This is a genomic window from Leptospiraceae bacterium, from assembly GCA_024233835.1.
Classification (GTDB): domain Bacteria; phylum Spirochaetota; class Leptospiria; order Leptospirales; family Leptospiraceae; genus JACKPC01.
Window position 1 is genome coordinate 232639 of record JACKPC010000004.1, and the last position, 56912, is coordinate 289550.

The window sequence follows — 56912 nt, forward strand, 5'->3', positions numbered from 1 at the left end:
GTCCATCAAATATTCCATGTAGATACGGGTTTCATTTTTTTCATGATAATTCCCTATCAATAACTCACCACCGGGCGAAAGCATAGAAAACAATTTTTCAGTCAATACTTTGGCTACAGGAAAGGTAAGGTAGTCAAAAAGTCCCATGGAATAAATAAAATTATAATTACCCAGTTGCAGGGCAGGCTCCTTACTTCGGAGTATTGTTCGCACCGACTCCCGAAGATAATTAACCCTAAAATGATCCTCTAATAAAACCGACTCTATGCCTTTTCTCGCTTCATCGAGAGCATCTTCATCCTGATCCAGAAGGTTTATTTCAACATTCTTCCAAACTTCTGTATTTTGCAAAAAATCACGAATTTCCCAGGCAGGACCGCAGGCGATAGAGAGAATTTTTGCTTTCTCTTCTATTGACGCATTTTTAGCTTTTTCTATCAAAGTACGGTTGATGAGTGCTCGTCGATTCCGTACAGCCATTGCTGCCTTAGTATTTACGGGATGATAATGAAATATTTTACCGAAGGAGGATTCTCCTTCATAAGAGTTTCTATAGACCAGCTCCATCATTTCAGAATCCCCGGCATATCCTCTCGGTTTAATATTAGTTCTCCAGATAAAAGGAGATTCCATCAGGTAATGCCATAGAACTTTACGAATATAATAACCATGAATTTCATGCTGAATTTTATTATAAGGCTTAACAGTTCGTTTTAAATTTGTGATTGTATCATTTAAAAATTGATAAAATTCTCTTCCGATCCCTTTTAAAATGGATTGAAATAGAGATTTTTGCAAAATATCCGGTTCTTTGGAAAATTTTTTATCCAGATCATCCAACTTTCTTTTATAAAGAGAAAAACCGAGAGAAATATCAGAAACGAGAGCTTTGAATTCAGGAATTACCTTTTCCATGTCCCTGAATTCCAATTTTACGCTTTTTATTTCATCTTCCTGTATGTGAGTAATGTGTTTTTCATTTAAAAAATCCAGATCCACAAACTCATTTTCCAGATAAATTCCTAAAAATTGTTCTCCTTTTTCTTTGTACATTCTTACAATGCTTGCATCCCCAAGATTTCTCTCCTGACCGAAACAATGGATGCTGCAATTAAAGATATGAAGCGTTTCTTTTTCTTTTAATTTTAAAGTTTCCGCCGGAATAACAACTCCAAGACCGAAACGGGAATAATCCCAGATATAACCCTCAATTCTAACTTTCTTAGGAGTATAAAAACTTAAACGAACTTCGTTTTTATTATGAATTCTTATCCTAGTAGCTTTTCTCTTTTCAATCATCGTATGACTTCACTTTTTTTTAATTACTAGAAGACTTATATCATCAGACTGTTCATTTTCAAATTCTTTTACATCTTCTATAATCTTATCTAAAATTAATTCCGGTTCATCCTCTCCAAAAGTTTGAATCATTTTTTTCAACCTTTCCTCTCCGTACATCTCCCTCTTCCCATTCATTGTTTCAGTAACGCCATCTGTATAGAGGAGAACAACATCTCCGGTCGATAATGCAAATTCACTATTTTTCAAGAAAGGTTCAATATTATCTAACAATCCTATCCAGGTTCCCTTGGTTTTAATCGATTCAACTTCTTTTTTTTCAGCTCGATAAACAAAAATATCCTGATGATGACCGGAATGGAGCACCTTATCTTCATCTAAAAGTAAGGCACAAATGGTGATATACATGTCCACACCCAATCTGGCGATATTTTCCTTTAATACAAAATTAATTTTACCAATCACCTCCGAGGGTAAACAGTCCGGATTTTGATTTAAAATAGAGTGGACACTGGTCTGAGTCATCATCATAATTAAGCCGGAATCTACTCCATGTCCCGAAACATCCCCAATTAAAGCCCATTTACGACCCTTTTTAGTTATGATATCGAAATAATCTCCACCCACTTCATCCGCAGTTATCATCCGAGCTGCAATCTCATAACCCTCTAAAGACTTATCATCCGGTAAAAGAGCTGTTTGGATCTTTTTTGCGATTTCCATCTCGCTCCAAAGTGCATCCCTGGCCTTTTTTAAATCCTGTCGACTCTCAAATTCTTTTTGAATCAGGTTATATTTCACATGATTAATACTGGAAGCAATAATCACTGTAGAAATCATAAAGAAAAGATTATTAAAGAGGTTGATACTCTGATAATTTTCTCCCCAGATAAAATTTATAGCCAGATAAAAACAAACTGTAATCATTCCATTTAAAGCGGAATGAAAAGCTCTCCAGGGTAGTAGTAAATTAACAGCAATAATAACAAGGTTTAAACCTGCATAGTATCTGGAATCAAATCCTCCAAGATGCATAGTCATTAAAACTATTGCAAAACTAACAGTAAACGTAAAAACGTAGCCATGAAGAAAAGAATATATACCGGGTTTTGTTTTGCGTATAATTAAAAACTGCAAAATAATAATCACTGTCGTCGCAAAACGATAAAAACCAAAACGCGGTAATAACTCGAGTGAGTTTCTGGGAATCGTAATGATATCCAATAAAAAGAAAAAAGGAACCAGAGTAAAACCCAGAACAGTTAAGGTTATGAGCCAGGAATGAATAAGATAATTGGAATAAACCTTAAAATTTAAAATTTCATCCAGGCTATCAATTGACTTTTCTTTCATATGAGGAAAGGAATCATATTCCAAAAATTCGAATTTTCTCCCATTCCAACTCAAACACAGATAGAGCAGAAAAACTCAATTCCTGCCATTTTAAGTTCTTATCATATCGGATAGAAAATGGACTCTGTGTTTTTATAGCCCTTTTAATTTCCTTCACTATCGGAGTAATGGTTGAGGAATTCATATATTCTAAAGAAGTGAAATCCAGTATTAATTCCTTTTTATTTTCTCCGGCAAGACAGGCTTTAACAGCTTCTTCAAAAATCGGTCCTAAAAAAATTCCCGGTTCCCTATCTGTACTCTCACCAGACCATTTTAGAATTACTGCCTCATCATTTTCTATGAGTTTTATCAGTAGTGATTTTATTTTATATTCTTTTTCCCTGCCCATTTTCCTTTACCTGTAAGTTTAATTCTCATATACTGCTGAAATTGCGAGAACATTCTCTTCGTTCACATAAAAGTCCAATATTGAATGACCTTCATAAGCGATTCTAACGAGTCCCAGTCCACTTTCTCTATCCTGATGCGAACGACTGGATATCTCTTTTACTTTTTCAACATAAGCTTCAAAAGGATTTTGATATCCCCTGATCCATTGGATTTGCTGGTCTAACTTTTTAAGATTATCAGAATCTCTAACCGGATTGGTTACTTCAACAATAACCTTTGATTTTTTAAGATTGAGATTATACTGAATTTTTTTATCAAGCTCAAAATTCCCGTATTTAATAGCATTTTCAAGCAATTCAGCGGAAACCATCTGTAAGGCGTATATATCTTCTTCTAAATATTCCTTTTCCTGAAGAAAAGACTTGATCTCTCTTCTTACAAGATTAACATTTTCCCAATCCGAATCAAGAGTCATGCTAAGTTTTTGCATTGGTTGTTCCATGAATAGTGTAATAGAAGAATGAAGCAATTTTTCCTTCGGTGTCAAGCTAGTTTTCCTATTCTGAAAAACCTTTTGCAGGAAGTAAATAAACAAAAATTAGAAAAAAATCCCAAAAAAACAGAAAATACTTGAAAATAAAAGTAAAAAATAAATAATTTATTGAGCAAAACAAGTAGAGTTCAAGCCTATGCCAACAACAATGATTGAGTTAGACGATAAAATAAAAAAAATGATTTATGAGAGAGAGAAGATTTCTATAAAATCCTCTAAAATAAATTCAGAATTCGAGAAATATCTCCTGAGCATCATTACAGAAGTCTTATCTAAGCATAAGCAGGAAAGATATGTTGATCTTTTATATACAATTGCAAAAGAACTCTCAATTAATGCGATAAAAGCTAACCAGAAAAGAATTTTTTTTGAAGATCATAAGCTCGACATTACAAATGATGAGGACTATATAAAAGGTCTTGCCCTGTATAAAAGTAAGTTCTCAGAGAGTCTCGCGGAAGAATATGGAAAGAAGTGCCAGCAAAAAGGAATATTCGTGAGAATTAACTTCTTCTATACTGAAGATGGTATGTATATCGAGGTTATAAACAACACTCCCGTCATAAAAACCGAAGAAATAAGGCTTAGAGAAAAGATGAAAAAAGCCATGGTATATAATGATATTGCAGAATTCTATATGGATAATATGGATAATTCAGAAGGTGCCGGTCTCGGAATCGCTCTAACCATGATTTTATTAAAAAATGAGAATATTGATCCTAACTTATTTAGAATTATCACACGTTCTACAGAAACGATTGCCAGAATCGAGCTACCTTTTACAGATAATTATATAAGTATAAGGAGTATTGAAACTAAAGACTAAATGGATTTGCAAAATAAAACGATATTGATAACAGGTTCCGCGTCAGGGATTGGAAAAGCTATGGCGGAACATTTTTTACAAAAAGGAGCAAAAGTTGCGATTTCGGATATAAACGGTGAAAAGCTCGAAGAAACCCGAAAAGAACTTTCCTTGAAAGGAAATGTAGTTGCTATTGAAGCAAATGTAGCCAGAGAAGCAGATGTTGAAAGCTTAATGCAAAAAACAGTTGCCAGTTTGGGTGCTTTAGATGTAGCAATTTTAAATGCAGGTATACTTCGAGATGGTCTGTTGATAAGAGTCGATAGGGAAACCGGAAAAGTTGTGAAAAAAATGAGTCTGGAACAATGGCAGTCTGTAATTGATGTGAACCTAACAGGGGTTTTTCTCTGTGGACGAGAGGCTGCAACAGTGATGGCTGAGTCAAAAAAAGGGGGAGTTATTATCCCGATTGCCTCAGTTGCTATGCACGGAAACCCGGGTCAAACAAATTATTCAGCAGCAAAAGCCGGAGTTGCAACAATGACAAAGTTATGGGCTCAAGAATTGGCTCGATATAAAATACGAGTTGCAGGTATAGCCCCCGGTTTTATAGCTACCGATATGGTCTTAAAAGACATGAAGCCGGAAGCTCTTGAAAAATGGCAATCTCTTATTCCAATAGGAAGACTTGGGAAAGCTGAGGAAATTGCTCATACAGCATCCTTTATTGTAGAAAATGATCTAATCACAGGTGTGGTCGTCGAAGCTACCGGTGGAATCAAGATATAGGGAGAATGGTTGGTAGAAATGGCTAAACTCAAATTTGAACTTAACAAGAAGCAGTTAGAAGCAGCAGTAAAAGGAATACAGGGAATTGCACATCCTGTACGTTTAATGATTCTTTACGCACTCAGTAAAGAGGAACTTTCCGTAGGCGAACTTTCTGAGTTCACAGGCGTAAGCCAGTCGGTAACTTCACAGCATCTGAGTAAAATGCGTGATAATGGTATTTTAGAAAGTCGTAAAGAATCGAATAAGGTCTTTTATTATGCTAAAGACCCAAAATTCGTGGAGTTAGTTAAAAACATCATTAAAATCTACTCCGAAGCAGAAAAAAGTGGCAGCACCGGAGGACGTAAAAGTCGTTCCAAAGCTTAATTAAAAGCCTATTAGTCTGCCTGTCTGAAATACGACTAAAGATGACAGGTAGGCAAGGGTTGTCATATACACAAATAGGAAACCTGGCCAGATATACGAATTTGTTTCTTTTCGAACTACTGCCAGAGTAGAAATGCACTGACAGGCAAACGCAAAAAATAATAAAATGCTGATACCGGTTAAGAAATTCCAGGTTTTCTTCTTAATCAGGGGATTATAGTCCTTTAACATTTTGCTTTTTAATCCCTGATTATTTTCTTCTCCATCCTCTACTCCATAGATAATGGAAAGAGTTGAGACCATAACTTCTCTGGCGGCAAAAGAAGTGAGTAAGGAAATTCCAATTTTCCAATCAAAACCCAGGGGTAAAATCACCGGTTCTATAAATCTTCCAAACTGTCCGGCGTATGAATTCGTAATCTTTCTTTTTTTAAAATCCTGCATAACTTCTGATTTTTCTTCCGGAGATTTCAACCTGCTGAGATCCGGTTTCTCCATGTTTGGATAATTAGCCAAAAACCAAAGAATAATCGAAATATATAATATTATCGTACCCGCATTTACTACAAACGCTCTGAGATTTTTATATAAATTTAAACCCAGATTTCGAAGAGAAGGTATCTGGTAGGACGGTATTTCTGTAATAAAATAACTGGGATCGCTTTTAAAAAAAGTTTTTTTAAATAATAAGGCAAAACTTAAGGAAGTTATCAGACCCAGACTAAACAGTAAGAATAAAGCAAGACCCTGTATAGAAAGAAATCCCAAAACATTTCCTACAGGAAATATTGTCCCTATCACCAGGATATACACAGGATAACGGGCTGAACAGGTCACAAGAGGAGCCACAAGAATAGTTGCTAATCTCTCTGAGCGATTCTCAACCGTTCTGGCACTCAAAATTCCGGGAACTGCACAGGCAGCAGAAGATAAAAGAGGGATAAAAGACTTACCGGAAAGACCGAATTTTCCCATAAGCTTATCCATTACAAGAGCGGCCCTGGCCATATAACCACTTTCTTCCATAATACCAATAAAAAGAAAAAGAAAGCTTATCTGGGGAATAAAAGTTAAAACAGAACCCACTCCTCCAATAATGCCCTCCGCGATCAGTTCACTTAAAGGCCCTTCCGGCAACCTGGATCGAGCGAAATCGGCCATGAAATTCACTAACTTTTCAATAAGATTTGCCGGCAATTCAGACCAGGAAAAAAGTGTCTGAAAAATAAAACCCATAAGAAATATAAAAATGATAAATCCAAAAACCGGATGCAGCACATACCTGTCTATTTGATTGGAAAACGAACGCCTGGCTCCTATTGAATCTCCCTCAAATAGAAGGACCTCCGTTACAATTTTTTTTGCAAAAAAAGATTTTTGAACTAATTCATCCTGATAAGTAAATTTGAACCCACTCTTCTCCAGTTCCTCTTTTAAAAAACTTTGAATATTTTCCGGAAAGAGTTCCAGACCCGGCAATTCAGGTTGTAAGGTTTCACCCGAAAGTTCTTTCAGGGCATTTTCTAAAATAAAATGAATATCGGTTTTCTCAAATTGAATTTTATCCTTAAGATGATTGACAAACTCTTCCTTTTTACTTTCCCAGGACCAGGTACGAACCGGTATACGAAAAGTTCCTTCCCGGAATAAAGCTTCTTTTAACTCTTTAACCCCATCTCCATTTTTTGCATTAACAAGAAAAACATCAACCCCCAACTTTTCCTTCAGTATTTCTAACTCAAGAGACATTTTTTTCTTTTTTAAAACATCTTTCATGGTTAATACCAATAAAAGTGGTACTCCCAGATCCATAATCTGGAAAAAGAACTGTAAACTTCTTTCGAGATTTAAAGAATCCATTACAAAAAGAATTCTATCATTTTCTTCCCGATTCATTAAAAACCGGGATAAAACCTTCTTATCTTCAGAAAAACCATTCAGAGAATAAGAACCGGGTAAATCGATTACCTCGGCTTGATTTCCGCCAAGTTGAACTTTTCCATGTAATTTCTCAACTGTTACACCATGAAAGTTTCCTGTCCTCTGACTGAGACCAGTTAACTGGTTAAAAAGAGTAGATTTACCTGAGTTTGCGTTCCCTACTAGTAGACATCTGAATGAATGTTTCAATCTATTTATTCACCTGTATATATTTTGCATCACTCAGGCGAATAGCGATTGTACTTCTACCGAGTTTTACAATTAATTTATCATGAGATGGAATCTTTTGCAGGACAAGAATTTCCGTACCCGGGATAAATCCATAGTCCAACAAATAGTTTACCTGTTCGGCACCGAGAACTTCCTTTTGAAGAGAAAGAATGCTTGCACTTTCTTCTCTATCCATCTCGTTTAAGTTCAATATCATGGAAAATACCAGTGCCTGTATTGAGATTTTTTCTCAATTAAATTTTTTAAAAATTTTTCCTTCCTTAAATACATTTTTTGATTGACGGGAAAACAGCTTCATATACTTTGTCTTTATCTGCCTGAGAGTTGTTAGCTCAGCCGGTAGAGCATCTCCCTTTTAAGGAGAGGGTCCAGGGTTCGAATCCCTGACAACTCACCAGGCAATTATCCTATTTGGTGCCATCGTCTAGTGGTTAGGACACAAGATTTTCATTCTTGGAACCGGGGTTCAATTCCCCGTGGCACTGCCAAAACTTATCCTCCATTATTATAAAAATAACTTGCTAAATTTTCCTATTCCATTCCTATATTTTCATTGATCAAACCAGAAGTTTTTACATGAAACAGGATACAATTCATTCACATATAAAAGAGAATAGTTTCAAGTTTTCTCGTAAACTTGAAACGCTCTATCAAAAGGATTACCTAAACCGCTCTCTTAAAATTATGCGTATCGCTATTGTTCTTGGGCTGCTTTTATACGCTGCATTTGGTCTTTTAGATACTTATTTTGCTCCGGATATAAGAAATAAAATATGGTTTATTCGTTATGCGATTGTTTGTCCCATGTTAATCCTTGTTTTTACCCTGTCCTATTTTTCTTTCTTTGAAAATTATATGCAGTCCATTCTTGTGATTCTTTCCCTAACAGCAGGTTTTGGAATTTTAGCTATGCTTTACCTGATTACAGAAGTTGAAACGGGAATGTCATATTATGCAGGTCTAATACTCGTACTCATGTGGGCCTACACGTTTCTTCGTATGCGTTTCTTATACGCAAGCTTTGTAGGTTGGAGTTTAGTAATTGCCTATCAGATAATCGCTATTTATGCAGAAGGCGTTTTAGATTCTCCTGTTTTCATTAAAGAATACATACGAAATAACTTTTTCTTTATCTCTGCCAATATCATTGGCATGGCCACGAGTTACCAGATAGAACTCAGTACCAGGATTGACTTTTTGCAAAGACAACTCATCCTGGAAAAACAGGATGAAATAATAGAGAAACATAATATACTAAAAGAGAGAAATACCACCATTGAAAATGAACTGCATATGGCAAGAAACATCCAGTCTCAATTAATTCCTACTCAGTCTCCCTGGCCACAGGTTAATTTTATTTATAGACCCATGGATGCCGTAGGAGGAGACCTTTTTGATTTTTTACGTTTTCGCGAAAAAAGTAAAATTGGAATTTTTTTAAGTGATGTTTCCGGTCATGGAGTTCCGGCTGCCCTGATTACCTCCATGGTAAAAACAGCTATTCTACAATCAAAAAGATTCACCAATGATCCCGCAGGCTTACTCATTTTCTTAAATGAATTACTTTTGCATCAAACAGCCGGTCATTTCATCACAGCATTCTATGGGATCTACGATACCGAAACAAAAGAATTTATATTTTCTAATGCAGGACATAACCCTCCTTTTCTTATACAGCAAAATAAAATCGAGTATTTACATGTAAATAAAGCTCCTCCCCTTGCTGTTTATGAAAACGATTTCTTAGAAAAACATTCCTCTATTTATAAAAACAATTACTTAAACCTTGAAAAGATCAATAAACTATTATTCTATACCGATGGCCTGGTAGAAGCCAGAAAAGAAACGGAAGTAAAAAGATTTTTCTATGAAGAAATCGAAAAAGTTCTTTCTGAACTCAGCTCCCTATCCGGTAAAGAATTTATAGATGAATTATTTAAAAGACTTCTCCATTTCAAAGGAAATGATAATTTTATGGATGATATCTGCATTATTAACCTCGATATTGATTCTAACGAAAACGCTTGACAGAGAACTTTTCCATACAAAAGCTTGGAAGCATGTTGATTCACTTTTTTTTTCTTATTTTCCTTTTTTTCTCATCTTCTCTTTTTTCAGAAACTTTAATTTTTAAAGACGGTAGCTATATCAATTGCCGAATCAAAAATCAGAACGTTCAAAGGGTTATATATGAATACAAAGGGAAAACCCATTCTATTTCCAAAACAAAAGTTTTACGAATTGTATATACGAACGATCCTCAAAAAGCCAAAAAAGAAGTAGAAACAGAATTAATCAAGCTCAGAAAAAATCTCCTAAAACAAAAAAAAGAAAGTGAAACGAAAAAGAAAAAAGAGCAGGAAGAAAAAGAAAAAGAAGAAACCAGGAAAAAAGAAGAGGAACTTCAAAATAAATTAACCGAACTCCAAAAACGTCTCGAAGAATTAGAGCAAAAAGGATTAAGCGAAACTGAAGAACACCCTCAGGAAGATAAATTTGTTAAAAATACCTCAGAAGAAATCAGCGCTCTAAAAGTGGAAATTGAAGATCTCAAAAAGAGAACTACTCGAATTGAAAAATACCTCGAACTTGAACCGGATCTAAAAGACTACTATGGTAAACAAAGAAGTCCCTGGTCCTTAGTCTGGCGTTCTGCTCTATTTCCCGGTTGGGGTCATAGCTATGTAAGAAAAGAAGAAATCGGAATTACTTATACAACATTATTCTTAAGCTTACTTGTAATCGGTGGGGGAATTTATGACTCGGGCAGTACGGCTCTTAAAGCTGCCTCCAACAAAGAACAAACCGATCTTGTTCAGACCCATCTCTTAATGAACCTATACGAGAAAAATCAACAAGCTTTATTAGCAGAAAATCCTAATAGTACATCGATTACGGCAATAAGCTCTTCCGATATATTTTCTCTCACCTTTTTTCCAAAATATCTAAAAACAAAAGCAGCCAGAAATACGGCATCTTCCCTTCAGGCCAAAGGTAGAGCCACTGTAGCGGCTGCATTTGGGATTTATTTTATACAAATTGTTCATGCTTATATCACAGGAGTCTATTGGTCAAAAAGACCTGCGATTCTTTTTGAAGAATACGGAAGTCTACAACCTTCCGGTTTTCAGTTCTCTCTTAATTCCGACTCTCCACAAACGACTAAGCAGGAACAGAACTACTCTATCCACTATAATTATAAATTTTAGGAGAATCGAATGCACATCCACAGAAGGGCAAGACGAAACCGAAAAAGTGAAGTTATCCGCAATATGGTAAAAGAAACCAGCCTGAGCTTAGATAATCTCGTGTATCCTCTTTTTATCGAGGAAGGAGAAAGTAAAAAAGTTGCAATTGCATCAATGCCGGGTATCTATCGCTTTAGCCCGGATCTTATGCTCAAAGAAATCGAAGAATGCCTGAAGCTTGGCTTAAACTCCTTTGTTTTATTTCCCAAACTTGAAGACAGCTTAAAAGATAGCACTGCAAGCTATTCTATGCAAAAAAATAATTTTTATCTAAAAGCCATAAGCAGTATCAAGAAAAACTTCCCGGAAGTCTGCGTGATTACCGATGTGGCTATGGATCCCTATAGCTCGGATGGTCACGATGGATTTGTAGAGAACGGTAATATCCTAAACGATAAAACCCTCGAAATACTGGGAGAAATGTCACTCAGACAGGCAGAAGCCGGTGCCGATATATTAGGCCCTTCTGATATGATGGATGGCCGGGTAGGATACATCCGGGATATACTGGATTCGGAAGGCTTCACTGAAACGTCTATCATGTCCTATACAGCCAAATATGCCAGCTCATTCTACGGTCCATTTCGAGATGCCCTTGACTCAGCCCCGCGTGGTGGAGATAAGAAAACCTACCAGATGGATTACAGAAACATGAGGGAAGCACTTTTAGAAGCAGAACTCGATTATTCAGAAGGTGCTGATTATATGATGGTAAAACCGGCTCTTTCCTATCTTGACGTTATTCGCCAATTAAAAGATAATTATCCTATCCCTATAGTAGCTTATAATGTCAGTGGAGAATATGCAATGGTAAAAGCAGCTTCAGAAAAAGGCTGGCTCGATGGAAATGCCTTAATGCGAGAAATCTTATATTCTATCAAACGAGCCGGAGCCGATATTATCATCAGTTACTTTGCAAAAGAATTTGCTTCTTTAACATAAAACAAAATATAACCATATCGCTCCTTTTTTCAGGGAACCGAGCGAACCACCGGTGGTTCGCTAACGTTTACGTTTTTTTGAGCAATTACATATAAGGAGCTAACTTTTGTTCTACCTTGTAAGTATGATGAATCGGATGGATAATTAGCAAGTATAATACTTCCCTCAAACTCATCATTCCCATGCTAGGGTGCGGAAGGGAATAGGTATCCAATTCCTCTTCCGGTAGAGACTTCACAACCTCCAACAATTCCTGGTTTACCTTTTCCCAGCGCTCCAGCAGATCCCCAATCTTTTTTCTTTCATTTTCAGCAACAATTCTACCGGGTGCGAAGGGGCCAAGTTGAACTACTTTACCGCTTCCAATATACTCAAAAAGTAAAGTTTGAAAGTCCCTCGGAGCCTCAACTTTTCCAAAAATTAAAAAGATAAACCTCGGTACTCGAAGTAAAAAAATAGCTCCTGTTGCTATATCTGCTATATGATGCAGGTTCTGTGCAGGTGACCAGCCTCCGAGCTTATCATGAAAAAAATATTCAGGTTTTATGGAATTGTAATAAGCACTTACCTTCCTGCTTACATCATTTAAGGAAGCTAATATTTCCGATTTTGAATAGGGATTTTTGTTTTCTAATTCTATCATTTGTTTACCTGTAAAAAAAGCGAGCCACCGATGGCTCACCTTAAAGAAAGAATGACCTACTTCGAGGTGCTATCTGAAGCTAAATATACGACCACATGAAAACCCTTTTTTTCTTTTAAGAATAAGGTCATAAAAGGTACCTTAACGAGACGTAAAGAACCCATTTTTTGAATTCGTAATTCATACGTTTTTTCTGAATTCAAAGAATGCACTTTTGCCATTACCGGCTTAAACTCACCACCCAGAACAATTTTATAAGAAGCTGAAGACATTACCTGGGATAATATTTTCTCCATTCCTCCTCCAAAAGGATCGGCCTGCTGATTATCTTCTTCCGGAGAAGGAGGTGCCGGAGTTTTTACATCATTAATAGGATGTAAAAGAGTAGTATCTTCTGCATTTTTACCATTTTTATCCTTGGGCATAAAAGTAAAAATTAAACTATTACGTTTTTGACTGTAACGGGGAAGAAGTGGATACCCATCTTCTACCATAAGTTTATCCGGAAGTTGTTTTAGATCTTTTATAGTATACTGGATTTCAAAACCGTATTCAAATTCATCTTTGGTTTCCTGAAACTTCAAATCTTTCACATATTGTCCGATCTTTCCTTTAACTTCATCCTGGGAATTTTTAAATTTTTCCGGGATATTCTCCTTGGCCGCCCCTCCTCCCGGTAAACTTTTATCGTTTAATAATGCACTGGATATAGAAAAACTCCAGCTTGATTCCACAGAACCGTCCTGTTTCCAATCGAGATAATGGACGATTTCAAAACAACCCTCAAAAGTAAAAAAAATGAAAAGAAACACAAACCAGCGCATCAAATACTTTTTCATACAAATCTCCTGCTTTAAACTAAAGTCTAAGTTGTATACTTTCCTTTACAAGAAAAAACTTGATTTAAAGGTTCATTCTCATAGAATAGGTGCTAAAATAGGAGGTGGATGAATGTCAGAAGGTGCAGCCCAACAACAGGCACAGGCAACACAGATAACCGAACAGGTAAAAAAAGAAATGCAGGTGGGAGAGATTATTAGTGATCTCGCTCCGGAGGATCAACAAAAAGTCAGAGAACTTGCCAAACAGATTAACATAGATGATTCCCAGATGGTAATCCAGTACGGAGTGGAAGCTCAAAAAAGCATTTCTGAGTTTTCAGACCAGGTTCTTTCACAAATCAGGGCCAAGGACACCGGGGAAACGGGAGAAATACTTTCCAGCCTGATGCTAAAAATGAAAGATCTGGATGTAGACAGTTTGAGTGAGGAAGATAGCTTCATCTCCAAAATCCCATTTTTAGGCTCTCTTGTAAACTCATCCCGCAAATTCATTGCCCAGTATGATACCCTGAGCGAACAACTGGAGAAAATCATCGATGAGCTGCATAAATCCCGGATGAATCTTATCAAGGATATAACCCTGTTTGATAATATGTACAAGAAAAACCTGGAATATTTCAGGCAGCTCAATCACTACATCCTGGCCGGAGAATTAAGGTTAAAAGAACTACAGGAGAAAGATCTACCCGAATTACAGAAGAAAAGCGAGGCCAGTGGAGACCCCGTAGACGCTCAAAAATACCAGGACTTTGCCCAAATGGTAAATCGTTTCGAGAAAAAAATTCATGATCTCAAACTAAGCAAAATGTTATCTTTACAGACCGGTCCGCAAATCCGCCTTATCCAGAACGCAAACCAGGTTCTGGTAGAAAAAATTCAGAGTTCCATTTTAAATACAATTCCCCTCTGGAAAAACCAGATGGTGATTGCAATAGGTCTCTTACGCCAGAAAAAGGCTCTTTCTGCCCAACAGGAAGTTACGAAAACTACGAACGATCTTTTAGCTAAAAATTCCGAAATGTTAAAAACCGGAACCATCGAAGTTGCAAAAGAAGCAGAAAAAGGCATTATTGAGCTGGAAACACTGAAGAAAATAAACAATGATTTAATTTCTACTATCGATGAAACTATCAAAATCCAGGAAGAAGGGAAGAAAAAACGCAAAGAAGCTGAAGGCGAACTTTCTCGCATGGAAGATGAAATTAAATCTAAGCTTTTAGAAATTAGATAAGAAGGAAAATTATGCCGGAAAATGAAAAAGAACAGGAAGAAAAGGCCTGGGCAAGACGGGCCCACCTTTCTTTACTCTTAGCTTATCCCCTTTTATTTGTACTCTTAATAAAGGGTGTCGCCTTTCCTTTTGTAATCAGTATGCTCGTGAGCATGTTTTTTCCCATTTATATCTGGATAGCAAAAGGTGGGAAATCCGAACTTGTAAAAGCCCATGCACAGGAGGCTACCTTTCTTCAAGCTTTTATGGCCCTTCTGGGTTTTGCCGCAGGTCAACTCTGGGGAGGAAGTGGAGTCACTGACAATATTCTTGCAACCTTCAGTTATTTCGGACTTTCCCTCTATCATCTTGGTTCGGTAATAACCGGTAGCATTAAGGCATCCTATAAAAAGTTTTTTAATTATCCTTTGAGTATTTTTCGCTTTTTTAGAAGCAGGCGTAAAGACAAAGAGGAAGAAGAACGGATTCTCAAAAAAGTCGATGCCCATACTGCTAAAATGTATAAAGAGGTCATGGCTAATGGGGAAAAGCAACTTTCAGAAATTCGAGATATTTCTAAAAAAATCGTAGATCCCGGTATCAAGCGAAAAGTGGAAGAAATCACGGGTCTAATTGAACAAATCTTTGAGAATTTTAAACAGGATCCCGCGGATATTAAAATGTCAAGGCAATTCCTCTCCTACTACCTCGATACTACCATGAAAATCCTGAGACAGTACAACAATCTGTCTCAACAAAAAGTAGTATCTAAAGAATTAACAGAATCCTTACAAAAGGTAGATAGACTCCTCGACTCCTTGAAAGAAGCCTTTGAAAAACATTATGCGAAACTCCTTTCCAATGACATTATGGATCTGGATACAGAAATCACCGTTATGGAAAAAACCATGAAAATGGAAGGCATGTAGATATACGGGTTCAGGCATGCCTGAACCCTTTGGGATACAAAATTTATTTAATTTTTGTTTCTTTTACCTGCTGTATTTTTCCGTTTTTATAGACAAGAGTTCGATTTACAATAGAAGAATAAATGGGTTTTCCGCTGCTGTCCTCATCATCTGTGAGTTCTTCTCGTTCCTCAATCATAGTATTTCCTTTTTTATCTTTTTGAAATTTATATAAAAAAACCTGGGAAACAGGCGGATCGGCTCCTCCTACTTTCTTTCTGAGAAGGTTCGCTTTTTTACTTCCGACTTCGTATAACAAATACTGAGTGGAACTCGGACAGGAATCACCTTCATTTAGTTTCAACAGAAGCAAAGAAAGTCCTTTTCCCGGATAATCTTTCTGAAATGAAGCAGAGAGGCTGGAGACGGGAATACTTGGAATCTTTACTGTATAGGAAAGTTTGTTCTGAGAAAAATAGCGTAGAGAAAAAGATTTGGGATCCTTTTCTTCCTGGCCTAAAAGGAAAAAGTCTGTTCCCTCGCCTGAAAACTTATGCAGGGCAATGAAAGTTCCAAACATATAACCAATTTTTCCCTCTTTATTTTTCACCTTATACCAGGGGTTTTCTCTCTGTCCTATCTTTTCCGTTTTTTCTTCCCGGTTTAAAAGAGTGATTTCCTCTCCATCTTTTAGACCGTAAACTTTTTTACTCTTCGTAGTTGCAGCCGAACGTACATTAATCCTTCCTCCAAAAGCATAGGCTTTCTGATTCTTTTCGTAATAAGACGCAGTGGCAGAATTGGAAAGGGATACTTCCTCCGCATATAAAAAGCTAAAGAAAGACAAAATTAACCATAGATTCAGTAAAAACTTACTCATACAAATTCCTCTTTATAGGTTTATCCGGTTAAGTATTCAGGATAATTTTTATAGGAAAAGAGTTTTTTCGTTTTCCTTTTTTAATCTTTTTCGATTCATGGATCTATGCTCGGGCATTCGCCCATCTTAACCCAATGGAATTATTATTTCTCTACCTGTTTGTTGCGATTTTCTTTTCCTTTTTTTGCTCTCTCTTAGAATCCACTATCCTGAGTGTTACACCGGCCTATATCAGTATTAAAATAGAAGAAGGAAAGAAATCCGGACACGAATTACAAAAACTCAAAGAAAATATTGATAGACCCCTGGCTGCCATTCTTACTTTAAATACCTTTGCCAACACCCTCGGTGCTGCCGGAGTGGGAGCCCAGGCGCAGGTCGTATTCGGAAACCAATACCTATCTTTAATTTCTGTTTTACTAACTCTGACTATTCTTATTATCTCAGAAATCATTCCCAAAACCCTGGGAGCAAATTACTGGAAAACACTCGCTCCTATGGCAGCAGCTATCCTGAAAGTCCTTATATACTCACCGCTTTACCCGGCCATTCTTGTAAGTCAGTATTTAACCGGTATCTTAAAATCAGATACAGAAAGAAGCAGCGTTTTGAGCAAAGCCGACTTTGCCGCCCTGGCGAAAATCAGTGCCAGAGAAGGAATGCTAAAACAGGAAGAGTTTACGATTATCCAGAACCTTCTTCGTTTCAATAGCTTCAAGGCGGAAGATGTCATGACACCCAGAAATGTATTACATGCAGCCCCTGAAGATATAAGTTTAAAGAAATTTTACGAAACCACAAAGAATAACAATTTCTCCCGGATCCCTATCTATACCGAAGATATTGACCATATAACCGGCTATATCCTGATGAACGATCTTCTAAACGAACTTCTAAAGAAAGACGAACCCAAACAAAAAAACCTCAAGGACATAAGTCGAAAAATCCTCGTAGTCTATAAACACCTGCCTATCCCCCGGCTTTTTAATAAGCTATTAACCGAGAAAGAGCATATTGCTCTCGTAACCGATGAGTATGGTGGAACTGTAGGAATTGTTACTATGGAAGATATCATGGAGGCACTTTTAGGGCTTGAAATTATGGATGAACTAGATAATATCGAAGATATGCAGTCTCTGGCCCGCAAAGAGAGAAGAAATAAATTAAGCAATTAAACAGGATATGAGTATGAAAATCAAAGATTTAATGACCAAAAAGGTGATTACGATACCCCAGGATACTCCGGTACTCGATATGGTTGAAATGTTTACGATGAATCGAATCCACCATATTCCTGTCGTAGATATGGAGCAAAATATTATAGGAATGATTTCCAACAAAGATGTAGAAAACTATATTACTATCGTACAAACCATTAAAGCCAAGGATAAACCGGTCATGGCCAAAGAGATCATGACCCATCCAATTTTCTCCTATTATGAAGATGTTTCTGTTGTAGATGCCGCTAAAGCTATGGTAGACAACAAAATTCATGCAATCATAGTAATGAATAGGAAAGATGAGATGGTTGGAATTCTTACCTCCACAGATATACTACGGTTCGTAGCGAGTTCCTAAAAATTCTATAATTCCGGATTACACATTTCTGCAAGCCTCCATTTTTTCTGTGCATCAAGCGAGCCACCAATGGCTCGCCTACTGTGAAAAAGCAATCCTGACTTTTGGAAGGGACACTATTCCTGAATAAAAATCCGAAATCCTTCTATTCAAAGTGCATTCAGACAAAATATAATATTCCCTACATTTTTATCCTCCCAATCTCGAATATCGTATAACGTATTTTTCTCAAAATCATCGTTCAATATATTGAATTTTTATCCAATAACATAGTTATTTTTTTAGAAAGCGGCAAATATAATAAGGTTTGACATCCCAGAGGCTTAAAAAAAGCTGGTCATATAAGCGAAAAAAAATTTTGAAAACAGGAAGGAGGGTTCCCATGAAAATCCTCGGCACAATAATGATTTTAATTACAGTGCTTGCAAACTGTAACCCGGAAACAGGAAGCAGGGCAAGCAAAGAAGAAGCGAAAGTTATAAATCCCTGTATAGAAAGAAAAGCAAGGGAATATAAAGAAAAGAAACAGGGTACAAATTGTCTGAATTGCAATGCAGATTTAGGTGTTTCTTTAATTCAAAACAGCATTGAAAATGAAGCCGGTGAAATTATCAGCGAAAGTAACCTGGCAAGTTTCGAGAAAGAATGTACTGAAGAGCTAAAAAAACTTGCTCAAAAAGAAATTGAGCCAGAACCGGAAAAGCAACCCAAGCATAGCCGTTTTGAATTCTCCCGTGATGGTAAATATTCCAAAATTATCTCTATTATTGAGGAAGAAGCAGCCAAACAGGGAGTAGAAGCAGCTCTTATTAAAGCTATCGTACGAGCTGAATCGAACTTCAACCCCAACGCAAAGTCCCATGTAGGAGCAAGAGGGTTGATGCAGCTTATGCCTGCCACTGCCAAGCGTTTAAAAGTAAAAGACATTCTATCACCACGTGATAACGTCAGAGGTGGAACTAAATTTATGAAATACCTGATAGGAAAGTTTGGCAATTTGGATTTGGCTGTAGCTGCTTATAATGCCGGTCCGGCTGTAGTTAAACGTTATAGAGGGATTCCTCCTTATAAAGAAACCATTAATTATGTAAAAAAAGTAAGAAAATACTATAAGGAATTTAAAAAAGAAGAGAAATAATTTAGCGAAAAAATTTTCTTTATAAGCAAAAAAAACTTGAAAAAAAAGAAAATCATGTTTTCTTTGAAAAGAGATTCTATGTCTAACTATTTGGGGAGGAAACTCCCCAAATAAATAAAAATAAATAAAATAGAATGGTGATAGAAAATATGGTAGACAAAACAACGCTTAAGAAAATTAGCACAATCAAAACTTTGGATGATTGGATAACTTTTACAATCAAATCTGACCTTTCCGCTCAAAAAAAAGGATATCTAACTAAAATCTGGTTGAAAGACAATAACTTTTCTAAAGCCGATTTAGATGCAGCGAAAAAGCACAATGAATTCTGGAAAGAACGTGCCAGTAAAAACACTCTAACCAGAAGGAGAAAACTGGAAACTCCGGGTAATCTGAGCAAAGCAGGAAAACCCTGGACCGAAGTGGAGCTTGCAAAGCTTAAAGAAAACATAGATAAACCTGAAAAAGAGCTTATCAAGCTGTTCAAGCGCTCTCTGCAATCTATAAATTCCAAGAAAAAAGTTATTCGTATGCAACTAATGGGAATTGATGTAGATAATACTGGAAAATCCTGGAGCAAGAAAGATATTGAAAAGCTGAAAAAAAATATAGATAAACCCAATATAGAACTGGCTAAAATGTTCAAAAGAACTACACAGTCAATTCAAGGAAAGAAAAAAGAACTCAGAAATAAGGCTGAGTAATTTCCATCATAAAAGAAGGCAAGAGCATCTGCCTTCTTCTATTTTCTTTTGTAAATTTCGCTTAACTTCAATCTATTCTCTTCTTTAGTAAATCCGGACCTTCCCTATTAAGATTACTAAAAGTTCTTTCAAAAAACTAATTCCATACGTCTAAATAGATTAAAGATTGGGTAAAACCATAGCTCGAATTCGACGGATAAATAAATGAAATGACAGATTTTCTAGAGAATTATAGAGTAGAAAAAAGGGGAATTTTATGAGCAACGATAGAGATTTTCACGGACTCGGTGACGAGTTTGACCCCGAAAACGAGGATCTAGAAGATTTTGATACGGATGATTCCGTCTCCATCATTCGCATCCAGGGCAAAAAGAAGTTTTTAGACTGGGTAAAAGATACCTATGAAAACATGGATTCTCCAATAGAATTGGAAGATGATGAAATTCTTAATCATGTTGAATCTTTCCATGTCCCATCTTTCATGAACGATGAAAATATAGAAGACTTCTTTACTGAATTCGGTAAAGACGTTTTTCATTTTATGTTTGCAAAATACATACGAAATAAGGATTTTTTCCCGGCCTATAGCGATAGAAACTCACTTGAGGAATGGTTCCATATACAAATCGATGGATATATACAATCTTTTGAAGAGGTTTTAGACTTTTTAGACGAAATTGATGGTAAGGTTTTATAAAATTAGCCGAATTCATTATTGTATAAAAAGGAAAGAGTAATGGAAGAAAATGAATTTGAAGACTTACAGAACCCATCTCAAAAAAAACCTCTGGATAGCCGCTGGCAAAGACTCTCCACCCAATTTTCCGTTCAATTCTTAGTTCGAATTCATTTTAGAAGGTATGAGTTTGATATTGTTCGAAAACTCATTTTAACCAGCAGGATCAATAAACTTCAGGATTATCTTTTTATACGCAATACCCTGAAAGAAATGGAATCAAAAGTTGAATTTGATCCAATTCTTCAGTATCATGTAAAAGAAATGATAGAACTTCGTCGGCTTGCTCAGGCAAAAATTAACATTATGCGAAAAAGTGAAACAAGCCAGGAAGAACAGACCTAAACCAGATACCGATGTGATCGGGCGAGTTCAAAAAACTCTTTAAATATATAATCTGCATCATGCGGGCCTGGTGAGCTTTCGGGGTGATATTGCACCGAAATGACCGGGAGATCTCGAACTTTTATCCCCTCAATGGTTTCATCGTTCAGGTTTACATGAGTGATAGGAGTTTCCGAATTATCTCCACCTACTACGGTAAATCCATGATTCTGGCAGGTAATCTCTACCTTATTGGTGCGGGTATTTTTTACCGGTTGATTTCCTCCCCTGTGACCGAACTTCAACTTCTCTGTTCTACGTCCCATGGCCAGACCTAAAATCTGGTGCCCCAGACAGATTCCAAATACCGGCTTCTTGGATTTGAGTATCTCTTTCGCATTCTCAATGCCATACTCAACCGGTTCCGGGTCACCGGGTCCATTCGAAAGAAAGAAAGCATCAAAACCCTGAGACAAAAGTTCTTTTGCCGGTGTTCTAGCCGGAAAAACTTTCACATCAAAGCCAACCTCATTCAATTTCCTTAATATATTAGTTTTTATTCCGAAATCATATACAGCTAATTGCAGATTCCCCTTACCTTTCGTTCCGAACTCATAAGCTTTTTTGGTGCTCACTTCTTTAGCCAGATCGAGCCCTAAAAGACCCGGAAATTGAAATACTTCTTTCCGAAAACTTTCAGAAAAGGATTCTCCAAAGAAGATACCTCCTCTCTGGGCTCCTTCCGAGCGAATGATTCGGGTTAATTTCCTGGTGTCCACCCCCTGTATGGCCGGAGTTTTATAACGAATTAAAAATTCACGAAGGGTTTCCTTACTGTTAAAATTGGAAGGATAGTCTACATACTCTTTTACAATGAGACCACTCACCTGAATTTTATCGGATTCCATGTCTTCATCACAGATCCCATAATTTCCCACCATAGGATACGTAAGGGTTACTATTTGCTTGCAATAGGAAGGATCGGTTAGAATTTCCTGGTAACCTGCCATAGAAGTATTGAAAACCACTTCCCCCACAGAGGAAGCTTCGTAACCGAAAGATTCTCCCTCAAACACTTCTCCGTTTTCCAGAACTAAAAATGCTTTCATTTAATATTACATGTTTCATACTGTTCTATACAGGTCAATTAAATGCTTTTTGATTCAGGTGATAAATCTTTCAAAATTCTTTTCGGTGAAAACATAAACCATGATTTATTACCCATAGAAATTGAAGGTAAAAAATACTATATTCCCGGTTCCGTTTGCTTGCTCCGGGGTTTTCACTACATTGCTTTAACTACAGAAGAGTTTGAAATTAGCTTAAAAAAGCACTGCTGGAATGGAAGTTGTGAAAATTGTAAATGCGTATTTGATGACGAACAAATGGGCATAACGGAAGGCCTGTCCTGTTTAATGAATGTAGATAGAAACTTAAAGCTACTAAACCTTCCCTTTACGATGAAACGAAAAAAGAATAAATAATTTCGCTTAACTTCCAAATGATTGTTAAAAAGCTATGTATTATACCTTAATTTATTTTCAATGAGTCTCTGTCCAAACCGATAGCTAGGTAATTATCTTTTGTGTCTTTCTTTCTAAGACCCATGACTCAAACCATGGATCTTAGAAAGGGAAATAATTTGGAGAGTTAGTGCTCCCCTGTTAATAATTCGTTCGATTTTCTCAGGCACTTTCCCTATAAGATTTTATATCCCAATCAACATCAATAAGGCGAACTGTCGATACATTTTTTCTGAGCATAATACAATCTCTTCTATGTATGGTAACTCCTCTTCCTCGTGTAACATAACCCAGTATTTGATCTCCCGGTTCCGGAGCACAACAGGAAGCGAAACGAAAAAGTATATTCCTATCACCTTCTATAGAAATTGTATTACTCTCCTTTAATTGTGGAGGCTTGGGTTTTACGGGATGCCTGTTTTTATTTCCATTAAGAAGAAGGTGACGTTTTCCTGTAAATCCAGGAGGAAAAATTTGTTCTTCGCTTCTTTTTTCTGATTCTAAGGATTTTAAATACCTGCGAATTTTTTGTCTGGCAGAGCCGGAACGAACAAATTGCAACCAATGGATCGAGGGTTTTTGTTTTTTATCAAAAATAATTTCAATTTTATCTCCCGATTGTAATTTGTATTGTAAGGGAATCATCCTCTGATTGATAATAGCTCCTCTTGCATGTAATCCGAGTTGAGTATGTACTTTAAAAGCAAAATCTAAAACAGTAGAGCCGGGCTTTAATCGAATCATTTTTCCGATAGGAGTAAAGACTATAGTTTCTTTCACTTCCCCATTAGACTCTGAATTATTTTGCAGCTTTAAACCTTCTTTATAAACCCAGTGAGCTGCTACACCCAGTTCGGCGATTCTATCCATTTCGAAGGTTCGTATTTGAACTTCTATAGTTCTTCCCCTCTCATCTTTTACTGTAGTATGAATAGATTGATACATATTTTCCTTGGGTTTACCTATATAATCCTTAAAGCGACCGACTATAGGAGACCAGAGGGTATGAATCAAGCCCAGAGCTTTATAACATTCTTCCACAGAATTCACAATGATACGGATGGCCTGAATATCAAAAATCTGTTTGATATTCTTATGTTTACTCTGCATTTTTTTATGAATAGAATAAAAATGTTTGGCTCGCCCAATTATCTTTGCGTAAATATTCTGTTCGCGAAGAACTGTTTCGGCAGTCTGAAGAATAGAACGAATATATTTATCTCTCTCTTCCCTTTTTTCGGAAACCAGTTTTTTTAATTCAGAATATGAGTTTGGCTCTAAAATTGAAAAAGCAAGGTCTTCTAATTCCCATTTCAAAAGATAAACTCCAAGTCTTCCGGCAAGAGGAGCATATAAGTTTCGCGCTTCTTTTGCAAGAGTAATTTGTTCATTTCCCTGCACATGTTTAAGGGTTCTTAACTTCCAGACAATTTCTGCCAGTTTAATTACAAGTACTCCCGGTTCAGAGGTTTTTTCCTGTATGAGTTTTCGTAAATTCTCAATAACAGTCTTTTTTATTTTTTTCTCTCTTACAAATGTCCCCGGTTGATTTACGAAGTCTAAATCATTCACTCCGTTCAAAAGGGCCATAACTTCGATACCAAATTCCCTACCAATAAATTCTGTGGAGCGAACACCGGCTCCGTGCAGGAATCCTGCCAGTAAAACCTCTGTGTTTACCTCTAGTTGAATAAGAATGCAGGAAATAGGGATAGAGTAGCATTTACTGAAGTCGAACTCTGAAAAATCTTCACAGTGTTCTCTGGCTACTTTTCTGGCCTCTTCCAGTAATTGGAATGTCTCTTCCGGGTATTTTGTCTTTAATGTATCAAGCAAGAATTCAAGACTAATATTTTTCTTGCTTATGCTCATAATCACCTCCGGAAATTTTATTGCCCGGTAAAGCTAAACCGGTTTACCAGTTTAGACCTCAGAAGAATAAAATTACAACTTGTTTTTTTAAAAATAAATTTTTACGATGTAATGACAAACAGTTTAATTTTTAAGCATGTTGCTTTATAAGTAGGTAAAGGATGAAAGAAGTTTTCATTTTGATTTTTATTTTCATTTCGTTTTGTGGTCCGCCAAAACCTTTAAGTCGAAGCTCAACTTCAATAGCTAGCACTGCAAACCTAACAGAAGAAGAAATCACAAAAAAATTACACTCTCCTATCTGGACTGAGCGTTCGGGAATTCTCGTTGAAATACAGAGAATAGAAGGAAGGAAATTTATTCCGGAAATTCGTAAATTGCTGGATACAGATCCTGAAGCAGCAGTCCGGGGAACCGCTGCTTTGGTTCTTTCTCATTTTCAGGATGAAACATCCTGTATCAGAATTGCTCGCATGTTAGAAGAAGATAAAGTAGTTTCTCCTGAAATTCTCCTGGATGCATTATCCAAATTTTCAGAACCAAAGGTAGTAAAGTATATACTTCCCTTTATGGAAGATGATTCAAATACACGCAGATTGCTTGCAATGAAAGCTTTGATCCGAAACCAAGCTACATTTGAAAAAAACAGTATCCTGAAAATGGCGAACCAAAATACAGATCCCCAAAAAGCAAAAACCTACGCCATGTTGATAGGAAATTTAAAAATAAAAGAGGGTGAATCTTATTTAATCAAACTTGCTAATAACAGTTCTCCCTCTCCCACTCTGGCAGCAGCTTATCTGGCTCTGGGTAGAATTCAGAGTCAAAAAGCAATTCCAATCTTAGTAAATGCTTTAAAAGCTAATTTTCCAAAGGGAATAGAAAACGCCGAGCTTGCTTTAATTAAAATAGCTTCTCCCAAAGTGAATCGTCTTGTATTACCTTTATTAAATAATGAACAGGAAGAATTAAAAATTATAGCCAGTAATATTTTGGCGGAAATTCCGGATGTAATAACAGCAGAAGTTGTTTTGTCTCGTTTACAAAAAAAAGAATCGAAATTGATTCCTTACTTAACGTTTATCCTGGGAAAATATAAGTATACAAAAGCGAGAACCAGGATTGAAGAATTTCTATTGGATACAACTTTACCGGGTAGGGAGAAAATTGCCCAATCTCTGGGTTGGATGGGAGAAAGTCAGAGTGTTCCAACTTTGTTAAAGGTATTAAAAGAGGAAGAGGGAGAGGGACGATATGGAGCTGTCTGGGCCCTTGGAATACTGGAAGCCAAAGAAGCCCTGGAGCCCTTAAAAAATGCGGTTGAAAGTTCGGACAGGAAATTATCCCTTCTGGCTATACAGGCTCTATCCTCTCTTCGATTAGAGGATTCTCTAAATGTTTTAGAAAAAAAAACAAAAGAGAAAGAATCCGCTTATTTTGCCTATTCGGCGATCGCCAACATTCCGGGACAGAAGGCCCTGGATATTCTACATGAGGGAGCAAAAAAATCAGACTCTTCTATGAGGCGAGCTGCTTTTCAAGCTATGGAGCAAAGAAAAGATGGTCAAAGTATTCCTTTTCTTATCTCTCAACTGGAAAAGGAAGGAGAAAGTCAAAATCGCTCTCTTATTATCGCTGCTTTAAACCATATAACCGGCGAAAAAATATATCAGGTTCAAGATTGGAAAATTTGGTGGGAGAGAAAAGGGAAATAAAAAAAGGTATATCTAAACAAACTCTACATAAAAAAAACTATGAAATAAAATTAAAGAGATTTAAAATGGCTAAAAAAATATAAGAGGGATATTTTAAATGAAAAAAATAATAATCTTTTTAGTATTATTATCAACCAACATTTTTGCAGAATCCGGATTTACACTGAAAATTTCTTCCGAAAGTGTAGATTCAGCAGCCGTGAAAAATGCAATTCAAACAAAAAATGCAAGGTTAACCAATGAATTAATAAAAGGCAGTTTTTTTAATGAATTGCCCATGGATGCGGGCAAAATGAAGGGAACCGGAATTAACCTGGATTTTAATTTTGGATCCGGATTCCTAACTAACCATATTATTCTTGGCTATGCTGGCTTAAAGAATGATAGTATCAGTTCTCTTCAGCTCGTATCAAGTGCTACAGCCATAAACTTTTTTTCAATAAATATGGCTATCAACACTCAGGGTAATTACCTGGTTTCTTATAATAATAATAAGCTGGACCTGGGAAACCTCGGTTACCTTGCTGATTTACATATTTTCAAGGGAAGAAACGAAAAATACCTCGAAGGTCTTCGGCTCAGATTAGGCTTCGTAATAAGGGCAGATGCCGCCAAAATCAATGCACCTTATACCATGGGAAGTACTTCCGGAGTTATTAGGATGACTAGTTCTGCTACTACAGGAGGTTCTCCAACGACTACAGTTACTCCTATTGCTACTAGCGGTTTAAATATTCCGGACATGTATGCCATTACCAACTCGGAATACTATGCAGAAATCCCTCTGGGTTTCCTATACACCCTTCCTATCATGGACAGACATAGCCTGGATCTGGGGCTTGAGTATCGTTATGGAAAAGGACTGGGAAAATACGAAAATAAAAATACGGCATCAGTTTCAATCTTTCCTGGTATGCCCGCCATGCCCGGAACAATAAAATTTAAGGGAGATAATGAACTGGAGATTTCCGGAACCAATATGAGTATCGCTTATAATTACCAGGCCAATGAGAAATTCTCTTTTGGTATTGGTTATTCCAGTTCCAGTGTGACTCATAAAATAGCCAAATCCAAAGTAAAAAACAAAGACGCTGTAGGTTTTATGGATTTGCTTTCCGGAAACATGCCAAAAATTATTGCAGATTCTATGGCACCCTTAGGCCCGAATCCTTCCAATGTTGACAAAAGGCAGAGCATATTCCTTTCTATGAATATGAAATTCTAAATAGTCTTTTTTTAAGTAGATGTGCTATTGGGCACATCTACTTTATTTAGGCTTAAGCGAAAACTGAGCGTTCTGAATCGCACCGGCAAAGTAGAGAGGAAGAAAAATTATTTTTTTTTCTGCTATTAAGCCCGGAAGTCGAGATGAAAAAACTATAGAGTAGGGAGTTTCCGGGTTTAATTCAAAAAGTTGATGTAAGCTTTTCAAAGAACCGGCACTTCCACTTTTTACTTCAATAGGAATCGCTTGATTCTCTTTTTCTAAAATATAATCTACTTCTGCATTACTGCTTTTTTTATCTTTATACCAATATCGTAATTCATTAAATCCGACAAGGAGCTCCTGTCCGACAAATTGCTCTGCCAGAGCTCCCCTGTATAAATTCGATAGGTTAGTTTCCAAAATTTCATGGGCAGGTAGTATTCCTCCTAATTGTTGCCATAAACCGATATCCAGTAGGATTATCTTAAATTTTTTATGGTTGATTTGGGAATTCAAGGGAGGTTCCAGGCTGTGTATGGAAGGGACTTTTGTAATTAACTTTGCTTTTATAAGGGTTTCGAGAGCTTTTTTAACAGTAGGTGAGGAAAAAGAATCAGAAAGGTTCGTATATTTAATCTGATTACCAATATTTTTGGCTGAGTTATAAAAAACATCTTCTATGCACTGTTTGTCAGACTGAGGTGCATATTTAGAAAAATCTTCCCGGAATGATTGAAGTAATTCTTTATGGATTTCATGAGATTCGAGGATACTGGCTGTTTCCCGGAAAGCTTTCACACTTTCCGGCATTCCGCCAATAAAAAAATAGGTACGTAGTTCTCTTAAAAGAATATCATGTTCCCATTCATTTATATCCATCGATACATTTGAAATAAGAGTGGCTGCTTTATCGTTTCCGGTAGCCAATAAAAATTCCTGAAAATTTAAAGGATACATATTCAGAAATTGAATCCTTCCAACAGGGAATGAAATTTCTGATATTGAAAATTCTAATAAAGAACCTGCTGCAATAACATGCAGCTCTTTCATTTCTTCATAAAAATATCTGAGAGCTATAATTGCATCGGGACAGGCCTGGATCTCATCAAAGAATAAAAGGCTTTTTCCCGGTATAATAGGCTTTTTTGTAATAAGCTCCAAAGATTGAATGATTTTTTGGGGTTCCAGGGAGTTTTCAAAGATTGTCCTTATATTCCTTTCTTTTTCAAAATCAATCACAACCGTATGCTGAAAATATTTTTTGCCAAACTCTTTTATTGTATATGTTTTACCAACCTGTCTGGCTCCTCGAATAATAAGGGGTTTGCGCCTGTCAGAATCCTTCCATACTCTCATCTTATATTGAATTAATCTTTCCATTTAACCAGTATATTTTAAATAGAGCTTTTAAAAAGTAAAGGATGATTTTATAAGTATCCTTTAAAAAATAAGGGTTATTTTTATTGAAATATCAAAAGTCACTCCACTTGAAAAAAAATCTTGTTCAAACATCCGCTATTTTAAAAACTTAAAAACTATGCTAAGACGAATCAAATTATTTCTTCTTCCGCACCTGATTAGCCTTGTGCTAATGATGACAGGCTGGTTTATTAGTATTTTCTATGTTCGCTGGGACAGACTTGCCATGGATTCCTTATTAAACACCTGGACAGTAGCCGGGCTTGTTTTCATTTTAATTGGTGCATATATTCCCGATACAGTTCGACTTTTTCGAAAAAAGGAAGATAAAACAGAGAAACCAATAAATGAACCCAAACCGGAAGAAAAAGTCATTAATCTGAGTGTTCAGGAGCCTAAAAAACTGGAGAAAACAGATTGAGAATAAGTTTTCTTTTATTTCTAATTTTATCCTTTTTTTGTAAGGAGAAGACGGAAAATAAAAAACCACTTTTAGCAATGAAAAAAGAATCCAAACCCAGATTAATTTTTTTTGGAGATAGCCTGACGGCCGGTTATAAATTACCTTCCGAGGCATTTTCATTTCCATCTTTAATTTATGCAAAGCTGAAAAAGGAAGGTTATTCCTATGAGTATGTCAACGCAGGCCTGAGTGGAGATACAACTTCAGGCGGACTGGAAAGATTGGACTGGGTGATTTCCGAAGGAGTAGATGTGTTTGTCCTGGAGCTCGGAGCGAATGATTCTATGAGAGGAATTCCGATTCCGCTTATTAAAAAGAATCTGACTGCCATTATACAAAAAGTTCGGGACAAAAATCCAAAAGTAAAAATTCTATTGGTTCCCATGAGAACGTTTCCAAATTTAGGACCGAGATACACACAGGATTTCTATAAACTTTATGTAGAAATCTCCAAAAAAGAAAATGTTCCACTAAGTCCCTTTTTACTAGAAAAGGTAGCCGGAATTCCTTCCTTGAATCAGAGCGATGGAATACATCCTACAGTAAAAGGACATGAGTTGTTAGCAGAAACATTGTACCCTTCTGTTCAGAAATTGTTAGCAAAATAAATTAAGTTTTTAGTTTACAAATATAAATAGGGAAATTAAATGGTCACATACCATCTTTGCGGGAATAGCTCAGTGGTAGAGCACCTCCTTGCCAAGGAGGGGGTCGCGGGTTCAAGTCCCGTTTCCCGCTCAACTCTATCCTTTCTACATAAATGATACACAATGGAATACACAGTAACCAAGAACAATAACGCCTCGGTAGATCTAAATTTTACCTTCACCCCTGATGAAATTGAAGCCGCTTTTCAAAAAGCCTATCAGCAAGCACAGAAAACTGCTAATATAAAGGGTTTTCGAAAGGGCAAAGCGCCACTTGATATGGTAAAGCGGATTTTGGGAGAATCTGTATCGGAAGATGCTATTAATATTCTTTTGTCCGATACAATGAAAGATTTATATCCGAAATTAGAGCATACTCCTTATTCACATCCAAGGTTTGAAGTTGAAAAGTTCAAGAGGAATGAAACCTTAGTAGCTAAGGCGAATTATGAAACTGCACCTGTTGCTGAAATTGGCGAATACAGGAATATACCTCTCGAAACTTACGAAATTAAAGTAAGTGACGAAGAAGTGGATAAAGAAATCCAGCAGATTCAGTCAATGCTCGTGAAACTTCAACTAAAAGAAGAGTCCGAAGTATCAGCCGGAACCGATATGCTGGAAGTAGATATTATAACTTATCCAAAAGGTGAAGATAATAAGAAGGAACAATTTCCAAAAAGTAATATTCGCTATTTCATCGGAAAACCTGATAACCCTCCCGGTATGGATGTAAACTTCCTTGGTTTAAGAGTTGGAGAAGAGAAGCATTTCGAGTATACATACCCGGAAGATTATGCGAACCGACAATTTGCAGGAAAAACATTTCAGTATGAAATAAATGTACAGGCCATTAGCTCGGCTACCTATCCGGAGATTAACGATGAATTAGCTATCGAATGGGATGGAACGCAGACCCTGAATGAGCTCAAAGCAAAAATAGCTTCTAATGTTCAAAGCTATTATGCTAATTATTTCCGGGAAAAATATACTGCTATCATTTTAGATAAAATAATAGAAAATTCTCACTTTGAGATCCCCCGTTCTTTGATTCTTACGGAAGCCAATAATATCTTCCAGGATCATTTGCATAGGAATAACCTTCCTCAAATGAACCTCGCTGAGTTTGCCGAGAAAACCGGTGATGATAAGGAGAAGATACTCGAAAATCTCGAAAAAGCAGCCAGCAGAAGAATTAAGAATTTTCTTTGTTTAAACTCCATTTCTAACAAGGAAAATATTTCTGTATCTGATGAGGAAGTTCTTGAGTATTTTGGAAAGCTTCAGGGCGAAATTGAGAATCCGGGCCAAAGACAGTCGGAACCCGGAAACGAAGAAAAAGCCAGAATTTCCGAAAACCTTCAATTTAAAAAAATATTTGATTTTCTAATCGATAATTCAGATAAGAAACTGGTTAAAGAAATTTCTGTAGCAGAAGCCAACCAGATACTATCATCGAAAGAATAAGGAAAAAAACATGAGTTTAATGCCATACGTTATCGAGCAAACCAGCAGGGGAGAAAGGCAATATGATATTTTTTCGAGGCTTTTAAAAGATCGAATTATTTTTATCGGCCATCGAATTGATGATAATTATGCCAATTTAGTAACCGCTCAACTTCTCTTTCTGGAAGCAGATAATCCGGAAAGAGATATATATCTCTACATAAACTCACCGGGTGGCTACATTTCTTCCGGTCTGGCTATCTATGATACCATACAATATATAAAACCGGAAGTAAGAACTCTATGTATTGGAGAAGCAACTTCTATGGCCTCTCTACTTCTGGCCGGAGGTTCCAAAGGAAAGCGTTCAGCTTTACCTAATGCCAGGATTATGTTACACCAACCTTACGGTATGGCAACAGGTCAGGCCAGTGATATTGAAATTGCTGCTAATGAAATTACCCGTGAAAAGAGAAACATGATCGAAATCTACAGTCGTCATACAGGAAAACCATCAGAGACTATAGAGAAAGATATTGAAAGGGCCTTTTATATGACAGCAGAAGAAGCAAAAGCCTACGGACTTATTGATAATGTTATAAAAGACAGAAAGAATACTTCTGAAGAAAAGAAAGACAACGCCTGATTAAGTCAATATGAATAAAGAAAAACTACATTGCTCTTTTTGCGGTAAAGAACAGGATCAGGTGAAAAGGCTGGTTGCAGGACCGGGTGTTTACATCTGTGATGAGTGCATCAGTCTTTGCAATGAAATCATTTCGGAAGAGCCGAATCAGGGTCTGGATAAACCCGCTCTTTTGGGTGAAGTTCCGAAACCGAGGGATATAAATAAAATCTTAGATCAATACATTATAGGTCAGGAAAGAGCCAAAAAGGCAATGGCAGTTGCAGTCTATAATCACTATAAAAGAATTCATTATAATTCTAATAAAAATGATATTGAATTAGACAAATCCAATATTCTACTTATCGGACCCACCGGTAGTGGAAAAACTCTCATGGCTCAGACTCTCGCCAAAATCCTAAAAGTTCCTTTCGCTATTGTAGATGCTACAGCTTTGACGGAAGCTGGCTATGTAGGGGAAGATGTAGAGAATATCATTCTGAAACTTATTCAGAATGCTGATAATGATGTAAAAAGAGCAGAGCTTGGAATTATCTATATTGATGAAATTGATAAAATTTCTAGAAAAACAGATAGTGCCTCTATTACAAGAGATGTAAGCGGTGAAGGGGTACAACAGGCCCTGTTAAAAATTATTGAAGGAACTGTTGCAAATGTTCCTCCCCAGGGAGGGCGTAAACATCCTCATCAAGAATACATTGCTGTTGATACAAAAAATATTCTATTTATTTGCGGAGGGGCTTTTGTAGATCTGGATAAGATTATCAAAGCTCGTATCGGAGTAAAGAATATTGGCTTTGATAACCGAAATTCTGAAATTTCAAAAGATATTCCGGACTCAGAAACCCTACAACATGTAATTCCTGAGGATTTGCTGAAATACGGTTTGATTCCTGAATTTGTGGGAAGACTTCCTATTATTGCTACGTTACAGGAAGCAGATATTGAATCTTTAAAAAGGATTTTTACAGAACCTAAAAACTCTCTTATGAAGCAGTATATGCAGATGTTTGAGATGGAGAATGTAACTTTAAAGTTCACAGATGATGCCATTGAAGAAGTCGCCAAACAGGCAATAAAAAGAGAGTCGGGAGCCAGGGGTTTGCGGGCTATTATTGAAGACATCATGCTTGATATTATGTTCCAGATACCTTCTCGCTCAGATGTAATGGAAGTAGTGGTGACAAGAGAAACCGTAGCGAATAAAGAAGAACCCCTTTTCATTCTTAAGCCTGACGAAAAAATAGCCTGAATTCGGTAAGGAAAGCGAGCCATAGGTGGTTCGCCAGGCCCTTTGCTTTCTCTCCATTTCTAAAAAAGCGAAAAGCTCATAATTATTTTTGAAATCTTTCCGAAAAATAGTATGATGGACTTCTTAAGAAAACTTAATCTCCGTAAATATCTTGATTTTTTAGATGAGCTGGTAAGTAAAATTCCCGAAACCATAGCCAATCTTTTAAAAGCAGTTTTTTTCATTATTATAGCCATAGGTGCTGTATATGGGATTTATATTGGCTGGTCTTATGGTAAAAAGAGCGCATCACAGGTCGGTCAGGATCTGGCTAAAGATACCCGAACTCTTTTTAAGGAAGAAATAGAAAAAGAATACAACCGTAAACGAAAAAATATTCGGATGCCGGATATGTCCGAGTTATTAAATGATTCTCAATACAGGGAAGAGAATCGTTATGAATACTTCCAGAATAAGGAAACACCCGGAGTAAATGCTGATTTAATTGAGAGTGATAGAAAACTCCTCGAAAGTAAATCTTTACGCACAATTAAGCAAAAAGATTCCGGAGCACCCTTATACGATATTGAAGATAAAGAAGTGGAATCTAACCCGATTTCTGATTCGAACTATTTACCTGGAGAAGAAAAACCCAAACCTGCTATTTCAGAGGATCTGATTGATGGAGAAATGACGATTCGGGAAAAGGATAAAAAACCCCAGGTCTTAGAAAGAACACGGAAAATCGATTTCATAGATAAGCCTGATACAAAGAAGGGTAAAACAGAAGCACCATCAGAAGAAAGTCCAAAGCCAGCAGAGAAAAAACCAGAATTGGAAAAAACGGGAGAAGCAGGTTCACAATGAAATTTTATATCCGTTTTTTTGCTTTCTTACTTTTCTCGACGATTTTATTTGCGGAAGATAAAGAAATTTTTTTACCTTTTCCAAAGGATTCTACGGAATCTTATGCACAGGAAAAAAGTCAGAACAATACGGAAGAGAATAGTTCTGCTGAGAATAAAATTTCGAAAGGAGACTCCTCTTCTTCCGGTGAAATTAAAAACTCATCTGGTTTGAAGCGTTTATCCGGTGAGGGAACAGAAGAGTCAGAACTACCTAATTTAAAGGATATTAAAAGAAAGGCAAAAGGCAAAAAGAAAAACAACGATGAATCTCTTCCTCCTTTTGAAAGGGCAAAGTATTATATCAATCGTTCCAGGCTAAAAACCGGTGGAACAGAATTAGATGAATCTATCAGTAAACAGGGAGTATTTGCAGATAAAGCGAAATTGGATAAGATAAGACTACTGGCCCTGGATAGAAAAAAATCCGAAGCTGAATCGCTTATCACAGGTCTGGATGCCTCCCGGGAAGATTTGAAATTTCAGGCGTATTTTGAACTGGGAAATGGATTAGAAAACTCGGGTTCCTTTAAAGAAGAAAAGGATGAAGCAATTCCTTACTATTTAAAAATTATTACAGAAGCTCCGGAGGGTTCTGAACTAATTCCGAGGACTTTATGGACTATTGCCTCTTTGCATTATAAAATGGCTGAATACCGACAATCCCTGGATTATTTATCCCGTATTATTTTACACCATCCGAATACAGAGTATATAGATGATGCTGTATATCTCAGTGCCCTTATTTACGAGCGAGGAGATCAGACTGTCAAGGACCATGAAAAAGCCAGAAAATACTATAATATTTTTTTAAACAGTCAATCAAATCCCTATTTTAAAAAAAGTATCTATTTAAAGGAAGTTAAACAGAGAAAAGGGAAATTCTAAACGAAAGGGGAACCTGTCTCTGTCGTCGCCCATCCATCGCTCCCTGAGTGATTGTGTAACAATTATATCGAAGGGGCGATGGCTACTACTCACCAACCTGGCGACCTGCATTTCCGTAAAGCTCAGATATCGGCAAATATCTAAAGGAAAGCTTATAATATAGCTATATTTACTTCTATCTGTCCCATTTTCGAATAGAGGTTTAAAGATAGTGTGGTTGTATTACTGAAGCGAATAGAAGGATCATCTTTTTCGATGATATTCGGAGTTGTAATGTCTACCATTTGACCGCTGGAGCTAAAGATATTAATTGCGTTACCGGTTGTCATGTTTCCGATTTCCCCAATAATATCCTTATATTCATCCTTTACGGCTTCGTCATCAAGTCCGGGCATGAGCTTTCTTGCCATTTTATAAGCACAATCCAGATTCATGCTGTAAACAACCTCTCCTTTATAGGCCCCTATTACTCCTATAACAATCGCGACCTCATAATTGGGAGCCGGTGTATCTTTTATTCTAAGTTTGCCACGGATTAGTTCAATCTCAAGTGTCTGCCTGAACACCAAAGAGGCCGCTTCAATGAAAGGGTTTACGAACTCTGCTCTAATTTCCATTCTAAATCTCAGTTAACCTGTTTTGACTGTATTTTCTTTGTAACCGGATATAAGGCACCAACAGATTGATTGATCTCTCTTAAAAAGGTCATGAGAAGGTACCTGGAATTATCGACTGCTGCTGGTTGTGAATCCGTAACTGCAGTTATTTCCATTGCTTTGAATTCTACATAAATGGACTTATCGATATCCTTATAGGGACCGCCTACTTTATTCTTTCCAAATTCAATGTCGGCAAGTTCTTTTAAAAAATTAGAATTAGATAAAAAACTTACCTCTTTATTTTCAGCATTTTTCATATTATCCATTTCTGAAAGTGATATGGATTTTACACTTTTAATCTCTTTTCCTACGGATTTTGCAATTTCCGCTAAAGCTGTTTCGCCCTTACTTTTTAGGCCATCCAATTTTGTCTTCAGCTCTGTAAGCTTCTGTCTTTTAATTTCAGATTTTAACTTACTCTCAAGAAAGATTTTTCTTTTTTCATAAGTTTCAGGTTTTCCATCTTTATCTTTAGGTAACTTACCTGACTTGGATTCTGACTCATACTCTTTCTTAACTTCTTCTTCAGAAATAGTGATTTCCTTATCTAACTGGTTAAAGATATCATCGTCAGAAAAAACCACATAATTAAGGGTTAATTTTACTCCGGAAGCTTCTTTTTCAATCTGGGTCTGAGAATCAGTCTTTTTTGTTTTGCTAAGTAAAAACCCATCCATAAGTTTGTAAGCTACAGTAGTATCTTTTCGATATGGTAAATTTTCTCTTCTTAAAAGGTCTCTATAAATATCCTCAACAGAGCGAATTTCCTCTTTGGAGTATCCGGCTGAAATATCGGATTGTTTGTGTAAAGTCCTCGCTTCATCGGATAATTCACGTAAAATATAATTCTGGCTGATATCGTAACCGGAAGCCCTGGCGATAATTCCTGCTACCTTAAGACGTTTAACCGTGGAATAAGCACAACTATCAATAATGCTCTGATTATCTTTCATGTTAGGAAGATATTGTTTGTATCGGTAATAGCACTCACTTCGTGCCCTCTGAAAATATCCAATAGGGATGTCCATACTTCCTACAGTCCCGGCACTGGAGCTATTTCCTCCGGTAATTAATTGAATAATTCCTTTTTCTGCATCACCCGGTAGAAGGGTTAAAACAAGCATACTTACCAGAATAAATAAAAAAATACCAAATACGGTTCTAAAAACCTTTTCTTTCAGGCTTAGTGGTTCGTCTTCCATCATAAAAATTTTCCTGTGATAATGTTTTTAGTGATTATAAAAATGTAAAGTAATAAAAACTACTTTATCCTTTCTAAAAAATAACAGATAAATAGAATAGAATGTTATACCTGGCTGTAATACTGGTAGCTCTCGGATTTCTTTGTTTTGCCTATGTTTTTTGGGGAGCCTCCTTTCGTAAATCAGAAGCGTTTGCTCAGTTTTCAGGAGCAAGAATCAAAGCCAATAGAACTACTCCGAGTTCTTCTTATTCTACAGTTAAAATGAATATTCGAAATCCGCATTCAGTTCCGCCAAGGAAATATACCCTTTTTAATTCGAAATATCCTGAAGTTCGTAGTAATTCAGAACTGGAAGAACGAATTTTAATGGAAAGGCGATTGAGTGCAAATAAGCAGGAAGCTTTTTCTTCTGAAAAAGAAACACAGAAAACTAAAAAATTCGAAACACAAATAGATTTTGAGTTTACTGAAGAAATAGAAGATTTTAACGATAAAAGTCCGGTGAAAGGCAAATTACGGCAACTCAGGACGGACTCTTTCCAGATTGAATCAGAAGAAGAAGTACAGGAAGAAACAGGATTTGCCCTCGATGGAATTTTATTTTTAGACTATGGAAGAAAAATTCCATATGATGACCGAAATATTCAAAATATAGATTGGGAAGAGGAATTTTTTGAGCATTTCAAGAGAGTAGGAAATGTTCGACTAAGAGAAGAGGAAGACTCTTTTGAATTTCACCATCAAAATACAATTCACCGCTACAGCGTACCTTCTCTCAGTCAGGTAATTTTCTATGACAACGCGTTTTCTTTACTACCCAAAGACGATGAGACCCCTATTCCTTTATTTTTTACAGAAAAAGTAGATAGGTTTAAAGACTTCCTGACAGAGAAATATGAATAAAAGAATTGACCCTTTTTCTTCTTTTTTATACATCATCATATAAAAAATATGAGGAACCTTATGAAGAAAAGTGTAGTGTTAATTTTTGTTTTGAGCCTGGGTCTTCTTTTTTGTGGTAAAGCCCCTGAGGTAGTGAGTAAGCCCAAAGTGGACCCCAAAGAAATGTTTGCACCTAAATATAAAAGTGCTGATGAGTTTGTGAAGTGGTTAAGTGGTGGAGAAAGTGGAGTTACTTCCGCAAAATTTGTTAAAAAAAATACCTTTAAGAACCTGAAAGCTAAAGATGGTGGTTTAATCGCAATTGATGGAAAAAACTATGATTGCTATGTATATGAAACCGCGGAAGACTGGGCTTTCTTTGAAACACATGCAAAAGAATCCGGAACGGAAATCTTAAATTATTATAATGCTCGCTGCCTGATGGCGAAATAAAAAGTGAATTGCAAGCGAACCACCAATGGTTCGCTTTTTTTCTAATTACATCAGATAAATATTTTTTGAATTCCTTTGATAAACTGTTGAAAGCTTGTAGATCTATTTTTCTGAATGTCTAAGTTTTGGGAGATAACTCTGGATGATTGAATTTCTTTGTATTCAGGTAATATTTTTTTTAGAGTTTCTTTTGCATGTAAGTTATCAGGATTTTTAAAATTTGCTTTGTTCTCATATTTGTTACTTTTAAATTTTGGAAATGCCTTTTCAATCGCTTTCAAATCTCCTAAATACCAGGATTCCAGTTCCCTGCAAACAATTCTGATTAACAGAGGGTTTCGGTAATCTCCACACCATTGCTGAATATCGTGCTTTATTTTACGACAATCTGCAATATCTTGATCGTGTAAAATAACCACAGATATAGGTTCATGCCAATGGTTAAAGACTTTCATTTTGTTAATAATAGAATTCTTAAGATCACCTTTTCCCTGATGCTTGCGAATAAAATAATTTACATCCAGTTTCCAATGCTCCGGTACAATTCCCGGTAATAGGTTTCTCAGGCATTCTTCCATAGATGGCTCTTCTACTAGTATTTCTATTCTAGCCATTTTTTCTCTCTTTGGGACTGCTTCCTGTAAAATAACCCTGTGACCATAAATAACCCAGCTTATCTCCAGACTCTTTTAGTTTTTTTATCATTTCATCTTCCGAGGCTTTTTGAATAGTAGAATAGCCCTCTTTCTTTTTTAACCAAAAGACTTCATTTGTTTCCAGAGCATTTAAAAAATCAGGAGAATGCGTAGAAATAAAAACCTGCCCCCCATTTTTTGCATAATCCCTAAATTCTTCCGCTAACTCATTCAATAGCTCGGGGTGTAAATAATTTTCAGGTTCTTCTACACAAAGTAAAGGATGAGGATTTGGATCATGTAATAGCATTAGATAGGCAAACATTTTAATCGTCCCATCGGACACATATCTGGAGATAAATGGATCCTTAAAACTTCCATCTTTGAATTGCAGTATGATTCTACCATCTGCTGTCTCTTCTGCTTTGACAGTATCGATCCCCGGTATACGTTGTTGTAGCTTATTTAGAATTCTTTGGAATTCCTCCGGAAAATTTTCATAAATAAATTTAGTATATTGTGCTAAATTATTTCCCGTTGTAGATAGGTGTTCACTGATTCCGGTATCAGAAAGTGTTTGGGCTGCTTGAATCTGGAAATTGGAAACAAACCAATTTTCTAAAAGTCTACGAAAGGAACTGATGGCTTTAAACTTTTGAAATTGACCAAGTCCTTTGATGGCTAAGATATCCGGTGAATCTAATTTCTGGTTTTCACGTTTATCTTTAAAATTCTGTTTATCCGTTTCGAACTCTTCCTCATTCGTGATGGCACTTCCTTCTCCTTCTTGAAAATCCAAAAAGTTGAAAGGTTTGCCAGTTTGTCCTCTGCGGTATTTTAAAATTTCTTTCTTGATAATGGGAATGGTTGTGCCCGGTTTTGCATCGATAGAAAGCTCGTATGTCACCAGGGGTTGCTTTTCTCCTGAAACATCAGGATTACGGAATTTAATTATAAATTCAATCGGTCCCGTACTATTTCGGGAACGTACTTCATTAATGCCTCCTCGCTTAGCCAGAGCAGTGCGAATATTTTCTCGCAGGGCATCACTTAAAAAACCAAACACATCGAACAGTGTAGATTTACCAGAGCCATTGGCTCCCAAAAAAACGCACATATTGGGAAGATCTTTTATTTCTACATCTTTATAAACCTTGAAATTTTTGATACTCAACTGTTCAATTTTCATGATAATTTATTCCTTCACGGAAATACGATTCCTATCTCCCCTCTACCTCTAATAGCCTGGTAGCTTTTACGAGAACCCTTACAATCGCATAAAAAGCGAGGTCAATGTAAAATATATAAAAATGTATGGGTTTGATTGCTTTTAAAAAACTTTCAGAACTTCCCATGAATTCATTAATATAGACAATTCCAATATCGTATAATAAAAAAACAAAAACTGCTCCGGCAAGGCTCGGGTACTCCCTTTTCAGAATATTCTTAAACGAAAAAGGAAGTTCTGGTTTCTTGAAATTTGAAAAATTAGGAAAGAAAATAGGAGTTTGAGCTGCCCAATTCAGATACTGCTCTTTAAATTTATTTCTCATGAAATATTCTTCTGCGAAGATAATTCTCTCATAGTAAAACCAGTAAAAAAGAACGAAAATAAGCGTAAAGGAGAGGCTTTTTAGAACTAAAACAATTCCCAAAAAAATTAAAAAATTTCCGATGTAAAGCGGATGTCGAAAAATCGAATAGATTCCGGTTTTGTTGACCGTGTCAGCGACCTGTTTTTTAGTGTTTCTTCCGGAAGTCATAGCCGGAACAAAAGCAATCGTAATCGCCCTGACCCCAATTCCTAAGAGGGAAACAAAAAAACAGACTATCACATAAAGTAAATGAGTTTCATGGGTTCCTCCGAAGTAGCGGGTTGAGGGTAGATAAAAGAAAGAAAGTAAAATGATAATGCCGGGAATGTAAGAACGCCAGCGAAAAAGCAGGTTACCCTGTTTGTCCAGATCTTCAATAAATGCCATTTAATTATTTTCCTATTTTAAAAACTAGTTGTCCTTTATTACAAATTTTATGATTTAGGATTATGTCAACCGATTCCTTTATATCTTATGATTTCAATTATCCCTTCCTGTGGTTTCTGGATGCGGCTATGCCGGGGCTTTTGAAACTGGTTTATAACCAGGATAAGCTTGTTATTTCCGACGAGGATCGAAAATTATTAAAAAGCATTAAGAAAAAGCGGGTGATTTTAATAGCCAATCATCCAACTACCGAAGATCCACCCGTCGCCTACAGTATCACTTTACACATGTATTCGAGGGCTAATTTTATGGCGGCCCGAGAGGTATTTGATTGGGGAAATGGCCTGGTTGGAAAACTGATTCGCAGTGTAGGAGCTTATTCGGTGCTTGCAGGTTCTGCGGACAGAGAATCGGTGAAGCTTTCAAGAAGAATTATTTCCCAGCCGGAATCTAAACTGGTTTTATTTCCGGAAGGAGAACCGAATTGTAAAGAAAATGATAATCTTCTCCCTTTTCAAAGCGGCGTAGCTCAAATTGCATTCTGGGGCTATGAAGATGCAGTGAAAAAAGAACTGGGGGCTGATGTATATATTCTTCCCTGTTTTATTAAATATCGAATGAATAATCCGGTAGAGCAGGTAAAAAAGGATATTGATATTTCTTTAAACACCCTTGAAAAGAAATTGGGTTTGGAAAAGACAGGTAAGAACGTAAAACAAAGATTATTATCTATTGGTAAACAAATTTTACTTCGTTTCGAAAACGATTTTGGAATCCAGGTTTCAGAAACACAGGATTTTGATTACAGGATAGGAAGAGTACGTCACCATATCCTGGATTATGTAGCCGAGAAAACCGGGATTCATAAATGGGATAAAACAGCCAATGCAATTGAAAAATTACGAAGACTTCTTTCTACTTTTGAAATGGTAAGTGTCGGAATTCCGGATCCGAAAAATGAACTTCCTTCTAAAGAGCTGGCGAATTGGGGAAGGAAAATTTGTGAAAGGATTTATGACTTTATATCTATCCAAACTCCTTACATTACCGAACTGGCTTCAGCCGAAAGGGTTTATGAATGGATTTATCGTTTTGAATCGGAGGTTTTAGGCTATAGCTATAAACGACCTCATAATGCTCATATTTCTTTTGCAAAACCGTATAACATTAAGGATTTATACCCCTCCTACAGAAAAAATAAAAAACAATCAGTTGAGGATTTATTACATAATTTAAAGTCTGACCTTCATACACTCATGAAAAAGGAAATAGAGAAATCTCCTCCAATATTTGAGGATTCACATATATTTTGAAATTCTAAGATTTCTTGTTTCTTCATCTTGAATATAGAATTGTAAAAGGATGCAATCAGGTGGAAGGTAGTCTCTGGCTATCTGCCACCATTCAATAAGGGAGATTCCTTTTTTCCCCCAAATTTCTTCAAACCCGAGCTCTTCCAGGTCAGAACTATGTTTCAAACGAAAAAGATCGAAATGGTAGATAGCCATTTTCTCTTTTGTCAGATATTCATTAACCAGAGTAAATGTAGGAGAATTTACAAGAAGTGTGTCATCAAAGCTATGAACAAAAGCCGAAACAAAAGTAGTTTTCCCTGCCCCCATTTCACCTTCTAAGAGAAGAATGGGAAATGGATTCTGACTCTTTTCCAGTTCCCTTTTTAAAAAGAAAAGGGGCCTGTGAAGTTCTTGGAGCGTATATTGAAATTCTACCGGTTTCATACCGGCATGAAAAGAAGATTCACTTCTTCTGCATCGAGTGAATATTTGGAGAAACAAAATTCACAACTTAGCTCTACCTTACCCTGTTCTTGTAGAATAGAAAGTGCTTCTTCTTTTCCCAAAGATTTTACAACAACACGGGTTTTTTCAATGCCACAGGTGCAAACTCTTATAGGATGACCTGTTTCTAACTCTTTTAACCCAAAACCGAGTTTTTCTTCAATATGTTTTTTACTTTCCTCTAGGTGTTTATTTAGAAAAACTTCGTCCATCGATTCTCTTAGAATCTGTATGGCATTATGTAGGGCCTGTTTATTTTCCGTACTGGCTTCAGGAAGTGCCTGGAATATAATTCCGCAGGCGTAAGGTCTTTTCTCTTTATTATTTAAATAAATGGATAAGTATGAACTTACCTGTTCTGATGAATAAATATATGAGTGAAGATTGTCTTCAAAGCTTTCTTCTCCCATTTCTGTGAGAGATTGGTGGATTAATTTAGGGCCTATCCAGCGGCTAATTCTAAAAACTCCCGAACCTATACCAAGGGTTTTATCGTCTATCTTCCCTACTACTTTCGGATTTTTTACCAGCCCTCTGAGTTCACCTTTTCTACTGGAATAAGCTAATACACGTTCGATTTCTCCCCGTCCTTCCAACTGAATACTGACGGTTGTTTCATCTTTCACAAGACCTGAGATAAAGAAAGAACCCAAAATCGCTTTGGCCAGCAAATCGGCAGAGCTATTTTCTGCTTTTTGCAGATTTAAAATTTCAGTGATAGTAAAGCTACAATCTGTAAGTAAGTATCGAAAAGATAGATCGGGAATAAGTCCGATGCTATACCTGTCTCTATTTTCTTTTGGAGTTTCCATGGAATTCTAATTGACGTATGAAATGAAGTGCATTTTTGTTCAAGTAGTTATTATGAGAAAAGAAGAAGTTATAGAATTAAATCAATATTTACACAGAATTGGGGAAGAAATTAAAAACAAACCCAGTACATTATTTGTGGATAACCTTCACAGTGCTTATCTTGAGTTTGAAGAGGAGTATGTTTTGCCTTCTCAATCATTAAGTGGCATTGAGTATTCTCAGGCAAAACGATACATTGAAACTATTTCTGAGTTTATTCCGGAAGCGGTACGATTTTGCTCTGTTTTACCGGAACCAAAGCCCAGACGGGATATTGGGAAACTTTTTCTGGTTCGAGATTTCATTTTCAATAACAATTTATATTTATATATTCTAAAATTAGAAGCCACTCATTTGGGAGGCATTTTTAACGATAAAATAGTAGTCCCTGCTTATCAGGGGAGTTCCGTTTCAGTTCGAACCAAGCGTATCTATTTTTCGATTCGTGTTATCCGGATTGAGTCTCTAGTAAAAGAAAATGAATTTGTCCTGGATTTTAATGCTGCCTTTATTTCTCCTCAGGATTTATCTATTGATAAGGGACAGTCTTATAATATATCCCAAAAAGTAAGAGTGGAACTCTTCGATGATGTGGACTATAGTGGTTTATTAGATCCGATTAAAGAAAAACAGGGAATAAAAGCAATCTGGAAACCGGGTAAAATCTATGATCCAATTTCGATAGAATATAGAAGTTTAGCTTTTAATTTTTTAGAAAGCTCTTATAAAGAAATATATAATAGGTTTTCCGGTTTTTTATCCGTTTATGATAATATTCTTTTTGGTCGTGAGGACAAAAATGATGAACACGATAGCTACCTCGCTTATTTAAGTAGTATTCAAACAGAAAGAACTTTATCTCCTTCCGGAAATCTTTTATGGAAAGTTTACCGTAGATAAATTTGCATAGGATGTGTGTATAAATGGACGATGTAACTCGCGCTGGAATACTTTTAGAGAAATTATATGCAAAGATGAAACCTGATATGGATCTATTCTGGTCTTCATATGGTTCGTACGAAGAGCTTATGGAAACTTTAGATGAATATAAGCAAGCTTTGAAAAACAAAGATCTATCAAAGCTCTCTGAACTAAAGTTTTTATTTCTTGCTACCGGAGACTTGCAAGAAATAGCCCTCAGCAATGGATGGGGAGATGAATTCTTAAAACTTGCTTCTGAATTTGATTCTTTGAACCTTTAGGTTTACTAAGAACATAGGATTCTTTCCAGATAATAAATTTTTTTTCCTTCTCCCCGTTTTTCTTCTTCAAATCGAGATTTAGGAATATTATCTCTTTGAAAAGTATATTCATTTTCAAAAGTAAAATCTTTTATTTTTCGAAATAAGCGGATGCTGGCTCTTGCATATCCACCATGATCTGTTGCAAAATAAAAAGAACCCTTTTCTTGTAAAAGATAACGAAGTTTGTCTACAAACTCTTCATTTAAAGTTCTATGCTTGAAATGTTTTTTCTTGGGCCAGGGATCCGGAAAATTTAGAATAACTGAACGAAATTGTCTGGGTTCAAGCAGTTCTACTAAGAACCAGTTAAAATTCAGGGGAATAAAACGAATATTACTAAGTTTATATTTTTCTATCATTCTTAAAGTGGATTTCACTCTCCCTAAATTTTTCTCCATTAATATATAGCCGGTATCGGGATTTTTTAGTGCTAATTCAATAGCTACTTCTCCCCAGCCGGAACCCAACTCTAAAACAAATTGCTTGATATTTTCCGGAAAAAAGTCCTTACAAATAATCCCGGAGTTTCTTTTTACCGGTATAAAATACTTCGATGGAAAGCTATATTGCGAGGCTATTTTCCAGAGTTTTTCACGGATTTCTTCATTCATATATTTCCCTTATTGGTATATATTGTACAGAGTGTATTAATTTTACAATTTAAACAAATAGATTTGCTATAACTAAATTGACAGTAACGGGTGATTCCGAGTCGAGTCAGAGCGAAATCGTATAAAAGAGGGTCTTCTGCATTTATTTTGCAAAAGTTAGCTGTAATTTCTTTTGCTAATGTATAGTCTACTGTTTTTCTTGTAGAGAAGCCGAGCAAGCGTGCAATTCTTTGTATATGAATATCTACAGGATAAATCAGGTTTGCAGATTTTATTTTTCTATAGATTCCCATATCCGGAAAGGAATTTCTAACCATCCAGCGCAAAAACATATAATAACGTTTATTAGATGCCGTTACTTTACCTTTTCCTAATAGAAAACTCAAACCGTAACTGAGATTTTTGCTTTCTAATTTTTTAGCTTCTTCACTGAGGATTTTTTGAAAAGAGTATATGCCCGATTGTAGAGTCTGTGAATTAAGGAAATATTTTTCAAAGGTTCCGTATTTAAAAAATAGAATTTGGATGAGTCTTAAGAATAATTCTATATCCTTTGATGTTTGAAAGCGATAAGAGGGAAGTTTTTTATGAATTGTATTAGATAAACCTTCCTTCAAAAAGAGTAGAGGTTGTCCTTCCATCAGGGTGAATAATTTATTCAAAAAAGATCTGATAGCCTTTACATTTCCGTAAGAGAAAAGCGCAGAGATAAAACCCACTACTTCTCTTTCTTTGGCATTGCTATAACGAAGAGGAAACTCTATAGGATCAGTAGAAAGGAATTCTTCTTTATTATAGTTTAAAGCGAGAGAGTCAAGAACTTTTCTAAGATATATTTTATTCATCTAATGTATGAAAGTAACAATTCTATCCTTATTCTTTCTTCTTTTTAGAAAGATGCTCATCAGGGTCATTCATACCCGGAAAAAATATCATACTGTGGTCTTTGCAGATTTCCGGTTCAGTTCCTTTAATATAAAATTCATAATAAGATTTTTGACATTTTGAACCAAATTGCTTTCCGGAAAACTTACAAATTTTTTTCTTCACAATATTCAAATTGCCTCCAAAAGAAAATTTTCCTCTCTTTTCTCCTTCAAGGGCTTTTTTCATATAACGTCCCCAAACCGGTGCTGTAATGATCCCACCTGCCATCCCCTTTCCTAAAGACATAGTGCCGAGATCATAACCCATCCAGAGAGAGCTTACAAGTTCCGGTGTATACCCTACAAACCAGGCATCCCGGAAATTATTGGTCGTGCCGGTCTTTCCAACAACCGAACCGCCAAGACCGGAATGTTTTACAGCTGTTCCCGTTCCCCTTGTAATGACTCCTTTCATCATAGAAGTAATGATATAGCTGGCCTCAGGAGAAATGATTTGTTTTCGTTCTTTTTGTAAATTTTCAGTTTCATAATCTTTAATCAGTGCTCCTTTGGAATCTGTTATCTTTAAAATACAGATTGGATGTACTTCTTTTCCACCTGAAGCAAACACTGCATAGGCCCTGGCAATTTCAAGAGGAGTAACTTCAAATGTTCCAAGAGCAACCGAAATGTTGCGAGGAATTTCTCTGTCCTGAATTCCTAATAAAGCATAAAGAGTAGGAAGGACCTTTGAAAGCCCAACCTGATCTAAAACGCGCAGGGCGACCATATTACGGGAGGTTTCTAAGGCAGAGCGAAGCCGAATAAAACCTGCATAGCTCTCGCTATAGTTAGAAGGTTCCCACTCATCTCCATCCTCAGAGAGGTAATTCATTGGAGAATCTAAAAAAAGAGTAGAAGCTGTAACTTTTTCTTCCTCATCCGGATGCTTGCCGAAGTAATCTATTGCAGAGGCATAAACAAGAGGTTTGAAGGAAGAGCCGGGTTGACGGTATGCTTGAAAAGGACGTATCTGCTGATTATCCGAACGAAAACCGGAACCTCCTATGATAGCAGTTATATGTCCTGACTTAGGGCGGAGGCTAATAAGAGCACCTTCGACTTCCATCAGATGCTCCTGTAAGTCCTGTTCATTATAGCTCATCTCCAGAGCTCTTGCCACATTGTTTGAGCCATTTAAATAATTCAAAACAGAAATTTCATCCCGGATGGAACTTTGAAATACTTTCTGAAAGCGTCTTTCTGAACGCTTCATTTGAAATTTATAAGGATTCAAATCATTAACTAAAGAAATGAGATCAATCGCATTCCCGTAGTTCTCATCAAATATTTCTTTTTCAGTAAAGATTCTCACGGCAGAAACCTTATTTTGTCGAACAAGAGCATTGAATACTTCTTCTTCTGCTGCTGCCTGATGTTGCACTTCTATAGAAGTATATATTTTATAACCACCTGTATATAAGTTTTTACTAATTTCCCTATCCTGCATTAATAAACGTCTTACATATTCGGTAACGTATGGGTGTCGGTTTAATCTATCTGAAAAGGCTGAATCATTCGGTGAACGGTTTAGAGTTTTATAATAAATCGAAAAACTATTAAACTCCCGGACAGCAGTAGATACATCCATTCTACCGGTTTCGATTAGTTTCATGAATACGACACGAACTTTCCTACTGGATTCATTTGGGTTTACCAGGGGACTAAACTGTCTGGGTCTTGTGGTTAAACTTGAAATTAAAGCTGCTTCCCCCCAGCTTAGTTCATTAACATTTTTTCTGAAATAAAATCTGGCCGCAGCTCCGCTTCCGAGAGTTCCATGTCCGAGAGGAATTTCATTTAGATACATTTCGAGTATTGTATCTTTATCATATTCTAATTCCATTAAAAAGGCCAACCAGGCTTCTCTGGCCTTTCGTGAAAAAGAGCGCTCTGTACTTAAAAACTTTAAGCGGGCTACCTGTTGGGTAATCGTGGAAGCTCCTTCTTTAATCCTTCCGGCAAGAATGTTTACAGCCATGGCACGAATAATTCCGCGAAGGTCTATTCCGAAATGCGAATAAAAATTATTATCCTCTGTTGATAGAAAGCATTGGATAACTTTATTCCGCTTGTCCGGGAATGAGTGAGTTTCTTGTTTTAAGTTCGCCACCTTTACAACTTTTCTAGAAAACTTATAGTATTCTGCAATGGGAACGCTTTCTCCTTTTTTCCCGATACCATAAACGATTGAGGGTCTTTCATAGTTACGGGCCTCTTTTACTTTTTGAAAGTCCCCTGGCATACTTAAGAGAAGACAAAAAGTTAGTAGAGAAAGAGAAGCCAGACCGAAGGAAAGTTTCAGTAATTCAAACTTTCCATTTAAGAGAGGGAGAACTAAAAAGTGATAGATGCGAAACAATACAACCTTCCTTATAAGGGAGAAAATTCTTTCATTTCCTGTATGCCCTGGTAGCGCAGACCGGTATCCAGGTTATAGCCTGCGTATTCATCGAGGATGCTTTCTTTTCTTACATCCCCTTTTAGATAATTCCAGGCGAGAATAATGAGTTCTTTTGCCGATTCTGCAGCTTTGTTTACCAGGTTAATAAAGGTATCATTTTTCACAATACTCTTATCGGCAGGATAGGTCCATCTACGTCTTTCTTCATTCATAAGTCTTGGATCTATATTTTCTTTTAGTGGAAGCATTAATACAGAAGCTTTCAGATGAATGAAACTTACCCGGTCTACCATGCGAAGAAACTTTCTTAAAAAAATGCTCCTGGAATCAAAAAGAGAATTCAGTTGAACATAGCCGGTATAGGAGTCATTTATCATATCTCCCGGAATTATTTTTTGCTCAGAACCAATGTAGCTGCCATGAAATTCTTCCGGAAAAGTCATCTTTAAAGCCTGAAGCCAGAAATACCAGATAGTAGTATCTATTTTAGATTTTGCTGTATTAGAATGAAATATATTAATATATTGAGTAAAATCGTATTGCTTCGGACTCATACCCCAGCGATAATCTAAAAGATAGGTGTCCAGGGCAAATTCTACCCTGAGATGATTGTACTGTGCGAGAGTTCTTACCTTTACATCATCGTTGTAGTAATCACCTGAAATGAAGAAAATATAGGGATGAGTTACCACATCTACTGCACAGTGGCAGATATAGCCCAGAGTAAAGGCAAGCATTCTATCTCTATAAAGTCCTTCTTCCGTTTTCTGAATCAGGTCTAAAAAGGAGAGTATAAGCTCCACAACTTTTGTGTGGTGATGAAGGTCCCCCCAGATCTGAGCTTTTTTGGATTTATCAGGATTCAGAACATGGTAGTAGTAAAAAATATCCGGAGCGATAGTTCCTGTATTCGCATAACGGAAGCATTCTTCGGACTTTAGTAACTTTGCGATCTGCTTATTCTCTTCACTTCCGTGTTCCAAATGCCTGATTACCTGGGTCAGGATTTCAAGATGTGTAATTTTTCCGGCCATCTCAATCCACAGGTTGGTTAGCGGGGGATATTATGGCAAGTGAAAATCTTGAACTTTTCTTTCGCATTGTATTACTTTTGTAAGCCCTTATTTTTTCGGGAAGTAAGCGAACCATCAATGGTTCGCTTAGGTTCAATTTCCTAAGAATACTTACTTTTCTATGCTGATTAATTCTACATCAAATATGAGTGTGGAATTGGGACCGATTTTTCCCGGGCCTCTTTCTCCGTAAGCTATATGAGAAGGAATGAAGAATTTGTATTTACTACCGACTGTCATTAACTGTAACCCTTCTGTCCAACCTGGAATAACTCCATTTAAGGGAAACACTGCCGGTTGTCCTCTTTTGTAAGAGCTATCGAATTCACTTCCATCGATAAGGGTGCCTACATAATGAACTTTTACGGTATTAGTTGCTGTAGGTTTGGCACCACTGCCTTCTTTAATTACTTTATACTGCAAACCGGAAGGAGTTACTTTCACACCTTCTTTGCCTTTATTTTCAGTTAAAAACTTTTCTCCTGCAGCTTTATTTACTTTTCCCTTTTCTGTCATGGCGGACTGCATATAATTTTGTTTGATCTGCTGGGCATCCGAAGGGTTAAAAATCTTTTTTTCTTCTTTTAACATACCATCGGAAAGGCCACTTTTTATGGCTTCGATATCGACCTCAATACCCATGTTTTTTACATAATTTCCGATTTCGGTTCCTAAAAGATAACTGAATTTTTCCTTATCCCCCCCTTTGAAATCAGCAGCTGAAGAGTAGGTTTTCGCTTTACAGGATGTAACCAGCACAGTGAGAGCCGTTACAAATAAAATCACACTTCTCATTAAAAATTCTCCTTTCTGCCAGTAAAAAAGGACGGTATGGCAAATCAAGCCAAGCATAACTTCTGAATGAATTTATTCAAAAGTATTCATGATTTCATCCTGAAAGCCACGTGAAGAGGAAGTTTCCAGGTCATCCTCATAGGTCTTTCTGGACTTGCGACTTGCTTTATTACTTCTTTCTTTTTTTTGACCGGGCTTGCTGTTTTTTTCTTCGTTGAGTCCTCTTGAAGCTGCGGTTTCGTGAGATTCTTTCAGGCTATCTCGATTTGACTTAGGCATTGAAGAGCCGCAATCCGAACTCAATTCCACAAACTTCATTGCAACAAAGCCCTTTATACCTTTAAAAGTGGCTTTATAGTATTTTCCATCTTTTTCGATAAGCTTGAGGACTGAACCTTTTTTTAAAGTAAGGAACTTCTTCTTATTCTCAAGTTTTAAAAATTCTGTATTTTTTTTAAGTTTCAAACAGGAATTGGATTCTGATTCTTCAGCCAAAAGGGAAACTAACAGAAACAAAAAGAAAACTAAAAATGCAATCTTCATATACTACCTCTTATTTTTAATAATTAGAGTCCATAAGTTCCAATATTTTCTAATTATTTTTCTAGGTCTGTCAAGTTTTAAAATTGATTTATGGTTTTTTATGCGGGCTTTGCAGATATTTTTGTGTCGTCTTTTATTCTGCTAAAGAATAGACTCTAATGAATAGTTTCTTATAGATTACAGAATAGATATGGTCAATATTAATGTTGTATTAGAGATTTAATCTCTCTTTCCTTTTTTATAGGAATAATTTCTTTACATAATAAGAATATTCGATTTTAATGATTTCCATTATGAAGATACTCAGCAGTTTTATTGTAAGCTTTTTTTTGGTTATTGCTCTCCAGGCTTCAGACACAGATCCTCTTTTCTATGCAATTGAAAAAAAGGATCTAACAAAGGTTAAACAGTTAATACGATCCGGAAAAGTCAATCTGAATTCGATTAAGGTGGATGGGGAATATTCAGCGCCTCTTGCCTGGGCCTGTGCAGATGGTGCTTTTGAAATAGCCTATTTTCTTCTGGATGAAGGAGCCGATCCGAATGGTTCGACCACCTATGAGACTGCCCTACAATGGCTAGCCTCTCAATTAGATAAGGGTTATTCAGAAGATGAGACTGTAAAGTTAGCTGAATATATGCTCAAAAAAGGTGCAAAAGTAGATAAGGTTCCGGGACCCGAAAATAACGGAACTCCCTTAATGGCAGCAGCTGATAATAACTCCAGAAGATTGGTTGACCTTTTTTTAAAATACGGAGCTGATAGGAATATTAAAGATAATGAAGGTAAAACCGCAGCCGATCACGCAGAAAGAGCGGGCCACATTGAACTCGCAAACTATTTGCGGGGTAAAACAAATGAAGAATACCATAGTAGCCTCCACTATATGGCTAAAGAAAATAAACTTTCGGATATGAAAGAACTGCTACAAAAAACACCAAAGAGCCAAAGAAAGAATTTAATTAATGAACAAGAAGCACAATCGAAGAATACTCCTCTTCATTATGCTGCCATGCACGGTAATTTAGAAATTGCTAAATTACTTGTAAAGTATGGTGCTGATATCAACATAAAAGGCCTGGCTTCTTTTACCCCTCTGCATACAGCTTCAGCTTATGAAAAAGAAAATGTAGCCAGTTTTCTTGTAAAAAAAGGTGCTAACATCAATGTAGTACAAACGGAAGGTTGTGCAACGGGTTATACATCTATGAGCTGGGCCATTACCCATGGCATGAAAGATTTAGTTAGTCTTATGCTAAAACATAAAGGGAACCCCTTTGCCGCAGATGAGCATCCCCTCATAACCGGAAGGCAGGACTTAGAAACTGTCAAAGTATTGGTAGAGGAAGGAAATGTCATACCGGATGCTGAAGTTTTAAATTGGTATAAAGGGCAGGTCAATGATAAATACGATCCGGAAGATGAATGGTTTCATGAAAATATTAAAGAAATATACGCTTATTTAAAGAAGAAATCGTCTACATCCGGAAATAAAAAACATACCGGACTCTTCTTTGGCGGAAAAAATAATAAATCGAAACTTAAGATTCTGCAAAATGCAAACAAAGCCAAAGGGGATTTCGAACCGGTTGATATACGAAAAATTAGAAAAAAGTAATATATCTGCATCTCGTAGTCCAATAAGACTACGGGATAAATCCTTTCCCTATATAAAAGGATTTATAATGTCTAAACCCTCTTCTTCAAGCTTACTATTTCTTTCCATACAATCGGAATAAAATATTTCACATTCAGAATGAATAGCCGAAGCGATTGCAATACTATCCCAGAATTTAAATCCATATGAACTTCTAAGTTCAGAAGCTTTCAAAAGAATTGTCTTACTAAAATTTATCACTATATACCTATTAAAAAAGCCATTGATAAAATCCGGAATTTTATCTTCTCTCAGAATCTGAGATCCTATGAGTTGTACAGAAATCTCATTGACAGTTTGTGAAGTGAGATAGATTTCATTTTCTGGATTTTCAATTATGGCCTTACTTTTCTCCTGTTTATCTTCCTGCTTCAGGTTTAAGATTGAGTATATCCAGAGATTTGTATCAACGAATATTTTGCATGTGTCCATAAATCTCCTCCCTTTTCCAGATTTTAAAACCACCTGCCGGTATCGGTGAATTTAGCAATTCTTTCAAATAATTAGACGAATTCCTATTATGCTTTTCTTTAAAAACAAGCTCAATATGTACATCAATTTCTTTTCCAATAAATTCATCAGGTAAATCGATTATAAGCTTTGAATCCTGAACACGCATCCTTCTTTTAAAATCATTCATAAGAAACTCCTAAATTTCATAATAGAGGCCATGTAAAGACAGGCTGTTTCGATTCTTAGGATAGGGGTTCCGAGAGAAAATGATAAAAATCCTTTCGAGAGTAATTGATTTATTTCCTTATCCCTCAATCCTCCTTCCGGACCGATTACAACCGGAAGTTCGGAAGGAAAACTCAAATCAAGTTGTTTTTCACTGTACGGATGCAAAATCATACCTCCTTTTGGATTTTCTTCTATAAACTTATCAAGGCTTTTATAATGTTTTACTCGGGGAAGGCTGTGTCTCCTTGATTGAGAGGCAGCTTCCCGAATAATTTTTTCTACTCTTTCAGGGTTCAAATCTTTACGTTCGGATTGTTGAAAATTTATAAAGTTAAAATCCGTTACTCCTATTTCGGTTCCCTTTTGGATGAGAAATTCAAACCTTGAGGATTTCGGGATAGCGGTTGCCAGAGAAATATACTTCTCTTCTATAGTTACATATTCCTCCCTCTGCAAAAAACCCTTTGTTTGGCCGGCAGGAATTCTGTAAATATGAGAATTACCCTTACCATCTCGTACTTCGATTAATTTATCCACCGAATACATTCTGAGACTTTTCAAGTGTTGTATTTGTTCTTCTTTTAGTTGGATTTCCTTAATCTTATCTAAATCCATAAAAAAAAGAGGAAGCTTATCTTCCCAAAGATCAGCCATATCATTACTATAAGCTTTCTGCATTTTCTAACTTTTCAGTTTAATCACTTCCCATTCGTTAGTTGAAGGTAAGCCCTGTCCGCCTAATTCAATTTGCCAGGAATCCAAAACTCCTTCCTCTCTCAGATGTTTTGCCGGTCGCAATGCGATAGCCTGCCCATTTTGTTTATACAAAGAACGTCTTCCAAAAAACCTACCTCCCAATTCATTTTCATGAACTATCTTCTCTTTTTCTCCTTTCATTTCAAAAGCCAGCATACAATTCTCTACAAGACTTTTTAATTCATCATAGTCAGCAGAAATTCCATGATCCGGACCATCCAAGTTTTTATCGAGAGTAAAATGTTTTTCGATAATGCAGGCATTGTAAGATACAGCTATTGCAGCCCCCAAAAAGCCGGCGGAATGGTCTGAAAAACCGATTGGGAAATCATATATATCTTCATATAACTTAATGGTTTTCAGGTTTAGATTTTTTGGAGGAGTAGGATAAAGAGATACACAATGAAAAAGTGCCAATTCCTGCTGATTAAGACTTTTTAAATATTCTACTGCTCTTGTTACTTCATAAAAGTCAGCGGCACCTGTAGATAAAAATATGGCCAAACCTGTTTGATTGCATTTTTCTAATAAGGCTTTATTGGTAATATCTCCTGAAGCTATCTTTAAAATAGGAACATCTAAATCACTTAATAGGTCTACCGAAGAAAGACATAGCGGGGTAGAGAAAAAAACAAGTCCTTCTTCTTCAGCAGCTTTTTGAAATTCTCTATGGAATTTCTCAGATAATTCGTAAGTTTTAAAAATATCGTATAAAAATTTTGCTTCCGGGTTCGTTTTATCGATAAATTCATCTGTTATATAAGATTGAAATTTAACCGCATCAGCACCGGCTTCTTTAGCTTTTTGTATAGTACGTTTACCTACTTCCAAATCATTATTATGATTGAGTCCAATTTCAGCTACGATGAAAGGTTTATGGTTCTTACCGATCTTTCTTGAATGTACCTTTATTTCTTTGTGTAACATAGTCTCCTACTGTATCATGTTCCTCAAATTTTCTTCTTTTTCTTCTAAGGTTTTAAATTTTGTATTCTGTTGGTGTCTTGAACGGCGATGTGTTTTACCCTTTACCTGTTCTTTAATACGAGAAAGCTCTTTTTCTATTTTCTTTTCTTCTTCTTTTCGTTTTTGTTCGTCGTATTCCTGTTCTTTATGCTCTTTTATGGTTTTATCTCCATCACCCTTTTTATCATCTTTGTTATCTTTTCCTTCTTTATTATCTTTTCCTTCTTTATTATCTTTTCCTTCTTTGTTATCTTTTCCTTCTTTATTATCTTTTCCTTCTTTGTTATCTTTTCCTTCTTTGTTATCTTTTCCTTCTTTGTTATCTTTTCCTTCTTTGTTATCTTTTCCTTCTTTGTTATCTTTTCCTTCTTTGTTATCTTTTCCTTCTCTTTGTTTCTGCTTTTCTTTTTCCTTTTGCTCTTCTAAATTAGATTTACCTATCTCATCGCCACCTTTACGTTTCTCTCTTTGACTTTCTTTGTTATCCTGATTATCTTTGTTCTCTTTATTATCCTGATTATCTTTGTTCTCTTTATTATCCTGATTGTTTTTGTTCTCTTTATTATCCTGATTGTTTTTGTTCTCTTTATTATCCTGATTGTTTTTGTTCTCTTTATTATCCTGATTGTTTTTGTTCTCTTTATTATCCTGATTATCTTTGTTCTCTTTATTATCCTGATTATCTTTGTTCTCTTTGTTATCCTGATTATCTTTGTTCTCTTTGTTATCCTGATTATCTTTCTTTTCTGGATTATTCTGACAAATTTCAACTCCTTTGTCCTGAAGTTCTAAAAGTCTTTTATATACCTGTGCAAGGTTTTTATCACAGGATATAAAATGGGGATCCGTTTGAGAAAATAGGGAACTTGCATTCTGAAACCGTATTATAGATTGTTGAAAGAGAACTTCAGCTTTTTTTAAATCACAGATTTCCGGCTTTAGTTCCGACTCAGCCCAGAGATATAAGGCGTATCCATCGTTATAAACAGCTTCTGAAAAGCCGGGCTGAATTTCCATAGCTTTCTCGAAGAATTCATGAGCCTCCTTATATTCTTTTTGCTTCATAGAATTATTACCATTATTAAATACCGGAATATGCTCCCGAAAGGCAAAAGAAAATGCCTTATCAAAAAGAAGTTTGGCCGGCTTATGTTTTCCGGCTTTAAATTTTTGGATGCCTTCCCTATTTACCCTGTCTGCCTGAAAATAGGTACACTTAAATGTAAATAAGGGTATAAGAAAGAGGACTAAAATACTTCCTCGTTTTAATGGTCTTGCTTTTTTATAAAGGTATTTCAAGCGATACAGAAGAAAATTTTCAAACATGAACAGTAATAAAAAGATAAGTAAAAAATAATGGCTAATGCTCTTATTGCCTTTTGTCTCGTTTTTTTTTGTATTTTTCGCCAGAGTCTTGCGAATGAATCCTGTCAAATCTGTTACCCAATCTTTTCTTTCTACAACAAGGTACTTCCCCCCAGTAGCACTTGCTATCATTTGAAGGGTCTTATCTTCCCGCTTTGTAGTAATTTGTTTAATGATTTTCTGGCGGGTTTCTTTCAGCTTCACACCGGTCGAATCATCTTTGGATTTATTATTCTCATTCGTTTTTTCTGCAGATTTAAAAGAAATGAAATACTTAATACCGCTCCCTTTTTTACTTCCTATCCCAACGGTATGCACCGGTATACCGGATTTTTTTAAAATACTTAATTCTTCCGATAGATCTTCTTCTTTTCCTTTCGGAACCTCCCCATCGCTGAGTAAAACAGCCTGGAAGCCACCTTCTATGTTTCCTGCCTGTTTTATAAGTTCCTGTAAGGCTTTTTTAAAACTTGAACCCGGCATTTCAAAATTGTGCATTTTCATAGCCTGAATGGAAGTCAATACAGAAGCCAAATCAGAAGTCGGTAAATTATGGCTTACTGCAATTCCACTAAA

At 36.3% G+C, this 56912-nt stretch carries 60 protein-coding genes and 3 tRNA genes (2 of these 63 only partly in view); 33 read left to right on the forward strand and 30 right to left on the reverse strand.

The window, feature by feature from the left end; all coding sequences use genetic code 11:
• The 4 genes in view from H7A25_19005 to H7A25_19020 are tightly spaced (at most 18 nt apart) and all read right to left on the reverse strand, a layout consistent with a single transcriptional unit that may run on beyond the window.
• Positions 1 to 1299 carry the 5' portion of a class I SAM-dependent methyltransferase gene (locus H7A25_19005; protein MCP5501999.1) on the reverse strand. 132 nt of this gene lie to the left of the window's left edge, so 1299 of the gene's 1431 nt are visible here — the first part of the coding sequence; its start codon is at positions 1297 to 1299; the stop codon falls past the left edge of the window.
• A 9-nt stretch (positions 1300 to 1308) separates the two neighbouring features.
• Complete coding sequence (locus H7A25_19010) at positions 1309 to 2676, reverse strand: PP2C family protein-serine/threonine phosphatase (protein MCP5502000.1); 1368 nt, start codon at positions 2674 to 2676, stop codon at positions 1309 to 1311.
• On the reverse strand, positions 2666 to 3043 hold the full coding sequence (locus H7A25_19015) for a hypothetical protein (protein ID MCP5502001.1): 378 nt from the start codon (positions 3041 to 3043) through the stop codon (positions 2666 to 2668). Before H7A25_19015 ends, H7A25_19010 begins: the two co-directional genes overlap by 11 nt.
• A gap of 18 nt (positions 3044 to 3061) precedes the next feature.
• On the reverse strand, positions 3062 to 3547 hold the full coding sequence (locus H7A25_19020; protein ID MCP5502002.1) for an ATP-binding protein: 486 nt from the start codon (positions 3545 to 3547) through the stop codon (positions 3062 to 3064).
• Positions 3548 to 3734: 187 nt separating this feature from the next.
• Here H7A25_19020 and H7A25_19025 point away from each other — a divergent pair, with 187 nt between their 5' ends.
• The 3 genes from H7A25_19025 to H7A25_19035 are packed head-to-tail and all read left to right on the forward strand — an operon-like array spanning position 3735 to position 5561.
• Positions 3735 to 4424, forward strand: coding sequence for a histidine kinase (locus tag H7A25_19025; GenBank protein ID MCP5502003.1), 690 nt, complete (start codon positions 3735 to 3737; stop codon positions 4422 to 4424).
• Complete coding sequence (locus H7A25_19030; protein MCP5502004.1) at positions 4425 to 5192, forward strand: SDR family oxidoreductase; 768 nt, start codon at positions 4425 to 4427, stop codon at positions 5190 to 5192. It abuts the gene before it with no gap.
• A gap of 18 nt (positions 5193 to 5210) precedes the next feature.
• A complete protein-coding gene (locus H7A25_19035) occupies positions 5211 to 5561 on the forward strand; it encodes a winged helix-turn-helix transcriptional regulator (protein MCP5502005.1) in 351 nt (116 codons plus the stop codon).
• Here the strand turns inward: H7A25_19035 and feoB are convergent, their stop codons facing one another.
• Positions 5562 to 7700, reverse strand: a complete 2139-nt coding sequence (feoB, locus tag H7A25_19040) for a ferrous iron transport protein B (protein ID MCP5502006.1) — start codon at positions 7698 to 7700, stop codon at positions 5562 to 5564. It lies immediately after the preceding gene.
• On the reverse strand, positions 7693 to 7929 hold the full coding sequence (locus tag H7A25_19045) for a ferrous iron transport protein A (GenBank protein ID MCP5502007.1): 237 nt from the start codon (positions 7927 to 7929) through the stop codon (positions 7693 to 7695). The genes feoB and H7A25_19045 overlap by 8 nt, the downstream gene beginning before the upstream one ends.
• 125 nt (positions 7930 to 8054) lie before the next feature.
• Between H7A25_19045 and H7A25_19050 the strand changes: the two genes are divergently transcribed.
• From H7A25_19050 to hemB, 5 genes are all read left to right on the forward strand, one after another.
• Positions 8055 to 8130: transfer RNA gene (locus tag H7A25_19050), tRNA-Lys, on the forward strand.
• 16 nt (positions 8131 to 8146) lie between these two features.
• Positions 8147 to 8221 (forward strand) — tRNA-Glu (locus H7A25_19055).
• Positions 8222 to 8309: 88 nt separating this feature from the next.
• Positions 8310 to 9761, forward strand: a complete 1452-nt coding sequence (locus H7A25_19060; protein MCP5502008.1) for a SpoIIE family protein phosphatase — start codon at positions 8310 to 8312, stop codon at positions 9759 to 9761.
• Positions 9762 to 9793: 32 nt separating this feature from the next.
• Positions 9794 to 10942, forward strand: coding sequence for a hypothetical protein (locus tag H7A25_19065; GenBank protein ID MCP5502009.1), 1149 nt, complete (start codon positions 9794 to 9796; stop codon positions 10940 to 10942).
• Positions 10943 to 10957: 15 nt separating this feature from the next.
• On the forward strand, positions 10958 to 11923 hold the full coding sequence (hemB, locus tag H7A25_19070) for a porphobilinogen synthase (protein ID MCP5502010.1): 966 nt from the start codon (positions 10958 to 10960) through the stop codon (positions 11921 to 11923).
• A gap of 85 nt (positions 11924 to 12008) precedes the next feature.
• On the opposite strand, the gene H7A25_19075 is transcribed toward hemB, so the two are convergent.
• Positions 12009 to 12566, reverse strand: coding sequence for a DinB family protein (locus tag H7A25_19075; protein MCP5502011.1), 558 nt, complete (start codon positions 12564 to 12566; stop codon positions 12009 to 12011).
• A 56-nt stretch (positions 12567 to 12622) separates the two neighbouring features.
• Positions 12623 to 13405, reverse strand: coding sequence for a hypothetical protein (locus H7A25_19080; protein MCP5502012.1), 783 nt, complete (start codon positions 13403 to 13405; stop codon positions 12623 to 12625).
• Positions 13406 to 13583: 178 nt separating this feature from the next.
• On the opposite strand from H7A25_19080, the gene H7A25_19085 reads away from it, so the two are divergent.
• Positions 13584 to 14639, forward strand: a complete 1056-nt coding sequence (locus tag H7A25_19085) for a toxic anion resistance protein (GenBank protein ID MCP5502013.1) — start codon at positions 13584 to 13586, stop codon at positions 14637 to 14639.
• Positions 14640 to 14650: 11 nt separating this feature from the next.
• The gene (locus H7A25_19090) at positions 14651 to 15547 is read left to right on the forward strand and encodes a 5-bromo-4-chloroindolyl phosphate hydrolysis family protein (protein MCP5502014.1); all 897 of its coding nucleotides are present in this window, start codon (positions 14651 to 14653) and stop codon (positions 15545 to 15547) included.
• A gap of 43 nt (positions 15548 to 15590) precedes the next feature.
• Here the strand turns inward: H7A25_19090 and H7A25_19095 are convergent, their stop codons facing one another.
• Positions 15591 to 16406: an SH3 domain-containing protein gene (locus tag H7A25_19095; GenBank protein ID MCP5502015.1), complete on the reverse strand. Its 816-nt coding sequence runs from the start codon at positions 16404 to 16406 to the stop codon at positions 15591 to 15593.
• Positions 16407 to 16540: 134 nt separating this feature from the next.
• Between H7A25_19095 and H7A25_19100 the strand changes: the two genes are divergently transcribed.
• The 6 genes from H7A25_19100 to H7A25_19125 all read left to right on the forward strand — a co-directional run bounded on the left by H7A25_19100 (position 16541) and on the right by H7A25_19125 (position 20907).
• Complete coding sequence (locus tag H7A25_19100) at positions 16541 to 17581, forward strand: HlyC/CorC family transporter (GenBank protein ID MCP5502016.1); 1041 nt, start codon at positions 16541 to 16543, stop codon at positions 17579 to 17581.
• A 13-nt stretch (positions 17582 to 17594) separates the two neighbouring features.
• Positions 17595 to 17984, forward strand: a complete 390-nt coding sequence (locus H7A25_19105) for a CBS domain-containing protein (GenBank protein MCP5502017.1) — start codon at positions 17595 to 17597, stop codon at positions 17982 to 17984.
• A 403-nt stretch (positions 17985 to 18387) separates the two neighbouring features.
• Complete coding sequence (locus H7A25_19110; protein ID MCP5502018.1) at positions 18388 to 19122, forward strand: lytic transglycosylase domain-containing protein; 735 nt, start codon at positions 18388 to 18390, stop codon at positions 19120 to 19122.
• 134 nt (positions 19123 to 19256) lie between these two features.
• Positions 19257 to 19826, forward strand: a complete 570-nt coding sequence (locus H7A25_19115; protein ID MCP5502019.1) for a hypothetical protein — start codon at positions 19257 to 19259, stop codon at positions 19824 to 19826.
• A 256-nt stretch (positions 19827 to 20082) separates the two neighbouring features.
• Positions 20083 to 20523: a hypothetical protein gene (locus tag H7A25_19120; GenBank protein MCP5502020.1), complete on the forward strand. Its 441-nt coding sequence runs from the start codon at positions 20083 to 20085 to the stop codon at positions 20521 to 20523.
• A gap of 39 nt (positions 20524 to 20562) precedes the next feature.
• A complete protein-coding gene (locus H7A25_19125; protein ID MCP5502021.1) occupies positions 20563 to 20907 on the forward strand; it encodes a hypothetical protein in 345 nt (114 codons plus the stop codon).
• Here H7A25_19125 and carA read toward each other — a convergent pair.
• The gene (gene carA / locus H7A25_19130; GenBank protein MCP5502022.1) at positions 20904 to 21995 is read right to left on the reverse strand and encodes a glutamine-hydrolyzing carbamoyl-phosphate synthase small subunit; all 1092 of its coding nucleotides are present in this window, start codon (positions 21993 to 21995) and stop codon (positions 20904 to 20906) included. The two genes, H7A25_19125 and carA, sit on opposite strands and share 4 nt — an antisense overlap.
• A gap of 42 nt (positions 21996 to 22037) precedes the next feature.
• Here carA and H7A25_19135 point away from each other — a divergent pair, with 42 nt between their 5' ends.
• Complete coding sequence (locus H7A25_19135; protein MCP5502023.1) at positions 22038 to 22370, forward strand: hypothetical protein; 333 nt, start codon at positions 22038 to 22040, stop codon at positions 22368 to 22370.
• 201 nt (positions 22371 to 22571) lie between these two features.
• Here the strand turns inward: H7A25_19135 and H7A25_19140 are convergent, their stop codons facing one another.
• A complete protein-coding gene (locus H7A25_19140) occupies positions 22572 to 24281 on the reverse strand; it encodes a bifunctional (p)ppGpp synthetase/guanosine-3',5'-bis(diphosphate) 3'-pyrophosphohydrolase (GenBank protein MCP5502024.1) in 1710 nt (569 codons plus the stop codon).
• A gap of 161 nt (positions 24282 to 24442) precedes the next feature.
• Between H7A25_19140 and H7A25_19145 the strand changes: the two genes are divergently transcribed.
• Positions 24443 to 25996 (forward strand): HEAT repeat domain-containing protein, encoded by a 1554-nt coding sequence (locus H7A25_19145; protein MCP5502025.1) that lies wholly within the window; start codon positions 24443 to 24445, stop codon positions 25994 to 25996.
• Between the two features lie 97 nt (positions 25997 to 26093).
• A complete protein-coding gene (locus H7A25_19150; GenBank protein ID MCP5502026.1) occupies positions 26094 to 27221 on the forward strand; it encodes a hypothetical protein in 1128 nt (375 codons plus the stop codon).
• Between the two features lie 42 nt (positions 27222 to 27263).
• Here the strand turns inward: H7A25_19150 and H7A25_19155 are convergent, their stop codons facing one another.
• Positions 27264 to 28583, reverse strand: coding sequence for an ATP-binding protein (locus H7A25_19155; GenBank protein ID MCP5502027.1), 1320 nt, complete (start codon positions 28581 to 28583; stop codon positions 27264 to 27266).
• A 157-nt stretch (positions 28584 to 28740) separates the two neighbouring features.
• On the opposite strand from H7A25_19155, the gene H7A25_19160 reads away from it, so the two are divergent.
• The 8 genes from H7A25_19160 to H7A25_19195 all read left to right on the forward strand — a co-directional run bounded on the left by H7A25_19160 (position 28741) and on the right by H7A25_19195 (position 34848).
• On the forward strand, positions 28741 to 29043 hold the full coding sequence (locus tag H7A25_19160) for a hypothetical protein (GenBank protein MCP5502028.1): 303 nt from the start codon (positions 28741 to 28743) through the stop codon (positions 29041 to 29043).
• 77 nt (positions 29044 to 29120) lie between these two features.
• Complete coding sequence (locus tag H7A25_19165; protein MCP5502029.1) at positions 29121 to 29693, forward strand: arylesterase; 573 nt, start codon at positions 29121 to 29123, stop codon at positions 29691 to 29693.
• Positions 29694 to 29751: 58 nt separating this feature from the next.
• Positions 29752 to 29823: transfer RNA gene (locus H7A25_19170), tRNA-Gly, on the forward strand.
• A gap of 32 nt (positions 29824 to 29855) precedes the next feature.
• Entirely contained in the window at positions 29856 to 31199 is a 1344-nt protein-coding gene (tig, locus tag H7A25_19175; GenBank protein ID MCP5502030.1) for a trigger factor, read from the forward strand.
• A gap of 10 nt (positions 31200 to 31209) precedes the next feature.
• Complete coding sequence (locus H7A25_19180; protein MCP5502031.1) at positions 31210 to 31824, forward strand: ATP-dependent Clp protease proteolytic subunit; 615 nt, start codon at positions 31210 to 31212, stop codon at positions 31822 to 31824.
• Positions 31825 to 31834: 10 nt separating this feature from the next.
• On the forward strand, positions 31835 to 33076 hold the full coding sequence (clpX, locus tag H7A25_19185; GenBank protein MCP5502032.1) for an ATP-dependent Clp protease ATP-binding subunit ClpX: 1242 nt from the start codon (positions 31835 to 31837) through the stop codon (positions 33074 to 33076).
• Between the two features lie 111 nt (positions 33077 to 33187).
• Positions 33188 to 33922, forward strand: coding sequence for a hypothetical protein (locus tag H7A25_19190; protein ID MCP5502033.1), 735 nt, complete (start codon positions 33188 to 33190; stop codon positions 33920 to 33922).
• A complete protein-coding gene (locus H7A25_19195; protein ID MCP5502034.1) occupies positions 33919 to 34848 on the forward strand; it encodes a tetratricopeptide repeat protein in 930 nt (309 codons plus the stop codon). Before H7A25_19190 ends, H7A25_19195 begins: the two co-directional genes overlap by 4 nt.
• A 152-nt stretch (positions 34849 to 35000) precedes the next feature.
• Here H7A25_19195 and H7A25_19200 read toward each other — a convergent pair whose 3' ends face one another.
• The gene (locus H7A25_19200) at positions 35001 to 35465 is read right to left on the reverse strand and encodes a chemotaxis protein CheX (protein ID MCP5502035.1); all 465 of its coding nucleotides are present in this window, start codon (positions 35463 to 35465) and stop codon (positions 35001 to 35003) included.
• Positions 35466 to 35473: 8 nt separating this feature from the next.
• Complete coding sequence (locus H7A25_19205) at positions 35474 to 36712, reverse strand: hypothetical protein (protein MCP5502036.1); 1239 nt, start codon at positions 36710 to 36712, stop codon at positions 35474 to 35476.
• A gap of 98 nt (positions 36713 to 36810) precedes the next feature.
• On the opposite strand from H7A25_19205, the gene H7A25_19210 reads away from it, so the two are divergent.
• Both H7A25_19210 and H7A25_19215 read left to right on the forward strand, forming a co-directional pair.
• Positions 36811 to 37614: a hypothetical protein gene (locus tag H7A25_19210; protein ID MCP5502037.1), complete on the forward strand. Its 804-nt coding sequence runs from the start codon at positions 36811 to 36813 to the stop codon at positions 37612 to 37614.
• Between the two features lie 60 nt (positions 37615 to 37674).
• Positions 37675 to 38046: a hypothetical protein gene (locus H7A25_19215; protein MCP5502038.1), complete on the forward strand. Its 372-nt coding sequence runs from the start codon at positions 37675 to 37677 to the stop codon at positions 38044 to 38046.
• 50 nt (positions 38047 to 38096) lie between these two features.
• Here the strand turns inward: H7A25_19215 and H7A25_19220 are convergent, their stop codons facing one another.
• From H7A25_19220 to lmtA, 3 genes are read right to left on the reverse strand one after another with little or no spacing between them, the layout of a single operon-like run.
• Positions 38097 to 38660: a DUF4276 family protein gene (locus H7A25_19220; protein ID MCP5502039.1), complete on the reverse strand. Its 564-nt coding sequence runs from the start codon at positions 38658 to 38660 to the stop codon at positions 38097 to 38099.
• Entirely contained in the window at positions 38653 to 39870 is a 1218-nt protein-coding gene (locus H7A25_19225) for an AAA family ATPase (GenBank protein MCP5502040.1), read from the reverse strand. Before H7A25_19225 ends, H7A25_19220 begins: the two co-directional genes overlap by 8 nt.
• A 31-nt stretch (positions 39871 to 39901) precedes the next feature.
• Entirely contained in the window at positions 39902 to 40663 is a 762-nt protein-coding gene (gene lmtA, locus H7A25_19230; protein ID MCP5502041.1) for a lipid A Kdo2 1-phosphate O-methyltransferase, read from the reverse strand.
• Positions 40664 to 40725: 62 nt separating this feature from the next.
• On the opposite strand from lmtA, the gene H7A25_19235 reads away from it, so the two are divergent.
• On the forward strand, positions 40726 to 41976 hold the full coding sequence (locus H7A25_19235) for a 1-acyl-sn-glycerol-3-phosphate acyltransferase (protein MCP5502042.1): 1251 nt from the start codon (positions 40726 to 40728) through the stop codon (positions 41974 to 41976).
• On the opposite strand, the gene tsaE is transcribed toward H7A25_19235, so the two are convergent.
• Together tsaE and H7A25_19245 are read right to left on the reverse strand one after the other, a co-directional pair.
• Positions 41962 to 42402 (reverse strand): tRNA (adenosine(37)-N6)-threonylcarbamoyltransferase complex ATPase subunit type 1 TsaE, encoded by a 441-nt coding sequence (tsaE, locus tag H7A25_19240; GenBank protein MCP5502043.1) that lies wholly within the window; start codon positions 42400 to 42402, stop codon positions 41962 to 41964. The genes H7A25_19235 and tsaE overlap by 15 nt on opposite strands.
• A complete protein-coding gene (locus tag H7A25_19245) occupies positions 42399 to 43274 on the reverse strand; it encodes an Hsp33 family molecular chaperone HslO (protein MCP5502044.1) in 876 nt (291 codons plus the stop codon). The genes tsaE and H7A25_19245 overlap by 4 nt, the downstream gene beginning before the upstream one ends.
• Positions 43275 to 43326: 52 nt before the next feature.
• On the opposite strand from H7A25_19245, the gene H7A25_19250 reads away from it, so the two are divergent.
• Together H7A25_19250 and H7A25_19255 are read left to right on the forward strand one after the other, a co-directional pair.
• Positions 43327 to 44214, forward strand: coding sequence for a hypothetical protein (locus H7A25_19250; protein MCP5502045.1), 888 nt, complete (start codon positions 43327 to 43329; stop codon positions 44212 to 44214).
• A gap of 23 nt (positions 44215 to 44237) precedes the next feature.
• Positions 44238 to 44516 carry a hypothetical protein gene (locus tag H7A25_19255; protein MCP5502046.1) on the forward strand — a complete coding sequence of 93 codons (279 nt, stop codon included), beginning with the start codon at positions 44238 to 44240 and terminating at the stop codon, positions 44514 to 44516.
• Between the two features lie 5 nt (positions 44517 to 44521).
• On the opposite strand, the gene H7A25_19260 is transcribed toward H7A25_19255, so the two are convergent.
• From H7A25_19260 to H7A25_19285, 6 genes are all read right to left on the reverse strand, one after another.
• Entirely contained in the window at positions 44522 to 45169 is a 648-nt protein-coding gene (locus tag H7A25_19260) for a methyltransferase (GenBank protein MCP5502047.1), read from the reverse strand.
• Positions 45166 to 46014: a TIGR02757 family protein gene (locus H7A25_19265; protein ID MCP5502048.1), complete on the reverse strand. Its 849-nt coding sequence runs from the start codon at positions 46012 to 46014 to the stop codon at positions 45166 to 45168. The genes H7A25_19260 and H7A25_19265 overlap by 4 nt, the downstream gene beginning before the upstream one ends.
• 28 nt (positions 46015 to 46042) lie before the next feature.
• Positions 46043 to 48457 carry a PBP1A family penicillin-binding protein gene (locus H7A25_19270; GenBank protein MCP5502049.1) on the reverse strand — a complete coding sequence of 805 codons (2415 nt, stop codon included), beginning with the start codon at positions 48455 to 48457 and terminating at the stop codon, positions 46043 to 46045.
• A gap of 11 nt (positions 48458 to 48468) precedes the next feature.
• Positions 48469 to 49533, reverse strand: a complete 1065-nt coding sequence (locus tag H7A25_19275; GenBank protein ID MCP5502050.1) for a zinc dependent phospholipase C family protein — start codon at positions 49531 to 49533, stop codon at positions 48469 to 48471.
• Positions 49534 to 49683: 150 nt separating this feature from the next.
• Positions 49684 to 50367: an FKBP-type peptidyl-prolyl cis-trans isomerase gene (locus tag H7A25_19280; protein ID MCP5502051.1), complete on the reverse strand. Its 684-nt coding sequence runs from the start codon at positions 50365 to 50367 to the stop codon at positions 49684 to 49686.
• A 72-nt stretch (positions 50368 to 50439) separates the two neighbouring features.
• Entirely contained in the window at positions 50440 to 50910 is a 471-nt protein-coding gene (locus H7A25_19285) for a hypothetical protein (protein ID MCP5502052.1), read from the reverse strand.
• 293 nt (positions 50911 to 51203) lie between these two features.
• On the opposite strand from H7A25_19285, the gene H7A25_19290 reads away from it, so the two are divergent.
• The gene (locus H7A25_19290) at positions 51204 to 52529 is read left to right on the forward strand and encodes an ankyrin repeat domain-containing protein (protein MCP5502053.1); all 1326 of its coding nucleotides are present in this window, start codon (positions 51204 to 51206) and stop codon (positions 52527 to 52529) included.
• 48 nt (positions 52530 to 52577) lie between these two features.
• On the opposite strand, the gene H7A25_19295 is transcribed toward H7A25_19290, so the two are convergent.
• The 5 genes in view from H7A25_19295 to H7A25_19315 are tightly spaced (at most 27 nt apart) and all read right to left on the reverse strand, a layout consistent with a single transcriptional unit that may run on beyond the window.
• Positions 52578 to 53000 carry a PIN domain-containing protein gene (locus H7A25_19295; GenBank protein MCP5502054.1) on the reverse strand — a complete coding sequence of 141 codons (423 nt, stop codon included), beginning with the start codon at positions 52998 to 53000 and terminating at the stop codon, positions 52578 to 52580.
• Positions 52975 to 53208, reverse strand: coding sequence for a hypothetical protein (locus H7A25_19300; GenBank protein MCP5502055.1), 234 nt, complete (start codon positions 53206 to 53208; stop codon positions 52975 to 52977). The genes H7A25_19295 and H7A25_19300 overlap by 26 nt, the downstream gene beginning before the upstream one ends.
• Entirely contained in the window at positions 53205 to 53903 is a 699-nt protein-coding gene (locus tag H7A25_19305) for a 16S rRNA (uracil(1498)-N(3))-methyltransferase (GenBank protein MCP5502056.1), read from the reverse strand. Before H7A25_19305 ends, H7A25_19300 begins: the two co-directional genes overlap by 4 nt.
• A 27-nt stretch (positions 53904 to 53930) precedes the next feature.
• Positions 53931 to 54932: an N-acetylneuraminate synthase family protein gene (locus tag H7A25_19310; GenBank protein MCP5502057.1), complete on the reverse strand. Its 1002-nt coding sequence runs from the start codon at positions 54930 to 54932 to the stop codon at positions 53931 to 53933.
• Between the two features lie 6 nt (positions 54933 to 54938).
• A protein-coding gene (locus H7A25_19315) for a VWA domain-containing protein (GenBank protein ID MCP5502058.1) crosses the window boundary here: on the reverse strand, positions 54939 to 56912 show its 3' portion. The gene runs 429 nt beyond the window's last position; the window shows 1974 of its 2403 coding nt (coding positions 430–2403); its start codon lies off the right edge, out of view; its stop codon occupies positions 54939 to 54941.

Coding starts and splice junctions, on each gene's coding strand:
- H7A25_19015 (MCP5502001.1), bottom strand. CDS start 3,043: ATGGGCAGGGAAAAAGAATATAAAATAAAATCACTACTGATAAAACTC.
- H7A25_19020 (MCP5502002.1), bottom strand. CDS start 3,547: ATGGAACAACCAATGCAAAAACTTAGCATGACTCTTGATTCGGATTGG.
- H7A25_19025 (MCP5502003.1), top strand. CDS start 3,735: ATGCCAACAACAATGATTGAGTTAGACGATAAAATAAAAAAAATGATT.
- H7A25_19030 (MCP5502004.1), top strand. CDS start 4,425: ATGGATTTGCAAAATAAAACGATATTGATAACAGGTTCCGCGTCAGGG.
- H7A25_19035 (MCP5502005.1), top strand. CDS start 5,211: ATGGCTAAACTCAAATTTGAACTTAACAAGAAGCAGTTAGAAGCAGCA.
- H7A25_19045 (MCP5502007.1), bottom strand. CDS start 7,929: ATGATATTGAACTTAAACGAGATGGATAGAGAAGAAAGTGCAAGCATT.
- H7A25_19060 (MCP5502008.1), top strand. CDS start 8,310: ATGAAACAGGATACAATTCATTCACATATAAAAGAGAATAGTTTCAAG.
- H7A25_19065 (MCP5502009.1), top strand. CDS start 9,794: ATGTTGATTCACTTTTTTTTTCTTATTTTCCTTTTTTTCTCATCTTCT.
- H7A25_19075 (MCP5502011.1), bottom strand. CDS start 12,566: ATGATAGAATTAGAAAACAAAAATCCCTATTCAAAATCGGAAATATTA.
- H7A25_19080 (MCP5502012.1), bottom strand. CDS start 13,405: ATGAAAAAGTATTTGATGCGCTGGTTTGTGTTTCTTTTCATTTTTTTT.
- H7A25_19085 (MCP5502013.1), top strand. CDS start 13,584: ATGCAGGTGGGAGAGATTATTAGTGATCTCGCTCCGGAGGATCAACAA.
- H7A25_19090 (MCP5502014.1), top strand. CDS start 14,651: ATGCCGGAAAATGAAAAAGAACAGGAAGAAAAGGCCTGGGCAAGACGG.
- H7A25_19095 (MCP5502015.1), bottom strand. CDS start 16,406: ATGAGTAAGTTTTTACTGAATCTATGGTTAATTTTGTCTTTCTTTAGC.
- H7A25_19100 (MCP5502016.1), top strand. CDS start 16,541: ATGGAATTATTATTTCTCTACCTGTTTGTTGCGATTTTCTTTTCCTTT.
- H7A25_19105 (MCP5502017.1), top strand. CDS start 17,595: ATGAAAATCAAAGATTTAATGACCAAAAAGGTGATTACGATACCCCAG.
- H7A25_19110 (MCP5502018.1), top strand. CDS start 18,388: ATGATTTTAATTACAGTGCTTGCAAACTGTAACCCGGAAACAGGAAGC.
- H7A25_19115 (MCP5502019.1), top strand. CDS start 19,257: ATGGTGATAGAAAATATGGTAGACAAAACAACGCTTAAGAAAATTAGC.
- H7A25_19120 (MCP5502020.1), top strand. CDS start 20,083: ATGAGCAACGATAGAGATTTTCACGGACTCGGTGACGAGTTTGACCCC.
- H7A25_19125 (MCP5502021.1), top strand. CDS start 20,563: ATGGAAGAAAATGAATTTGAAGACTTACAGAACCCATCTCAAAAAAAA.
- carA (MCP5502022.1), bottom strand. CDS start 21,995: ATGAAAGCATTTTTAGTTCTGGAAAACGGAGAAGTGTTTGAGGGAGAA.
- H7A25_19135 (MCP5502023.1), top strand. CDS start 22,038: ATGCTTTTTGATTCAGGTGATAAATCTTTCAAAATTCTTTTCGGTGAA.
- H7A25_19140 (MCP5502024.1), bottom strand. CDS start 24,281: ATGAGCATAAGCAAGAAAAATATTAGTCTTGAATTCTTGCTTGATACA.
- H7A25_19145 (MCP5502025.1), top strand. CDS start 24,443: ATGAAAGAAGTTTTCATTTTGATTTTTATTTTCATTTCGTTTTGTGGT.
- H7A25_19150 (MCP5502026.1), top strand. CDS start 26,094: ATGAAAAAAATAATAATCTTTTTAGTATTATTATCAACCAACATTTTT.
- H7A25_19155 (MCP5502027.1), bottom strand. CDS start 28,583: ATGGAAAGATTAATTCAATATAAGATGAGAGTATGGAAGGATTCTGAC.
- H7A25_19160 (MCP5502028.1), top strand. CDS start 28,741: ATGCTAAGACGAATCAAATTATTTCTTCTTCCGCACCTGATTAGCCTT.
- H7A25_19165 (MCP5502029.1), top strand. CDS start 29,121: ATGAAAAAAGAATCCAAACCCAGATTAATTTTTTTTGGAGATAGCCTG.
- tig (MCP5502030.1), top strand. CDS start 29,856: ATGGAATACACAGTAACCAAGAACAATAACGCCTCGGTAGATCTAAAT.
- H7A25_19180 (MCP5502031.1), top strand. CDS start 31,210: ATGAGTTTAATGCCATACGTTATCGAGCAAACCAGCAGGGGAGAAAGG.
- clpX (MCP5502032.1), top strand. CDS start 31,835: ATGAATAAAGAAAAACTACATTGCTCTTTTTGCGGTAAAGAACAGGAT.
- H7A25_19190 (MCP5502033.1), top strand. CDS start 33,188: ATGATGGACTTCTTAAGAAAACTTAATCTCCGTAAATATCTTGATTTT.
- H7A25_19195 (MCP5502034.1), top strand. CDS start 33,919: ATGAAATTTTATATCCGTTTTTTTGCTTTCTTACTTTTCTCGACGATT.
- H7A25_19200 (MCP5502035.1), bottom strand. CDS start 35,465: ATGGAAATTAGAGCAGAGTTCGTAAACCCTTTCATTGAAGCGGCCTCT.
- H7A25_19205 (MCP5502036.1), bottom strand. CDS start 36,712: ATGATGGAAGACGAACCACTAAGCCTGAAAGAAAAGGTTTTTAGAACC.
- H7A25_19210 (MCP5502037.1), top strand. CDS start 36,811: ATGTTATACCTGGCTGTAATACTGGTAGCTCTCGGATTTCTTTGTTTT.
- H7A25_19215 (MCP5502038.1), top strand. CDS start 37,675: ATGAAGAAAAGTGTAGTGTTAATTTTTGTTTTGAGCCTGGGTCTTCTT.
- H7A25_19220 (MCP5502039.1), bottom strand. CDS start 38,660: ATGGCTAGAATAGAAATACTAGTAGAAGAGCCATCTATGGAAGAATGC.
- H7A25_19225 (MCP5502040.1), bottom strand. CDS start 39,870: ATGAAAATTGAACAGTTGAGTATCAAAAATTTCAAGGTTTATAAAGAT.
- lmtA (MCP5502041.1), bottom strand. CDS start 40,663: ATGGCATTTATTGAAGATCTGGACAAACAGGGTAACCTGCTTTTTCGC.
- H7A25_19235 (MCP5502042.1), top strand. CDS start 40,726: ATGTCAACCGATTCCTTTATATCTTATGATTTCAATTATCCCTTCCTG.
- tsaE (MCP5502043.1), bottom strand. CDS start 42,402: ATGAAACCGGTAGAATTTCAATATACGCTCCAAGAACTTCACAGGCCC.
- H7A25_19245 (MCP5502044.1), bottom strand. CDS start 43,274: ATGGAAACTCCAAAAGAAAATAGAGACAGGTATAGCATCGGACTTATT.
- H7A25_19250 (MCP5502045.1), top strand. CDS start 43,327: ATGAGAAAAGAAGAAGTTATAGAATTAAATCAATATTTACACAGAATT.
- H7A25_19255 (MCP5502046.1), top strand. CDS start 44,238: ATGGACGATGTAACTCGCGCTGGAATACTTTTAGAGAAATTATATGCA.
- H7A25_19260 (MCP5502047.1), bottom strand. CDS start 45,169: ATGAATGAAGAAATCCGTGAAAAACTCTGGAAAATAGCCTCGCAATAT.
- H7A25_19265 (MCP5502048.1), bottom strand. CDS start 46,014: ATGAATAAAATATATCTTAGAAAAGTTCTTGACTCTCTCGCTTTAAAC.
- H7A25_19275 (MCP5502050.1), bottom strand. CDS start 49,533: ATGGCCGGAAAAATTACACATCTTGAAATCCTGACCCAGGTAATCAGG.
- H7A25_19280 (MCP5502051.1), bottom strand. CDS start 50,367: ATGAGAAGTGTGATTTTATTTGTAACGGCTCTCACTGTGCTGGTTACA.
- H7A25_19285 (MCP5502052.1), bottom strand. CDS start 50,910: ATGAAGATTGCATTTTTAGTTTTCTTTTTGTTTCTGTTAGTTTCCCTT.
- H7A25_19290 (MCP5502053.1), top strand. CDS start 51,204: ATGAAGATACTCAGCAGTTTTATTGTAAGCTTTTTTTTGGTTATTGCT.
- H7A25_19295 (MCP5502054.1), bottom strand. CDS start 53,000: ATGGACACATGCAAAATATTCGTTGATACAAATCTCTGGATATACTCA.
- H7A25_19300 (MCP5502055.1), bottom strand. CDS start 53,208: ATGAATGATTTTAAAAGAAGGATGCGTGTTCAGGATTCAAAGCTTATA.
- H7A25_19305 (MCP5502056.1), bottom strand. CDS start 53,903: ATGGCTGATCTTTGGGAAGATAAGCTTCCTCTTTTTTTTATGGATTTA.
- H7A25_19310 (MCP5502057.1), bottom strand. CDS start 54,932: ATGTTACACAAAGAAATAAAGGTACATTCAAGAAAGATCGGTAAGAAC.